The sequence below is a fragment of the Micavibrio aeruginosavorus EPB genome (genome assembly GCF_000348745.1).
GTDB lineage: Bacteria > Pseudomonadota > Alphaproteobacteria > Micavibrionales > Micavibrionaceae > Micavibrio > Micavibrio aeruginosavorus_A.
The window spans coordinates 2297492-2355162 of sequence record NC_020812.1; the positions used below are offsets into that span (position 1 = coordinate 2297492).

General features: G+C 55.8%; 51 protein-coding genes, 1 tRNA gene and 1 pseudogene (2 of these 53 running past the window's edge). 28 read left to right on the plus strand and 25 right to left on the minus strand.

The genetic code is table 11. The features are described 5' to 3' along the window. From A11S_RS10885 to A11S_RS10900, 4 genes are all read left to right on the plus strand, one after another. Positions 1 to 471, plus strand: partial view of a PAS domain-containing protein gene (locus tag A11S_RS10885; RefSeq protein WP_015468563.1) — the 3' portion only. Its footprint begins 66 nt before the window's first position; only the last 471 of its 537 coding nucleotides appear in the window; the start codon falls outside the window, past its left edge; it ends in the stop codon at positions 469 to 471. Further along, the gene (locus tag A11S_RS10890; RefSeq protein ID WP_041802759.1) at positions 446 to 1756 is read left to right on the plus strand and encodes a methyl-accepting chemotaxis protein; all 1311 of its coding nucleotides are present in this window, start codon (positions 446 to 448) and stop codon (positions 1754 to 1756) included. The genes A11S_RS10885 and A11S_RS10890 overlap by 26 nt, the downstream gene beginning before the upstream one ends. A 150-nt stretch (positions 1757 to 1906) precedes the next feature. Next, the gene (gene fabG, locus A11S_RS10895) at positions 1907 to 2644 is read left to right on the plus strand and encodes a 3-oxoacyl-[acyl-carrier-protein] reductase (protein WP_041803245.1); all 738 of its coding nucleotides are present in this window, start codon (positions 1907 to 1909) and stop codon (positions 2642 to 2644) included. Then, complete coding sequence (locus A11S_RS10900; protein ID WP_015468566.1) at positions 2644 to 3321, plus strand: HAD family hydrolase; 678 nt, start codon at positions 2644 to 2646, stop codon at positions 3319 to 3321. Before fabG ends, A11S_RS10900 begins: the two co-directional genes overlap by 1 nt. Positions 3322 to 3377: 56 nt before the next feature. Here the strand turns inward: A11S_RS10900 and A11S_RS10905 are convergent, their stop codons facing one another. Then, positions 3378 to 4118, minus strand: a complete 741-nt coding sequence (locus tag A11S_RS10905; RefSeq protein WP_015468567.1) for a hypothetical protein — start codon at positions 4116 to 4118, stop codon at positions 3378 to 3380. Between the two features lie 231 nt (positions 4119 to 4349). Here A11S_RS10905 and A11S_RS10910 point away from each other — a divergent pair, with 231 nt between their 5' ends. From A11S_RS10910 to A11S_RS10935, 6 genes are all read left to right on the plus strand, one after another. Then, positions 4350 to 4589, plus strand: a complete 240-nt coding sequence (locus A11S_RS10910) for an acyl carrier protein (protein WP_014103842.1) — start codon at positions 4350 to 4352, stop codon at positions 4587 to 4589. 113 nt (positions 4590 to 4702) lie between these two features. After that, on the plus strand, positions 4703 to 5974 hold the full coding sequence (gene fabF / locus A11S_RS10915; RefSeq protein ID WP_041802761.1) for a beta-ketoacyl-ACP synthase II: 1272 nt from the start codon (positions 4703 to 4705) through the stop codon (positions 5972 to 5974). An 11-nt stretch (positions 5975 to 5985) separates the two neighbouring features. Continuing rightward, a complete protein-coding gene (gene mltG, locus A11S_RS10920) occupies positions 5986 to 7023 on the plus strand; it encodes an endolytic transglycosylase MltG (RefSeq protein ID WP_015468569.1) in 1038 nt (345 codons plus the stop codon). A gap of 170 nt (positions 7024 to 7193) precedes the next feature. Further along, the gene (locus A11S_RS10925) at positions 7194 to 7601 is read left to right on the plus strand and encodes an NADH:ubiquinone oxidoreductase subunit NDUFA12 (RefSeq protein ID WP_148285146.1); all 408 of its coding nucleotides are present in this window, start codon (positions 7194 to 7196) and stop codon (positions 7599 to 7601) included. 34 nt (positions 7602 to 7635) lie between these two features. Next, entirely contained in the window at positions 7636 to 8130 is a 495-nt protein-coding gene (gene mlaD, locus A11S_RS10930) for an outer membrane lipid asymmetry maintenance protein MlaD (protein WP_015468571.1), read from the plus strand. Continuing rightward, positions 8117 to 8677, plus strand: coding sequence for a DUF2155 domain-containing protein (locus A11S_RS10935; RefSeq protein WP_041802763.1), 561 nt, complete (start codon positions 8117 to 8119; stop codon positions 8675 to 8677). The genes mlaD and A11S_RS10935 overlap by 14 nt, the downstream gene beginning before the upstream one ends. Before the next feature lie 77 nt (positions 8678 to 8754). Here A11S_RS10935 and A11S_RS10940 read toward each other — a convergent pair whose 3' ends face one another. The 7 genes and pseudogenes from A11S_RS10940 to A11S_RS10970 all read right to left on the minus strand — a co-directional run bounded on the left by A11S_RS10940 (position 8755) and on the right by A11S_RS10970 (position 14083). After that, positions 8755 to 9258, minus strand: coding sequence for a hypothetical protein (locus A11S_RS10940; RefSeq protein WP_015468573.1), 504 nt, complete (start codon positions 9256 to 9258; stop codon positions 8755 to 8757). A 109-nt stretch (positions 9259 to 9367) separates the two neighbouring features. Next, entirely contained in the window at positions 9368 to 10045 is a 678-nt protein-coding gene (gene aat, locus A11S_RS10945) for a leucyl/phenylalanyl-tRNA--protein transferase (RefSeq protein WP_041802766.1), read from the minus strand. Between the two features lie 252 nt (positions 10046 to 10297). Then, a pseudogene (locus tag A11S_RS10950) lies at positions 10298 to 11431 on the minus strand (2-isopropylmalate synthase); the annotation flags it as partial. Between the two features lie 31 nt (positions 11432 to 11462). Continuing rightward, entirely contained in the window at positions 11463 to 11648 is a 186-nt protein-coding gene (locus A11S_RS10955; protein WP_015468576.1) for a Trm112 family protein, read from the minus strand. Positions 11649 to 11680: 32 nt separating this feature from the next. Then, complete coding sequence (locus tag A11S_RS10960) at positions 11681 to 12364, minus strand: LON peptidase substrate-binding domain-containing protein (RefSeq protein WP_015468577.1); 684 nt, start codon at positions 12362 to 12364, stop codon at positions 11681 to 11683. 215 nt (positions 12365 to 12579) lie between these two features. Further along, positions 12580 to 13530 (minus strand): tetratricopeptide repeat protein, encoded by a 951-nt coding sequence (locus A11S_RS10965; RefSeq protein ID WP_015468578.1) that lies wholly within the window; start codon positions 13528 to 13530, stop codon positions 12580 to 12582. 4 nt (positions 13531 to 13534) lie between these two features. Continuing rightward, positions 13535 to 14083 (minus strand): prolyl-tRNA synthetase associated domain-containing protein, encoded by a 549-nt coding sequence (locus tag A11S_RS10970; RefSeq protein ID WP_015468579.1) that lies wholly within the window; start codon positions 14081 to 14083, stop codon positions 13535 to 13537. A 133-nt stretch (positions 14084 to 14216) separates the two neighbouring features. Here A11S_RS10970 and A11S_RS10975 point away from each other — a divergent pair, with 133 nt between their 5' ends. The 3 genes from A11S_RS10975 to A11S_RS10985 all read left to right on the plus strand — a co-directional run bounded on the left by A11S_RS10975 (position 14217) and on the right by A11S_RS10985 (position 14925). Beyond that, complete coding sequence (locus A11S_RS10975; protein WP_015468580.1) at positions 14217 to 14474, plus strand: hypothetical protein; 258 nt, start codon at positions 14217 to 14219, stop codon at positions 14472 to 14474. A gap of 3 nt (positions 14475 to 14477) precedes the next feature. Beyond that, complete coding sequence (locus A11S_RS10980; protein ID WP_015468581.1) at positions 14478 to 14753, plus strand: hypothetical protein; 276 nt, start codon at positions 14478 to 14480, stop codon at positions 14751 to 14753. 97 nt (positions 14754 to 14850) lie between these two features. Beyond that, a tRNA-Gly gene (locus A11S_RS10985) sits at positions 14851 to 14925 on the plus strand. Positions 14926 to 14996: 71 nt separating this feature from the next. Here A11S_RS10985 and A11S_RS10990 read toward each other — a convergent pair. Beyond that, complete coding sequence (locus A11S_RS10990) at positions 14997 to 15899, minus strand: deaminase (protein ID WP_015468582.1); 903 nt, start codon at positions 15897 to 15899, stop codon at positions 14997 to 14999. Between the two features lie 148 nt (positions 15900 to 16047). Between A11S_RS10990 and A11S_RS10995 the strand changes: the two genes are divergently transcribed. Further along, positions 16048 to 16959, plus strand: a complete 912-nt coding sequence (locus A11S_RS10995; protein ID WP_015468583.1) for a ClpP family protease — start codon at positions 16048 to 16050, stop codon at positions 16957 to 16959. A 77-nt stretch (positions 16960 to 17036) separates the two neighbouring features. Here A11S_RS10995 and A11S_RS11000 read toward each other — a convergent pair whose 3' ends face one another. The 3 genes from A11S_RS11000 to A11S_RS11010 all read right to left on the minus strand — a co-directional run bounded on the left by A11S_RS11000 (position 17037) and on the right by A11S_RS11010 (position 19412). Further along, positions 17037 to 17480, minus strand: a complete 444-nt coding sequence (locus tag A11S_RS11000; RefSeq protein ID WP_015468584.1) for a hypothetical protein — start codon at positions 17478 to 17480, stop codon at positions 17037 to 17039. A gap of 157 nt (positions 17481 to 17637) precedes the next feature. After that, positions 17638 to 18219: a GDYXXLXY domain-containing protein gene (locus A11S_RS11005; RefSeq protein WP_015468585.1), complete on the minus strand. Its 582-nt coding sequence runs from the start codon at positions 18217 to 18219 to the stop codon at positions 17638 to 17640. After that, positions 18216 to 19412 carry a DUF2157 domain-containing protein gene (locus A11S_RS11010; protein ID WP_015468586.1) on the minus strand — a complete coding sequence of 399 codons (1197 nt, stop codon included), beginning with the start codon at positions 19410 to 19412 and terminating at the stop codon, positions 18216 to 18218. Before A11S_RS11010 ends, A11S_RS11005 begins: the two co-directional genes overlap by 4 nt. Positions 19413 to 19557: 145 nt before the next feature. On the opposite strand from A11S_RS11010, the gene A11S_RS11015 reads away from it, so the two are divergent. Further along, entirely contained in the window at positions 19558 to 20292 is a 735-nt protein-coding gene (locus tag A11S_RS11015; protein ID WP_015468587.1) for a hypothetical protein, read from the plus strand. Positions 20293 to 20348: 56 nt separating this feature from the next. Here A11S_RS11015 and A11S_RS11020 read toward each other — a convergent pair whose 3' ends face one another. The 4 genes from A11S_RS11020 to A11S_RS11035 form a co-directional block, all read right to left on the minus strand. Further along, positions 20349 to 22712: an AAA family ATPase gene (locus tag A11S_RS11020; protein ID WP_015468588.1), complete on the minus strand. Its 2364-nt coding sequence runs from the start codon at positions 22710 to 22712 to the stop codon at positions 20349 to 20351. A gap of 204 nt (positions 22713 to 22916) precedes the next feature. Further along, positions 22917 to 25214: an ATP-dependent Clp protease ATP-binding subunit ClpA gene (gene clpA / locus A11S_RS11025; protein WP_015468589.1), complete on the minus strand. Its 2298-nt coding sequence runs from the start codon at positions 25212 to 25214 to the stop codon at positions 22917 to 22919. Positions 25215 to 25370: 156 nt separating this feature from the next. Continuing rightward, positions 25371 to 25721: an ATP-dependent Clp protease adapter ClpS gene (clpS, locus tag A11S_RS11920; protein WP_235068384.1), complete on the minus strand. Its 351-nt coding sequence runs from the start codon at positions 25719 to 25721 to the stop codon at positions 25371 to 25373. Between the two features lie 421 nt (positions 25722 to 26142). Beyond that, a complete protein-coding gene (locus A11S_RS11035; protein ID WP_015468591.1) occupies positions 26143 to 26658 on the minus strand; it encodes a phasin family protein in 516 nt (171 codons plus the stop codon). Between the two features lie 358 nt (positions 26659 to 27016). Between A11S_RS11035 and A11S_RS11045 the strand changes: the two genes are divergently transcribed. Genes A11S_RS11045 through A11S_RS11055 form a run of 3 tightly spaced genes read left to right on the plus strand, consistent with a single transcriptional unit; the run spans position 27017 to position 29999 of the window. Continuing rightward, positions 27017 to 28468, plus strand: a complete 1452-nt coding sequence (locus tag A11S_RS11045) for a D-alanyl-D-alanine carboxypeptidase family protein (RefSeq protein WP_235067776.1) — start codon at positions 27017 to 27019, stop codon at positions 28466 to 28468. Between the two features lie 16 nt (positions 28469 to 28484). Further along, positions 28485 to 29318, plus strand: coding sequence for an SDR family oxidoreductase (locus tag A11S_RS11050; RefSeq protein WP_015468593.1), 834 nt, complete (start codon positions 28485 to 28487; stop codon positions 29316 to 29318). A 3-nt stretch (positions 29319 to 29321) separates the two neighbouring features. After that, a complete protein-coding gene (locus A11S_RS11055) occupies positions 29322 to 29999 on the plus strand; it encodes a hypothetical protein (RefSeq protein ID WP_015468594.1) in 678 nt (225 codons plus the stop codon). A gap of 4 nt (positions 30000 to 30003) precedes the next feature. Here the strand turns inward: A11S_RS11055 and A11S_RS11060 are convergent, their stop codons facing one another. The 3 genes from A11S_RS11060 to rfaE1 form a co-directional block, all read right to left on the minus strand. Further along, complete coding sequence (locus A11S_RS11060; RefSeq protein ID WP_015468595.1) at positions 30004 to 30780, minus strand: hypothetical protein; 777 nt, start codon at positions 30778 to 30780, stop codon at positions 30004 to 30006. Positions 30781 to 30796: 16 nt separating this feature from the next. Beyond that, on the minus strand, positions 30797 to 31459 hold the full coding sequence (locus A11S_RS11065) for a hypothetical protein (RefSeq protein WP_015468596.1): 663 nt from the start codon (positions 31457 to 31459) through the stop codon (positions 30797 to 30799). 129 nt (positions 31460 to 31588) lie between these two features. Further along, positions 31589 to 33049, minus strand: a complete 1461-nt coding sequence (gene rfaE1 / locus A11S_RS11070; RefSeq protein WP_015468597.1) for a D-glycero-beta-D-manno-heptose-7-phosphate kinase — start codon at positions 33047 to 33049, stop codon at positions 31589 to 31591. Positions 33050 to 33225: 176 nt separating this feature from the next. Between rfaE1 and A11S_RS11075 the strand changes: the two genes are divergently transcribed. After that, positions 33226 to 34203, plus strand: a complete 978-nt coding sequence (locus tag A11S_RS11075) for a transglutaminase-like cysteine peptidase (protein ID WP_015468599.1) — start codon at positions 33226 to 33228, stop codon at positions 34201 to 34203. Between the two features lie 99 nt (positions 34204 to 34302). Here the strand turns inward: A11S_RS11075 and A11S_RS11080 are convergent, their stop codons facing one another. From A11S_RS11080 to A11S_RS11095, 4 genes are all read right to left on the minus strand, one after another. After that, positions 34303 to 34779 carry a hypothetical protein gene (locus A11S_RS11080; protein WP_015468600.1) on the minus strand — a complete coding sequence of 159 codons (477 nt, stop codon included), beginning with the start codon at positions 34777 to 34779 and terminating at the stop codon, positions 34303 to 34305. Positions 34780 to 34795: 16 nt separating this feature from the next. Further along, positions 34796 to 35230 (minus strand): hypothetical protein, encoded by a 435-nt coding sequence (locus A11S_RS11085; RefSeq protein WP_015468601.1) that lies wholly within the window; start codon positions 35228 to 35230, stop codon positions 34796 to 34798. Positions 35231 to 35279: 49 nt separating this feature from the next. Beyond that, positions 35280 to 36014 carry a hypothetical protein gene (locus tag A11S_RS11090; RefSeq protein ID WP_015468602.1) on the minus strand — a complete coding sequence of 245 codons (735 nt, stop codon included), beginning with the start codon at positions 36012 to 36014 and terminating at the stop codon, positions 35280 to 35282. Between the two features lie 159 nt (positions 36015 to 36173). Continuing rightward, on the minus strand, positions 36174 to 38006 hold the full coding sequence (locus tag A11S_RS11095; protein WP_015468603.1) for a ribonucleoside-diphosphate reductase subunit alpha: 1833 nt from the start codon (positions 38004 to 38006) through the stop codon (positions 36174 to 36176). A gap of 630 nt (positions 38007 to 38636) precedes the next feature. Here A11S_RS11095 and A11S_RS11100 point away from each other — a divergent pair. The 4 genes from A11S_RS11100 to A11S_RS11115 all read left to right on the plus strand — a co-directional run bounded on the left by A11S_RS11100 (position 38637) and on the right by A11S_RS11115 (position 49272). Then, a complete protein-coding gene (locus tag A11S_RS11100; RefSeq protein WP_015468604.1) occupies positions 38637 to 39197 on the plus strand; it encodes an AAA family ATPase in 561 nt (186 codons plus the stop codon). A gap of 81 nt (positions 39198 to 39278) precedes the next feature. Next, on the plus strand, positions 39279 to 40718 hold the full coding sequence (pyk, locus tag A11S_RS11105; protein WP_015468605.1) for a pyruvate kinase: 1440 nt from the start codon (positions 39279 to 39281) through the stop codon (positions 40716 to 40718). Between the two features lie 462 nt (positions 40719 to 41180). Next, complete coding sequence (locus tag A11S_RS11110) at positions 41181 to 44912, plus strand: tail fiber domain-containing protein (protein ID WP_158497198.1); 3732 nt, start codon at positions 41181 to 41183, stop codon at positions 44910 to 44912. 37 nt (positions 44913 to 44949) lie between these two features. Further along, a complete protein-coding gene (locus A11S_RS11115; protein ID WP_015468607.1) occupies positions 44950 to 49272 on the plus strand; it encodes an LVIVD repeat-containing protein in 4323 nt (1440 codons plus the stop codon). A gap of 5 nt (positions 49273 to 49277) precedes the next feature. Here A11S_RS11115 and A11S_RS11120 read toward each other — a convergent pair whose 3' ends face one another. Continuing rightward, the gene (locus A11S_RS11120; protein WP_051054902.1) at positions 49278 to 50084 is read right to left on the minus strand and encodes a histidine phosphatase family protein; all 807 of its coding nucleotides are present in this window, start codon (positions 50082 to 50084) and stop codon (positions 49278 to 49280) included. Between the two features lie 237 nt (positions 50085 to 50321). Here A11S_RS11120 and A11S_RS11125 point away from each other — a divergent pair, with 237 nt between their 5' ends. The 4 genes from A11S_RS11125 to A11S_RS11140 all read left to right on the plus strand — a co-directional run bounded on the left by A11S_RS11125 (position 50322) and on the right by A11S_RS11140 (position 56288). Then, positions 50322 to 51404: a ribonucleotide-diphosphate reductase subunit beta gene (locus A11S_RS11125; RefSeq protein ID WP_015468609.1), complete on the plus strand. Its 1083-nt coding sequence runs from the start codon at positions 50322 to 50324 to the stop codon at positions 51402 to 51404. Positions 51405 to 51589: 185 nt separating this feature from the next. Further along, entirely contained in the window at positions 51590 to 53215 is a 1626-nt protein-coding gene (locus tag A11S_RS11130) for a tail fiber domain-containing protein (RefSeq protein ID WP_235067784.1), read from the plus strand. A gap of 147 nt (positions 53216 to 53362) precedes the next feature. Next, positions 53363 to 55777 (plus strand): tail fiber domain-containing protein, encoded by a 2415-nt coding sequence (locus A11S_RS11135; protein WP_235067794.1) that lies wholly within the window; start codon positions 53363 to 53365, stop codon positions 55775 to 55777. 82 nt (positions 55778 to 55859) lie between these two features. Continuing rightward, the gene (locus A11S_RS11140; RefSeq protein ID WP_015468613.1) at positions 55860 to 56288 is read left to right on the plus strand and encodes a hypothetical protein; all 429 of its coding nucleotides are present in this window, start codon (positions 55860 to 55862) and stop codon (positions 56286 to 56288) included. A gap of 65 nt (positions 56289 to 56353) precedes the next feature. On the opposite strand, the gene A11S_RS11145 is transcribed toward A11S_RS11140, so the two are convergent. Further along, a complete protein-coding gene (locus A11S_RS11145) occupies positions 56354 to 56989 on the minus strand; it encodes a hypothetical protein (RefSeq protein WP_015468614.1) in 636 nt (211 codons plus the stop codon). A 391-nt stretch (positions 56990 to 57380) separates the two neighbouring features. Here A11S_RS11145 and A11S_RS11150 point away from each other — a divergent pair, with 391 nt between their 5' ends. Beyond that, on the plus strand, positions 57381 to 57671 hold the beginning of the coding sequence (locus A11S_RS11150) for a PhoH family protein (RefSeq protein ID WP_015468615.1). It continues 468 nt past the right edge of the window; only the first 291 of its 759 coding nucleotides appear in the window; it begins with the start codon at positions 57381 to 57383; the stop codon falls past the right edge of the window.

Consider the following 57671-nt stretch of genomic DNA (forward strand, 5'->3'; position numbering starts at 1 on the left):
GAAATCATCGTCAGCAAAACCGACATCAAGGGGCGCATCATCTACGCCAATGATGTCTTTCAGCGTGTGTCGCTCATGACACCGGATGAATTGATCGGCAAACCCCACAATATCATCCGCCACCCGCATATGCCGCGGTGCATTTTCAAATTGTTCTGGGACACGTTACAGGCGAACAAGGAAATCTTCGCCTATGTGTTGAACATGGCCAGCAACGGTGACCATTACTGGGTCTTTGCCCACGTCACCCCCAGTTACGATGATCGTTTGAACGTGGTTGGATACCATTCCAACCGCCGCAAACCCGATCCCGAAAAAATCGCCAAAATCGAGCCGATTTATAAGGCCTTGCTGGCGGAAGAAGCCAAATATTCCGGCCCGCGCGAAGCGCTGGACGCCGGGACAAAATTGCTGAACGAAACACTGGCCAAGGCGGGAATGTCCTATGATGAATTCATCTTCTCTCTCTAAGGCTTCAATACTGGCCATCCTATCCGGTGTGTCGGGTTTTGCCGCACTGAGCCTGTTGATCGCGGATCAGGATATTCCGGTCTACGTCCCCTATGCGTTGGCCGGGGCCAGCATCCTCAGCATCATCGGCACCGTTTTGTTTCAACGCAAAACCGCCGCCACGCTGGACCAATACAGCGCGGTTTTAAAAGATATTGCAAAAGGCAATTTTGAAACCCGCATCGTATCCGTCAAGGAACACGGCGTATTGGGACAGGTGGGCCACGACATCAACCATGTCGCCGACATCACCGATGCGTACATCCGCGAAGTCACAAATTCGATGCAGGCCGTCGGCGAAGGTCGGTATTACCGCCCGGTTCTGGAGCGCGGATTGCCCGGCATTTATCGCCGCAGCGCCAAGGCCGTGAATAATGTCGTTGCCGAAACAGAACGCCAGATCACAGCGTTCCGTGGTTACGCCGACACGTTTGAAGGCAGCGTCAACATCATCGTACAAAGCGTTTCCAGCGCCGCCAAAGATGTCGAGAGTGCGTCCGAACGCATGCTGGGCATTACCGAGGCGACCACGACACGCGCCATCGACACATCCAACGCCGCTACCGTCGCCGCCGAAAGCACGCATATTGTCGCCGCCGCGGCCGAAGAACTCTCGGCCTCGATCAGCACGATCAATGCGAATGTATCTGAATCGTCATCCATCGCGGTACAGGCCGCCAGCGAAGCGGACAAAACCGATCGCCTGATCAACGCGCTGACCGACGCGGCGAAGAATGTTGGCACCATCATCGAATTGATCAACAACATCGCCAGCCAGACCAATCTGCTGGCCCTGAACGCCACGATCGAGGCCGCACGCGCGGGTGAAGCGGGCAAAGGGTTCGCCGTCGTTGCGCATGAGGTGAAAACGCTGGCCGAACAAACCGCCCGGGCGACCGATGACATCACCAAACAAATCGGCACGATGCAGGAATTAACCGACGAGGCCGCCGCCGCCATCCGCGGGATTGGCCAGACCATTCACCGCATCAACGATATTTCATCGACCATTGCCCTGGGCATGGATGAACAGAACATCGCCACGCAGGAAATTGCCCGGTCGATCCAACAGGCCTCGCAAAGCACCGAAAACGTCACCCGAAACGTCAGTGACGTGCAGGGCATGGCCGCCGAAGGCAAGGAATCGTCCGCCCGCGTGCTGGACATTGCCAAAACGCTGTCCCGCGAATCCGACCGGTTACAGGCCGATATCGCCGCCTTCCTGAAAACCGCCCGAGAAATTTAACAGCGGAAATTTAATAACAGAAATTTAATGGCGGAAATTGAGCCCGCCCACCCCCTGTCCGCAGACGGGCGGGGCCGCCCATCTTATATTGACCCCCCACGCCCAAGCCCCTATTCTGCCCCTTCAATTTTCGAAGGGAAGGATACGATCATGTTTAATCTTTCAGGCAAATGCGCTCTGGTCACCGGGGCCACAGGTGGAATTGGCGGCGCGATTGCCCGCGCCATGCACGCCCAAGGGGCCACAGTCGGCATTTCCGGCCGGAACGAAGGCAAGCTGGCCGAACTGGCCGCCGAATTGAAAGACCGCGTGCATGTCCTGCCCGCCGATCTGGGGGCCGAGGGTGGCGTGGACGCGCTGGTGAAAGCCGCCGAAGCCGCCATGGGCCAGATTGATATTCTGGTCAACAATGCGGGCCTGACCCGCGACAATTTGTCCCTGCGCATGAAACCGGAAGAATGGGACGAAGTCATCGCCGTCAACATGACCGCGACCTTCCGTCTGGCGCAAGCCGTTCAGCGCGGTATGATGAAACGCCGTTCGGGGCGCATTATCAACGTCGCATCCGTTGTTGGCGTAATGGGCAACCCCGGTCAGTGCAATTACGTTGCATCCAAGGCCGGCATGATCGGCTGGTCCAAGGCGATGGCCCAGGAAATCGCCAGCCGCAACATCACCATCAACTGCATCGCCCCGGGCTTTATCGCCACGGCCATGACCGATGCGTTGAACGATGATCAAAAAGCCACGATCAACGCAAAAATCCCGATGGGCCGCATGGGCAGCTCCGAAGACATCGCATCCGCCGCCGTCTTCCTGGCCAGCGATGAAGCCGCGTATGTCACCGGCCAGACCATTCACGTGAATGGCGGCATGGTGATGATTTAATGGCCGCTTACGATCTGGTCATTTTTGATTGTGATGGCACGCTGGTTGACAGCGAATTGGCCAACAACATTGCCTTCTGCGACGAACTGGCCGCAGAAGGTTTGACCCAATACACGCCGGATTACGCGATGACCCATTTTGTCGGGTCATCCGTGCCGACATTGATGAAGCACATCGCCGCCGAAACGGGTCACGTTTTCCCGGATGATTTCCGCGACCGTTATATCCGCAATGTCAGCCGCCGCATCCCCAACGATGTACGTTCCATTCCACACGCCTATGAAACGGTTGAGGCCATCAGCAAGATCGTGCCCGTCTGTGTCGCATCGAACGGCGAGCGGATGAACGTGGTTGATTGTGTGAAGGCCATCAAAACGATGGATGTGTTTTTTACCGAACAAACCGTTTTCACCAAGGATCAGGTCGAAAACCCGAAACCGGCCCCGGACTTGTTCCTGTATGCCGCAGCCCAAATGGGCAATGTACCGCCCGAACGCTGTCTGGTGATTGAAGATTCGAAATTCGGCGCCCGTGCGGGCGTCGCCGCGGGCATGGATGTGCTGGGTTTCACCGGGTCCGCGCATGATAAACTGGGACGCGCCGCGGAACTATCCGCCGAACGCGTCATCGCCGTGATTGATGATTTGCGGGATATTTTGAATTATCTTCAGGATTGAGCCGTGCAAAATAAAAAGGGCCCCAAGCGGGGCCCTTTTAAAATTCCTATTCGAGATTACATCGCCAGAGCGAAAGTCGGGCGGTTGACCATGACCGGAGAACCCGGCTTCGGCGCATCCAGTTTCAAATCGCCATTTGCTGCCGGGCCGAAATCCAGTTGGTTTTTCGACAGCTTCGGCGCGGTATCTTCGATCACCTTGGCTCCGCGTTTCAGCAGTTCTTCTGTGCCTTTATCAGACGCCACGAAGCCACCGATTGCCCCAGCCAGACCCGGGGAAGCGGCATACCCATCGGTATCGCCATGGAACAGGTCCAGACGACGCAGGTTTTCCTGCAGATCTTCAATCTCGTATTTCTTCAGCGATTCAACGGTGATGCCATTGGCGGACATATACGCCAGTGTGTTGCGAACATTCGCGGCCACTTCCTGACGGGATGCTTCGCCGGGGTTCAGCTCCAGATCCTTGAAACGACGGGCCAGACCTTCGGACTGCATTTTCGTCTGCGCCCAGGCTTGGGCCGAGAAGGTCATCAGATGCGGGTTATTGAACATGCTTTTCAGCAGGTTCTCACCATCCATCGCGCGATACTGACCTTCGACGGTTTGAAATTCGGATCCGGTTTGCGCCTTGTCCAGCGCTTCGCCCTTATCGGCCAGCGCGCGAGTCGCAACAGATGCATTGTTCAGGAGAGAGCGTTTTTGCGCGGCGGTCAGAACACCATTTTCACCACCGGCACGTACTGTGCTGCCCATGGAGAAATTGCCGCCTGCCGTTGCTTGATCACGTTTGCTCATAGCCATACACCCTTTATATAGAACGTTTCGTTCCTTGATTATGCGACATATTAACCAAATTTCCCCCTTTCTGTCTACAAATATCAATTAACACATTGATTTTCATTGGTTTTTATATTTTCCAGAATGTTAATTCAGGCCCACGCATATAAATTGTTGATTTCGGCGAAGAGGATCACTACAGTCCCCCCCGAACTGACTTTAACTGAAACAACAATAAGGTAATAAGCGATGAGTGACATTGCTGAGCGCGTGAAGAAAATTGTAATCGATCATTTGGGCGTCGACGAAGCCAAAGTGGTTGAAGCAGCGAGCTTCATTGACGATCTGGGCGCAGACTCCCTCGACACTGTTGAGCTGGTCATGGCCTTCGAAGAAGAATTCAGCGTCGAAATCCCGGACGATGCCGCTGAGAAAATTCAGACGGTTGGTGACGCGATCAGCTTCATCAAGGAAAACTCCGCTGCCTAATTCAATGGCATGGTGTTTTTAACGCTATAAAGTTAAAGTCGCAGTCCCTTTTCATTAAAGGACTGCGCTTTTCTTTTCTGCTGATATGATAGTCTGCTTGTAAGAGGTTCGAAATGAGACGAGTTGTCGTAACAGGTATGGGCATGGTTTCCCCGCTGGGCGTGGGAGTCAAACGCAATTGGGACCGCATCACGAACAGTGAAAGCGGAATTCGCCGTATCGAGAAGATGGATGCGTCCGATCTGGCCTCGCAAATCGCGGGCGAAGTTCCGGTGACCACCGATGAAAACCCGACCGACGGTTCATTCAACGCCAATCTGTTCGTTCCGGTGAAGGAACAGAAGAAGATGGATACATTTATTATGTACGCCATCGCCGCCGCAGAAGAAGCCTTGGACGATGCCGACTGGCACCCCACCGCGGACGAAGACCAATACCGCACCGGCGTGATGATCGGGTCCGGCATTGGCGGTCTGCAATCCATTTATGAAACATCCACGACGCTGGCCGAAAAGGGCCCGCGCCGTCTGTCCCCGTTCTCGGTTCCTGCGATGTTGATCAACCTGGCCTCAGGCCATGTATCGATCATGCACGGGCTGAAGGGGCCGAACCATTCCGTGGTCACCGCCTGTGCATCCGGCACGCACGCCATTGGCGATGCCGCCCGCCTGATTATGTGGGGCGATGCCGATGTGATGGTCGCCGGGGGCGCCGAAGCGGGCGTCAACCGTTTGGGCGTGGCCAGCTTTGCCGCCGCGCGCGCTTTGTCCACGGGGTATAACGACAACCCGACCGCCGCATCCCGTCCGTTCGACGAGGGCCGCGACGGTTTCGTGATCGCCGAAGGCGCAGGCATCGTTATTCTGGAAGAATACGAGCACGCGAAAAAACGCGGCGCGAAAATCTATGGTGAAATCATCGGCTATGGCATGTCGGGCGATGCGTACCACATCACATCCCCGGCGGAAAACGGCGATGGCGGTTTCCGCGCGATGCAGGCCGCATTGAAACGTGCCGAACTGAACCCTGGCGATATTGATTACATCAACGCGCACGGCACATCGACACCGCTGGGTGATGGGCTGGAATGCACGGCGGTGAAACGCCTGTTCGGCAATCATCTGGACACCGTATCCATGTCCTCCACCAAATCGGCTATTGGCCATTTGCTGGGCGCAGCGGGCGCGGTTGAGGCGATTTACACGATCAAGGCCATAGAAACCGGTATCGTTCCGCCGACGCTGAACCTTGAAAACGTGTCCGAACCTTGCCAAGGGCTGGATCTGGTTCCGAAAGTGGCGAAGGAGAAGAAGGTCCGCACGGCCCTGTCCAACTCCTTCGGCTTTGGTGGTACCAATGCCAGCCTGATCATCCGGTCCGTGTAACAGGCGGCAGGATGGCGGAACCCAGCAAGTTTCAACACGGCTTCGTTCAATTCTTTCTCGGCGCGCTGGTTCTGGGGACCACACTCTGTGTGGTCGGCGGGGCTGGCGCGTTCGTTTATGGATGGAACGGCTGGAACAAAGCTGGGCCGCTGCAAACCGAAACATCCGTCATCATCCCGCGCGGATCGGGCGTCAGCACGATTGCCACCACGCTGGAGGATCAGGGCGTTATTGAGGATGCCCTGCTGTTCCGGATCATGGCCCGCATCACCGGGCACCACACCAATCTAAAAGCCGGTGAATACGCGTTCACGCCGCAAATATCCATGCGCAGCGTCGTCGATAAAATCGAACGCGGCGATGTCGTGCAACGCCGCGTGACCGTGCCCGAAGGATTGACCAGCCACCAAATCGTCAAGATCGTGAATGGAACCGAGGGATTATCCGGCACCATCACGGCGATCCCGGCGGAGGGCTCGCTCCTGCCGGAAACATACAGCTTCCTGAAAGATCAGGACCGCGCCGAAATCATCAGCCAGATGCAAACCGCGATGAAAGAAACCATCACGCAGATGTGGCCCAGCCGCGATCCGGGCCTTCCCTTTGACACGATCGAACAGGCCGTAACACTGGCCAGCATCGTGGAAAAGGAAACCGGCGTGGGCGAAGAACGCAAGCGCGTGGCGGGCGTGTTCATCAACCGCCTGCGCATGAATATGCCCCTGCAGTCCGACCCGACCGTGATTTACGCGATCACCAAGGGTGATATGAAGGATGACGGCATGGGCCCGCTGGGCCGCCGCCTGTTGCGCAAGGATCTGACCGACACGGATTCGCCGTACAATACGTATAAATACCCCGGCCTGCCCCCCGGCCCCATCGCCAACCCCGGCAAAGCGTCCATCGACGCCGTCCTGCACCCGGAACAACACGATTACATCTATTTCGTCGCCGACGGCGAAGGCGGCCACGTCTTTGCCCGTACACTGACCGAGCATCAAAATAACGTGAATGAATGGCGGAAGATTCGGAAAAGCCAGGGGCAATAATCCGAACAAAGCATCATTATAGTTTACAGAACACAGGGGCGCCGCCACGGTCCGCAAGGCCGCACCGCGACAAAAGGCTTGATTTTCATGGGCTTTTGCGGCATCCATGGGGGGCTTTGAGGCGGGGCGGCAACGCTCCTTTTTTCCTTCAAAAGACGGGATGGATGTCCATGGGATTGTTTCGTGCAATCGGTCAGATGCTGGGGTGCCTGTCGCCTGCGCATATTGGTTTCGTTACATTGCTGAGCGGCGCGCGCAGCGTGGGCCGTGATGTCTATGGCAACCGGTATTACAGCGCCAAGGCCCGCCCGGGATACAAGCTGGATCGTCGTTGGGTGATCTACAAAGGTGTGCCCGAAGCATCGAATGTACCGCCGGAATGGCATGGCTGGTTGCACCACCAAACGGATGTCGTTCCGACATCCAGCGCGGAATCGTTCCGCCGCCCGTGGCAGAAACCGCATATGCCGAACATGACCGGCACGAATTTGGCCTATCGGCCGCCGGGGCACGTGTTGTCCGGTGGCCAGCGTGATGCGGCAACGGGCGATTACGAATCGTGGACGCCGCCACAATAATAAATTTAAACGCGTTTTTGGGTGATAGAAGAGAATGAAACACAGTCTGATTGAAACAGTTCTGGGCGCGGTTGTTTTGCTGGTCGCGGCCGTATTTTTGATTTTCAGCTACAGCGCGGCGAATGTCGGCGATGTCAGCGGTTACACAATCAGCGCGAACTTCTCTTCCGTTGGCGGCCTGCGCGCCGGTGACGATGTGCAGATCAGCGGTGTGAAGGTCGGCACCGTATCGGCGGTTGAACTGGACCCGGAAACTTATTTGGCCAAGGTCAGCATGGCCGTTGATCCGTCCGTGAAAGTGCCGGATGACAGCGCCGCCTTGATCAGCAGCGAAAGCCTGATGGGTGGTCGTTATCTGTCGTTGGAACCGGGTTCATCCGAGGACATGATGAAGAACGGTGATCGCATCTCTTATACGCAGGCACCACAAAACCTGGAACAATTGCTGGGTAAATTTATCTTCAGCATGCAGGGTGCGCCGAAAGACCAAAACGGCAACGGTGCGGAATCGGCGAATGCGCATCCGTAAGCGCATATACACCCCCATCGTTTCAACACTCCTTGCGCTGTGCGCTCTTGGATTTTCAAATCCCGCGCGCGCAGCGATGGAGGATTATCCCGTCGTTAAATTGCAGTCGCTGGATAAAGTCACAGCGCGCACCATGACATTCGAAGCGAATGTCGGATCGACCGTCAAATTCGGTACGCTCTACATTAAAATTCAGGCCTGCCGCAAGGCTCCGCCGATTGAAACGCCGGAATCCGCCGCGTTTTTACAGGTGTGGGAATTGACGCCGAAGGCCGAAGAATCCCAATGGATTTTCAGCGGCTGGATGTTCGCATCATCCCCCGCTTTGTCGCCGATGGATCACCCGATTTATGACGTGTGGGTGCTGGATTGCCTGACCCACAAAACCGGGGAAGAGCCGCCGCAAGACGACGTTGCCCCAACGGCGGAAGGCACCCCAGCCGAAGGTACCGACGCACCGGATGCGTCCACCGCACCCGCAACGTCGGATACGCCGGCGGCAGAGACCGACATCCCGGTCGAAGAGCCACCACCCTCAGCCGAATAATTTTTAAACACAACGACCCCATAACACGGACACGCCTTGTTGTACGCGTTGCGGGGCTGTGGTGTTGAATGGAAGGATTAAAACGCGCGCGTTTTGACGCTGGCTTGTGGCGCAACACTGGACGGGGCATCCGTGTTCTGCACCATGCGCCAGGCCTTGATCCCGGCATGTTTGCCCTGCGTATAATCGTGGGCGCAGTGTTCAAATGCAGATTCGTTTTGCGCCTTGGCGGCACGTGTGGCATCGCCGACACGATCGTAAATCTGGTCCTGTGTGATGTGCTTGCGGGTCAGCAACCGGTCAATGTGGGGCTGGTCCAGAACATGCACATCGGCCACCGCATGGGTGCGAATCGTGCCATCGGTATGTTCGCCCTGCCATTGGCGGGCGGCCATCACGACATAACGGGGGGCGTTTTGCGGATCGGCGGCGGTGGCAAAGACGGGCAGAAAGCGGGTTTGCGCCTTGAACGCATCGCGTGACAGGGTCGTTCCCCGCGCACCATCGACGGTCGCGTGCCGGGTCCAAGCCCTTTTCAGGCTTTGGGTGGATGTCTCACTGTGTGATACGTCACCATTCATCGGCACGGTCCCCAAGCTACAAAAGCGGACAATAAAGATGTCTTTGAGTTGACCCCAGCCTAGCAAATCCTTAACGAAGTGTCAATTTTTATGGGAAATATGTGACAAGTCACTGATTTGTCGCGCGCATTTCAAACCATGCGCGGATCAGTTGATCCTCGCTCAACCCCGGAAAACCGCGCAAATTAAAGTCCGCCGGGCGGGGAATGGCCTGATGCAGGCGGGTCAGATACTGGTCCCGCGGGATTTCATAGGCCCCGAATTGTTCCAGATGCGGGTTCAGATACTGGGTGTCCAGCAGGGTAAAGCCTCCGCGCCACAGCCGGGCGCACAGATGGATCAGGGCGGTTTTGCTGGCCCCGGAGGCGCGCGAAAACATGCTTTCGCCAAAGAACGCCGCGCCGATCGCCAAACCGTACAAGCCCCCGACCAGCGCGCCATCCGCATTGCGGACCTCGATTGAATGGGCAAAGCCGGCGGCGTGCAAGTCGGTGAACAGTGTGCGGATGCCGTCATTGATCCATGTTTGAGGGCGGTCATCGGTGCGGGCCGCGCACCCGGCCATCACCCCCGGAAAATCCTGATCCACCGTGATGGTGAACGGGGATTTCAAAACAAATTTTTTCAACGAGCGCGGCACGTGCAGGCGGACAATATCCATCTGCCCGCGCAAGGGCGGGTCATACCAGTAAAAGCCCTGCTCATCCGCTCGCTCGGCCATGGGGAACAGGCCCATGGCATAGGCGGTCAGGACATCCTGTATGGTGATGGGCGGGTTCGCACTCATTCTATCAACCGATAAATTCCATAACGCGCGCACTTTCTGTGGATAAAAAGCGCGCAATTTTTTGACAATCCATCTGTCTTAATTGTAACTTTATTAGGCCTTAACCGGCGAGACAAATTGAACAGGGAAAAAAACTTCCGTAAACGGGAGATCTAAAAAGAAACGCCGCCCCCGTCCGGGGCGGCTGTTTTTTCTTTAGCGTTTTTGAATATAGCCTTACGGGCCGACTTCGACCCGGGGCGCATCCGGCCCCACCAGGGCGATCAGATCATCATCATTCACGCTCTTCTTCTGGTCGGCCAGATCCTTGAAGCGCACGAACGCATCCTGCAACGCGTTGTCACCCAGATCAAAACCCAATTGTTCCAGCCGGGCGCGGAAGGCGTGGCGGCCAGAATGTTTGCCCAGCACCAGTTCCGATTTATTCAGGCCCACCGATTCCGGCGTCATGATTTCATAGGTCTGCGCGTTTTTCAGCATGCCGTCCTGGTGGATGCCGCTTTCATGCGCGAACGCATTGGCGCCGACGATGGCTTTGTTCGGCTGCACCGAAAATCCGGTGATGTCGGACAACGCATGCGACAGTTTTGTAATCATCGTCGTATCAATGTTGTTTTTATACGGCAATGAATCGGCGCGTGTGCGCATGGCCATCACGATTTCTTCCAATGCGGCGTTGCCGGCACGTTCGCCAATGCCGTTGATCGTGCATTCAATCTGGCGCGCGCCCGCCATCACACCGGCCAGCGAGTTGGCCACGGCCAACCCCAGATCGTTGTGGCAGTGAACGGACAAAATCGCCTTGTCGATATTCGGCACCTTGTTCAGCAACAGCGTAAATTTCGCCGCATAATCCGCGGGCAGCGCATAGCCCACCGTGTCGGGAATATTGATGGTGGTGGCCCCCGCCGCGATGGCGGTTTCCACGGCGCGGCACAGGAAATCATTTTCGGTGCGGCTGCCATCTTCGGCGGACCATTCGACATCGTCGGTGAATTGGCGGGCCAGCGTGACGCTTTCACGAATGGCATCCAGAACCGCTTCCGGTTCCATCTGCAATTTATGTTTCATGTGCAGCGGTGATGTGGACAGGAACGTATGGATGCGGCGGCTTTTCGCCGGGGCCAAGGCTTCGGCGGCGGATTCGATATCGCCGCGCTTGGCGCGGCACAGGCCGGCCACGGTCGCGTTCTTCACCGTTCCGGCAATGGCCTTCACCGCTTCCCAGTCACCCTTGCTGGCAATCGGGAACCCGGCTTCGATCACGTCCACGCCCATCTGGTCCAGTAAGGCGGCCATGCGCAGTTTTTCGTCATGGTTCATGGAACAACCCGGTGATTGTTCGCCGTCGCGCAATGTGGTGTCGAAAATTATAACGCGGTCCATTGTCGTCGTCCTTTGCTGTTACGCATCAATCTTAATCTTCAATTTTTCGGGCGTCTTCGACCAACATGATCGGAATGCCATCGCGAATGGGATAGGCCAGCTTGGCCTGATCGGAAATTAGTTCCTGCGCCTGCGCATCATAACGCAACGGCACCTTGGTCAGCGGACAGACCAGGATTTCCAGCAATTTCCGATCAATTTGATGTGCATGTGTCATGCAGGGTTTATACCCCGGTGACACAGGGGTGATCAATGACAGAGTGAGGAATCAGAGCCGCCACAGCAGCTTGTGTGCAACGCACCGGATTGACGCACCGCCATATCAAGAATGGTCATAAACAAATCCGCCCGCGTTTTGCAGCAGGACGCTTCCAGCAACGCCTGTTTCTCGCCCGCATCCAACGGGCAAATCATGGACAGGCAGGTGATCAGCTTGTTATCCGTCGCGCTTTCAACCGCGTTCCAATCGCAGGACAGGCCGTGCAGTTCAAAATAGCTTTCCAGCAGGCCACGCAAGCGCGGGCGGTCGAGGTTGAGGCAGCTCACCGTTTCCAGATCATTGGAAAAATCGGCCCAATCGGCCAGAACGCGGCGATATCCGTTGCGGCCCTGATCCAGTTCGTTTTTGACGCGGAATCGGGCGACACCCTTCAGCGTGACCAGATAACGGCCATCATTGGTTTCGCTGAAATTCACGATGCGCCCCGCGCATCCGGTTTCGAACAAAGCCGGGTGGGCATTGTCGGCGCCGCGCGGTTGGATCATGCCGATGATGCGGTGGGATTTCAGCGCATCTTCAACCATGCTGAGATAACGCGGTTCAAAGATGTTCAATGGCAACTGGCCATGCGGAAGCAACAAAACGCCGCTCAGCGGAAATACGGGAATTTCCGCGGGCAAATCGTCCAATGTTGGTGGCAAGTCACAACCCATAGCCCCACAGCCGTTATTCGAGAGTACGCACGTATTCCACCCGGTCAATCATGCACAGTGTTAATCATATAGGCATTTTTGTTGCAAGAAAAAGCCCGCGCGGCGACATTTTATTATAATTTTATGGTGCATCGCGGCGGGAAAAGGCCGGAAATCCGGGCTTTTTATAGGCTTTTGTACGGGGCGCAGGGTCGGGGGCAGGGCCTGCGCGCCACTCACGAAAACAGGATCGATGACAATTGGCGGCGGGCGGTGCCTACGGCTTTGTCCGCTGGGCCGATCGCATCGAAAAATTGCAGCAATTGCTTGCGTGCTTTTTCATCTTCCCATGCGCGATCGCGACGGATGCTTTCCAACAATTGGTTCATGGCTTCTTCACGCTCTCCTGCGGCAAACAACGCCATGGCGTAATCAAACCGGGCGGCGTGGTTGTCGGGTTCGCGTTCAATGGCTTTGGCCAGATCGCCAGTGCCATTATCCGGCCCAGCCTGCGCGGCCTGCTGCGCCAATTCGACGGCGGTGATGGCGGCGGAAAATTGTGAATTTTTGGCGATGGTTTCGGGCGCGTTTTCAATCATGCCGGCGGCGGTATCAACATCGCCATCGGCGATAAAGGCGCGGACCAACCCAATGAACGCCGCCACATTGTTTTCGTCTTCTTCCAATACGGTGGAATATAAAACCTGGGCCTGCGTCGGATTATTGTCGGCCAATGCCTGATTGGCGGCGTCCAGCGTTTCGGGGATATTGACCGCATCCGGTTTGCTTTCGCGGGCCAGTTGCACCAATTGGTCCATCAATTTTTTCAAATCGCTGGCCGGGCGGTTGCCGGTAAATCCGGTGATCGGCTGGCCGCCGAAAAACGCAAAGACGGTCGGAATGGATTGCACGCGCATCGCCTGCGCCAGTTCCGGGTGTTCGTCGATATTCACCTTGGCCATGCGCACAACGCCCTTGGTGGCGGTGACGGCTTGTTCCAATGCGGGGCCCAGTTGTTTGCACGGGCCGCACCACGGGGCCCAGAAATCGACGATGATCGGCGTGTCCATTGACGCGCGCATGACGTTGGCTTCGAAATCCTCTGTGCCGACATCAAAGATGGCGTCCGGCGCGGCCGCTGTTGCCGCATCGTTTTTTTGTGCGTCTTTTGAACTGCCGAACAACATCGTCTTATTCTCCTTCAGGGGCACAGGGGCCGAGATCCAGGATCAGCGGCGTATGCCCGGTTGATTCGATGAAGCGTACAAGGTCTTGGGGCGCAACGCCAATGGTCATGGTGTTGACCATGGGATGAAAATTCACCGTGGTGGCGTGCATGATTGTATCATCCAGCACCATGGTCACGGCCCCCGCCGTATCATTGATAATCGCATACGGGCACACCGACCCCGGGCGTACGCCCAAATTGGCCCACAACCGTTCCGGCGATCCGAATGACAGGCGTCCGCACGCCAGCAACGCGGACAGTTTTTTCAAATCAATTCTGGTTTCATTGGCGGCACTGACCAAAAACATGGTTTCGCGTTTATCGCGCACGAACAAATTCCGGCAATGCAGGCCGGGAATGTCTTTTTCAAACTCCAGCCCTTCCTCCACCGTAAAGAAGGCCGGGTGGTGCCATGTCGTGTACAGGATGTCCAAATCGTCCAACCGCTTGAACAAAGCGTCGGGCGTGGTGGGCAGATCGGCGTGGTGTTGCAGATGATGTGCTGTGTCCATGGGGTTTCATATCAGTCAAAAATGCTGTTTTTCAAGCGCTTTGCCCGAAATAGATAAAATTTTAAGGAAAATAAAGCGGGTGGTAAGGCTTTTTGCGTATAAAGAGGGGGTGTGAGTATGGAGAGATACCAATATGAGCGAACCTTTATCCCGTTATGAGGGCCCCGAATTGATGGCGCGTCTGGCCGGCATTCAGTCGTTGCAGACGCTGGCCGGTACGCAGGGTGCTGGCGTCATCGCCAATTTTGCCCGCGAAAACGGCCTGGATCAGGCCGCGCCGAAAGCGCCTGAAACCAATGGCCCGGCGGCCAATGCCCCGGCTGCGGAACAAGGCTGGACCCAGATTTTGGGCAATAGCGGCCCCTCAAATAATACACCGGGGGCGATGTAATCCATGAATGTTGAACTGGGTAAATTGCCGGATGGGGGATTGGTCGTCATGTGCGATTCACATTTCCCGCATGAAATCCGCCGGATTGAATATTACCGGGACCAACGGCTGATGATGCTGGTCTACGACGCCGACCACGAAGGCGACCTGATGCACTATGAATTGTCGGATGTGTGCGCCAATACGGTCGAAAACAGCCCCAACGTCATGATCGTCGACCATTCCCCGGGCCGGAAGCTGTATGGCTATGACGTGCCGCTGGTTCAGATCGGGATTTGATTTTCATAATAATAAAGCAAAACACAAAATCTGTGTTTTTTATTCTTGCAATCGCCGGATTCATGGGTATATTCCGCGTCTGTTGAAGCCATGAAATGCGGGCGTAGCTCAGGGGTAGAGCATAACCTTGCCAAGGTTAGGGTCGCGCGTTCGAATCGCGTCGCCCGCTCCATGGACCTTACAACAGATTAAACAAAAAAGCGGCTCCTTCGTGGGCCGCTCTTTTGTTGTTTTAATTACCCATTAATCTGCAACCTTCCCCGATAACCCCTGCCACATCCGGACCATGTCTTGGGCCTGATCGTGTTGGAGTTGTTCATAGGTGACGGAGCGTTGAGCCATGGGTTTGGCAACTTCGCCCTTGATCCGGTCTTCGTCATCCCCGCCCATCATGGCGGCGATTTCGGCGTGGGTCAGGGCGTAGCAGACTTTTTCAATTCCCGCCCGGATGACCAGCGCCTGGCCCAGCATTGTGGGTTCGGAACTGCAATACAGAGTGCAGCCCTTTAATTCCGTCCGGCCCAGTTTTTCCGTGGCGCGGCGAATGGCCAGCACCTCGGCATGTGCCGTGGGGTCGCAACGCGATGTCACACTGTTCACGCCCTCGCCAATGATATGACCATCGGCATCCGCCACAACGGCCCCGAACGGCCCACCCAGGCGAGAGCGCGCGTTCTGGTGCGCCAGCGCGATGGCGCGGGCCATCAATTGATCCGGTGAATAGCCGCGTTCCACACGGTGCGCCCCGATGGCATCGGGATTTTTTCCGTGCGAACGCAAAACGCGGCGCACCACTTCAACCAGACGATTGGGCTCCACCGGTTTGCGCAGCACCTGTTTGATTTCATAACGGCTGATTTCCAGCAACAGATCCGTGCTGGGCTCATCGGTGATCATGATGATGCCGAATGTATGCCCCTTCACCTGACAATGACGGGCGAAATCAAAACCGGTTTTCGGCTGCATCGTTTGGTCGACAATAGCGATGTCGATATTGCGCGTATCGGCGATACGGGCCGCGGCCCCGCCATCGGCGGCGGTGATGACCTCGTACCCGTTCATGTACAGAAGGCCCGCAAGGTGATCGCGGTCATCTTCGTTTTGTTCGGCGATCAGCACTTGGAGGTTATTGGAAACGCGGCTCATTCAAACACCTGAAAAAATTGGACGGGAAAAAGTGTAGTCTTTTTTCTTTATTTGAAAAGCCTTGTTGAAACAGAAAGTCTCGGGTACCCTTTTTATAACAATAACGCACCCATCTTATAAAAACCGGGGCGTAAACAGGGAGAAGTACATGTTAGAAGACCGCAAGGGCGCGCAAAGCGCCTTCGATTCTGTTGCCGGAAACGATAACAACGCCGGCGCACCGGTGACAGCCGCGCCCACGTCAACCCCCACGTCAACCCCACAAACCGCGAACACCCCCGCGACATCAAACTATTTCAACCAGATGGTATCCGCCGCGCCGCATGAACGCGTGCTGATTCTGGAAGGCCCGATTACACAGGAACTGGCCATCAATGTGCGCATTCATCTGATGAAGATGGAAGCCGCCAGCCCGGATGAGCCGATTACCATTCTGATCAATTCCCCCGGTGGGTTGGTCAGCGCGGGCCTGGCCATTTATGACACGATTCAATCACTGGAATGCCCGGTGCGGACCTATGTCACCGGCACCGCCGCATCCATGGGGTCCCTGCTGTTGGCCGCAGGTGCACCCGGTGAACGCCGCGCCGCGCCCAATGCCCGCATTATGATTCACCAGCCATCCGGCGGATCGCAGGGCAACGCCACAGAAATGGGCATCAGCCAGAATGAAATCGAACACACCTATCGCCGTATGGCATGGATATATGCCGCCCATGCGTTTGATGCGGCCAAAAGCCCGGCCTTTGATAAAAAGGTCGCGGACAAGATGAATGATCTGCAAAAAACCGCCCCGGCATCAGGGGGCGCGTGGACGCCGGATACGTTGAAAATGACCGCCCTGGCCCACCTGTATCACGCCGTGATGAAACAGGATTATTACCTGTACGCCGAAGAAGCCAAGGATATGGGCCTGATCGACAAGATCGAGTACCCGGACATGAACATCAAATCGACGATGGACCCGAAACGCGCCAAGACCCTGAACCGCATTGCCGAAGCCGAACGTCTGGCCAACAAACATCACCGCGATAACCGCCCGGAACCGAGCGCGTTTTAAATCGCAAGACAAATACCCCAACGAAAAAACGCCGCCCCATAAACCGGGCGGCGTTTTTTCATGATCGGATTTTAAAATCAGGCGCGGCTGAAAATACTGTGCAACATGCCATACCAAATCGCCGCACCCCAGAAGAGCAGGAACAAACCGGCCTGCACGAAAATGGAGCTGGCCATCGGGATCAGGAACGGCACCACCACCATGCCCAGACACAGCCCGCGCGCGCAATGTTTAAAATCCGCCGCAAAAAACCGGATTTGCGCCAGAAACACGCCCCAGAGCTGAAACGCCAGCACCGTGCAGAAACCATATAGAATCAGGCCCGGATCCGATACGGAAGATAGAAAACCGCGCATGATCACCGGTGCAATACACACCAAAACGATACAGACAAAAGCCAGAACCAGCGTGACCAGATGCGATGTAATATCGACCGTTCCCCCGGCCGGATACCGCCCGGACGCGGCCTTGGACAGCGGAACGACATTTTCTGTTGATGATGAATGCGAAATGGCAACCATTGACGAATCCCCCAAGACAACCACGAAGGAGCACGCAGACCGCGTGCCATTATGATTTTTTTGAAATGATGTGACAAAAAGGCAGGATAAAAAGAAAACGCGCAACGCAAGGTGATTCTACCTCGAATTGCGCGTTCTGAATATAGCGTTTAAAAAATTATTCCTGTAACCCGTCGGGGCCGCGATTGTGTCGCAGATAATCGCGCAAGGGCATCCCATCCAGCGACAGCCCGCGTATCACCGGTGCCCCAAACGCACCGGGCACCGCGATTTCCATCATAAAACGATCCGGTTCCGACACCACCAGACGATCCAGATCGGCGGCAAATTCTTCGGGAATGAAGTATTTTTGCGCCCCCGTTGCGGATGGTGTTGGAATACGGCTTTGGCACACACGATCCGCGCCCGGCGCGTCGCATTGCAGACGCGTGACGTTCATATAGGTTTGATCACCATTCAGGCACAAACAGCAATTGGGATCATTGTTGGAACAGGCCGGAGTACCCTCCGCATCCGCCTCCATCCAGTCATAGCGAAACTGAATATAGCGCCCGTGTAACAGATCCCGCGGATCATAGCCCGCGATTTTCACGGTCCAGATCGGGCCCGCCGTTTGATCCGTGGCCGCCTTGACCCACAATAAACCGGGCACCAGCAACGGCAAGAGCAACACTACGATCAAAATGATCTTTCGCATCGGTTCAGACATTTTTTCGCAGCCAGAGCAAAAACCGATCATGATTGTTCCCCATTATGATGTGACAACGACCGCACGTAACGATTGGCCCGGCGCAGGCCCCAGATCATGCCCAACATGGCCACCCCGGCGATAATCAAACCAAAACCCGTGGTCATCAACCCGGCAAAAGCCTCAAGGAAAATGACGTAAATACGAAGACCGATCAATGTCACCGCCAATGACACCAGACGCATCGCCCCGGTTAAATGCCCATAGAACCCCGCCCCGATCCAGAACGCGATGAAGGTCAGGCCAGCCATAAAACTGGAATCCGGCGACGGGATCAGGAACGGCAACAACACCGAAACCACGCACAACGCGCAATAGCCGACCGTGGCACGATAGAACGCTTTATCATCCACGCGGGTATTATACAGGGCGTAATGCACCGCCAGCCCCACGAGCGCAATCAACGGGACCCCAACCGCAACCATATAGGCCGCGCCATAATCCATACCGGAATCGCGGGCGATTGTGCCCAGCTCCCTGGCCCGGTCGACATACCACAACATTGTCGCCATCGTGCCCGTGAAGGTCAGCAGGATAAACCCGGCCCGCATCACAACAAACGCCCAGACGGGACGGAATGTGCGGAACAGGCGCGTAAATCCATCGGCGCACATGGCCAGCGGCAACCACAGCGCCACCGCCACACTGTAAAACAACATCCAGATATCGGGCAGATCGCCCAGATATTGATCCATAATCACCGGGATAGCGCCCAAAAACGCCAGCACCCAGGGAATGGCGGTCAACATTGTACGGCCATAAATGACCATAAAGGGTGAAATCACAATCAGCCACAAGGCCAGCAACCCGCCCGCGCCGCCATTGAGGTGGTAAATCTGCCCCACCAGCGCCATGAAGGTCAGGGTCAGGCCCGCTAGGACCAGCACCGCACCTTCGCGCCAGACATCCATCCCGCGAGCATGGAAACGCCACACCGCAACCACCGCGCCGATATTCAAAATCGCATGCACAAGAAGTTTTGCCGCATCGGGAATGTCGTTCCAGTTGGCCCCGATCACCATCAACACCCCAACCAGAATGGCGAACAGCGACAACCCCATCAACCCGCCCGCGAACCGACCCTTTTGTCGGTTGCGTTCAAAATCGGTGATGGATGCGGCCTGATCGGCGGAGATCAACCCCGCCTGTTCCCAGGCTTTAATCTTGCGATGGACGCCAAACATATGATTTTCCCCTTATAATACGGGTGGTCATTGTGGGATTTGAGAAACAGAGGCGGGAGCAACGCGAACGCGAAAACCGGCCATTATCGTACATTTTTTTCAACGCCATGGACATGGTGTTTTTGATGCTGGTAGAATCATGCCTATGAAACCGTTTATCCCACCCCGCCGCGAATCAGAGCGCGGCAGTGTTTTAATTTATATCTTTATCGCCATTGCCGTTCTGGCCGCGCTGAGCTTTGCCGTGTCGCGGTCGGGCCGCGAAAGCGCGCAGACCATCAACAAGGAACGCGCCGATTTATGGGCCACGGAATTGTTCGATTATTCGAACATGCTGCGCCGCGCGGTCACCACATTGACCATCACCGGATTGACGGAAAACGATGTGTGTTTCCATGATTCCGGATGGGGTGACAACAGTTATCAATTTTCAACCGCCTGCCCCACGGCCAATCTGGTGTTCAGCCAATTGGGCGGCGGCGCGACATTCCAGAACCCGAATTACAATTTGCTCGATTCCAGTTACACGGCCCAGCCGGCCTATAAGAAATGGCACATTACCGGGGCCAACAGCGTGGCCGGTGTTGGTACAGATTGTTCCCCGACGGGGCCATGCAATGAATTGCTGGCCGTCCTGCCCTTTGTGCGGCGCGAGGCCTGCATCGCGGTGAACGCCAAGCTGGGCATCACCGATGACAAAACGGAACCGCCACAGGATGACGCCGGATTTGATTTGAGCGTTCCGTTCAAAGGATCGTATCCGGATGGTGAATCCATCAACACCGCGACGCTGGACGGAAAACGTGTCGGATGTTTCAAGGGCAATGGCGGTGTGATCGACGACGCCTATGTGTTTTACAGCGTTTTAATCGCCCGATAAGCCTATAAAAAACCCCACCGAACGGCGGGGTTTTTTATTGTCATGCGACGACGGGTTTATTTCGGCACAGGGGCCGTATGGCGGCGACGCGCCTTTTCCGGTTTGGCCGCACCCGGGTTGTTGTCATTGGCCACAGCCGCATCGTTGAACAGGAAGCGCAGTTTCTTATCTTGCCCTTCGCCTTGCGTGTCGACCAGAACGGCACCACCCTTGGCCAGTTCACCGAACAAAACCTGACGCGCCAACGGCGTGCTGATTTCGGTCTGGATCAAACGGCCCATCGGACGGGCCCCCATGTTGCGATCATAACCCTTTGTCGCCAGGTAATCGCGGGCATCGGCGCTCAGGTCGATTTTGACATTCCGTTCCGCCAGTTGGCCGCCCAGAATTTTGACGAACTTATCAACGATCGAACCCATCGTTTCCGGCTTCAGGTAATCGAAGCGGATTTGCGCATCCATACGGTTGCGGAATTCCGGCGGCAGGAATTTTGCCACTTCATCTTCGCGGGTAACCTCGTCACGGGATTCGGTATGGAAACCGATACTCGCAACTTTTTTAACCTCAGCATCGCGCAAGTTGCTGGTCATGATCAAAATCACGTTGCGGAAATCCGTGGTTTTGCCGTGGGAATCCGTCAAACGCCCATCATCCATCACCTGCAACAGGGCTTTCAGAACGTCCGGGTGGGCTTTTTCAATTTCATCCAGCAACAGCACGCAATTATTGTGCTTGGTCACGGCATTGGTCAGCTCACCGCCCTCATCATGGCCGACATAGCCCGGAGGCGATCCGACCAGACGTGCAACAGTATGTTTTTCCTGAAACTCGGACATATCGAAACGGACCAGTTGCGTCCCCAGCGTTGCCGCCAGTTGTTTCGCCATTTCGGTTTTCCCCACACCCGTCGGGCCGGTGAACAGATAACTGCCCTTCGGTTTGTTGAGGTCGCGCAGGCCGGCCTGGGCCAGCAATACGGCATCGGTCAGAGCATCAATCGCGGCATCCTGCTGGAACACGGCCTGACGCAGATCGGAATCCAGCGTGCGCAGTTTTTCCAGCCCATCGCCCGACAATTCCTTTTTCGGCAGGCGTTTAATGCGGGCGACGGTGTCTTCCATCTCGTCCTTGTCGATCACGGTTGTTGCGCGCGGTTCGACAATGCGGTGGGCCGCGGCACCATCCAGAAGGTCAATCGCCTTGTCCGGCAATTGGCGGTCGGCCATATACCGCACCGACAATTTCACAGCCGCTTCAATCGCTTCGTCGGTGTAGGTCACACCGTGGAAGGTTTCGTAGTGTTTTTTCAGGCCTTTCAGAATTTCGATGGCCTGCGCCGGGGTCGGTTCGGCCACGTCAATTTTCTGGAAGCGACGGCTCATCGCCGCGTCTTTTTCGAAATATTTAGCGTATTCGGAATAGGTGGTTGCACCAACGCACCGCACGCGTCCGCTGGACAGATACGGTTTCATGATATTGGCCGCGTCCATCTGGCTGTCGCTGCCGGTGCCGGCACCGATCAACATGTGGATTTCGTCGACGAACAGGATCACTCCCGGCGTGACTTCCAACTGGGTCAATACGGCTTTCAGGCGTTTTTCAAAATCACCGCGATATTTCGATCCCGCCGTCAGCGCCGTCAGGTCGAGCGAAAACACGGTCGCGCCCAGCAATTTGTCCGGCACATTGCCATTGACGATGTCCAGCGCCAACCCTTCGGCCACAGCCGTTTTGCCGACGCCCGGCTCACCCACCAGAATGGGGTTATTTTTCTTACGACGGGACAGAACCTCAATCGTCTGGTTGATTTCAGCCTGACGCGCCAGAACCGGGTCAATCTTGCCCGAGGCCGCCAGTGTATTCAGGTTGACCGCAAATTGTTCCAGCGGCGGGCGTTCATCTTCTTCGCCCTCGCCTTGCTGAGCGGAAGGCCGCTTGCTCAGGCCATAATTATCCGTGGCCGCGGCATCTTTCGGGTTCACCGTCGTTCCGTGGGTCAGGAAATTATCCAGCGTTTCGGCGCTGCCAATACCATGTTTTTCCAGCAAATGGGCGGCATGTGAACCGCGTTCGCGCATCAAGGCCAGCAACAGCGATTTGCTGTTGGCGATTGTTCCCGGGCTTTTGGTCGTGCTTTCGTAATAAACGCGATTCAAAATCGTACCCAGCGCGCCGCTTTTCTCCAGGTCGATATCCTGCAGATTGCGCGGGCTGACATCGAAATGTTCGATGATGAAATGTTCGGCTTCTTCCTTGATCTTGGCGACGTCAACTTTCAACGCGCTGAAAACCGCCTTGCATTCAGGATCGTCCAGCAGCGCCAGCAGCAAATGTTCCGGCATCATGATTTGATTGCCGCGTGCGATGGCGATGTCCTGGGTGCGCAATAAGGTAAGGCGCAGATTTTCAGATTGTTCCATGGCGATCCCTTGTCCCTACTCAAAAGAAGTTTCTTGTTTTTAAACCTGTTTGAAATTTATAGACATTTTACATAGGGGTGCCAAGAAGATTCTCTTGATTTATGGAAATAATTTTTCTTGCACTGGCAGATTTCAGCCATTTTTAACCCCCGTCCGGGGGCCCGGCGGGGGTTAAAGCCATTCCAGTTTTAAGGCATCAAATGGTTAATCCTGGTCGATTTTTTCGCGGGCGCCGGATTTGCGGGCCTCTTCATAATCGAAGACCAGCTCCCCGCCCTTGAAATCAACATGGGCGACGCCGCCCTTGGTCAATTTGCCGAACAGCAATTCTTCGGCCAGCGGGCGTTTGATTTTTTCCTGAATGACGCGGGCCAGCGGACGCGCACCCATGGCCGGGTCATAGCCGATTTCGGCCAGATGGGCACGGGCTTCGTCCGACAACACGATGGTGACATCGCGATCGGCCAATTGGGCTTCCAGTTGAATGACGAATTTATCGACAACGCGCGCAACCGTTTCCGGTTTCAAATTCTGGAACGGCACGATGGCATCCAGACGGTTTCTAAATTCCGGCGTGAACAGGCGGCGGATTTCATCATTGTCCGAATCTACCTCCATCGTGCGGCCAAAGCCGATGGGCGATTTCGCCATCTGGGCCGCGCCCGCATTGGTCGTCATGATCAAAATGACATTGCGAAAATCGACCGTTTTACCGTTGTTATCGGTTAGTTTGCCGTAGTCCATGACCTGCAGCAAAATGTTGTAAAGATCCGGGTGCGCCTTTTCGATTTCATCCAGCAACAAGACGCAATGCGGATGCTGGTCAATCGCATCGGTCAGCAAACCGCCCTGTTCAAACCCGACATAGCCGGGCGGTGTACCGATCAGGCGGGACACCGAATGCTTCTCCATATATTCCGACATGTCGAAGCGTTTTAATTCAACGCCGAGTGATTTCGCCAGTTGCCGCGCCACTTCGGTTTTACCAACCCCGGTGGGGCCGCTAAACAAATACGACCCGATCGGTTTTTCCGCATCGCGCAGACCCGCGCGCGCCATTTTGATGGAATCGGACAGCACCGCAATCGCCTGATCCTGGTCATAGACCATGGTTTTCAGATCGCGGTCGAGGTTCTTCAATAATGTGCGATCATCCTTGTTCACCGCCTTGGCCGGGATGCGCGCGATGACCGCGATTACATCCTCGATATCCTTTACGGTGATGGTTTTCTTGCGTTTCGATGCCGGCACCAGCATTTGGGCCGCACCCACTTCGTCAATAATATCAATCGCCTTGTCCGGCAATTTGCGGTCGCCGATATAGCGAGCGGAGAGTTCCACCGCCGCCTTGATCGCGTCGTTGGTGTATTTCACATTGTGGTGTTCTTCGTAATAGGGTTTCAGCCCTTTGAGAATTTTAATCGCATCATCGATGCTTGGTTCCTTCACATCGATCTTCTGGAACCGGCGGACCAGCGCACGGTCCTTTTCAAAATGGTTGCGGTATTCCTTGTATGTCGTGGACCCGATGCAGCGCAAAGACCCGTTCGACAAAGCCGGTTTCAACAGGTTCGACGCATCCATCGCCCCGCCCGACGTGGCCCCAGCGCCAATCACGGTGTGGATTTCATCAATGAACAGAACGGCATTATCGACCTTTTCAATTTCGCCCAGAACGGCCTTTAACCGCTCCTCAAAATCACCGCGATAGCGCGTGCCCGCCAGCAACGCGCCCATATCCAGCGCATAGATCACGGCGGTTTTCAAAACGTCCGGCACTTCGCCATCGACGATGCGTTTGGCCAGCCCTTCGGCAATGGCCGTTTTGCCGACACCAGGATCACCCACATAAAGCGGGTTGTTTTTGGATCGACGGCACAGGATCTGCACCGTGCGGTCCACTTCCTCGTGACGGCCAATCAGCGGGTCGATCTTGCCGCGCCGCGCCTTGTTGTTCAAATTGGTGCAATAGGTTTCCAGCGCATCGCGCCCCGGTTTGGCATTTTTATCTTCGCCACCGGCTTCACCCGGTTCGGTGCCTTCGGGCGGGCGGATTTCGCTTTGCTCCGGCACCTTGGCGATACCGTGGGAAATGTAATTCACCGCATCAAAGCGCGTCATGTCCATTTCCTGCAGGAAATGGACCGCATTGGATTCACGTTCCGAGAACATGGCGACCAGAACATTGGCCCCGGTCACTTCCTCGCGCCCCGAGGATTGCACATGGATGGCCGCGCGCTGCAACACGCGCTGGAACGCGGTGGTTGGTTTGGATTCTTCGCCGTTCCGGTTGATCAGATAGGTCAGTTCATTGTCCAGATAGTGCGCCAGTTGATCCTTCAGATCCGGCAGGGAAATGCCGCAGGACCGCAGCACCGCCATCGCGTCCTGATCATCGGTCAGGGCCAGCAGCAAATGTTCCAGCGTCGCATATTCATGGCCGTGGTCATTGGCCAGGGCCAGAGCGCGGTGGAGCGTTTTTTCAAGATTGCGTGAAAGCATGGCAGGACATCCGGACGCGGAAAAGGTTGGACACTGTATTGATATAGTATTTTCCGGCAAAAGTTAACGACCGGAGGTTCATTTGAGTATGGAATGATTCGAATTGATAAAAGGTGAAGAATGGTGAATGAAATCAGGGCGTTTTCATATTCGCCCTCACTCCTTCTCCATCGTACATTGGAGGGGTTGTTCGCTGGCGCGGGCGAAATCCATCACCTGGGCCACTTTGGTTTCGGCGACTTCATAGGTGAAGATGCCGCAGATGCCGACGCCGCGGCGGTGAACGTGCAACATGATGTCGGTGGCTTCCTGACGATTCTTGGCAAAAAACCGTTCCAGAACATGGACGACAAATTCCATCGGCGTGTAATCGTCGTTCAACAACAAGACCTTGTACATTGACGGCTTTTTCGTCTTGGGCCGGGGTTTCAGCAACAGGCCGGCTTGGCGGCGCTCTTCGCCCTCGCCATCATGATGGTCGCCATGATCATCGCCATCATCGCCCATACCCTGACCAATCCCCTGAATAGACGCATCAAAATGCGGCCCGAAATGGGGGCGGGGATCGTTTGCATCATCATTGGCCATCAGCCAGAAATCCATATCGTCTTCAATCCAAAAACTGGTCATTGCTCACACGCTCGCTCAAAAGTCTTTTTTCTGTGGGGCGCGGAAACTGCCACCAATATTATAACGAATTATGAACAGAATCAGGAAAAATTAAAAATCATCAAAACAATCCCGAATCCGTTTGTTTTTCGCCTTTTCAGACGCGCATCCTGAAACAAAATTGCGCACGAACACCGAAAGATCAACCGTGTGGCAAAGAAAAATGCCCCTCAAATAAAAATGCTCGTTCCCGCAAGGGAACGAGCAGTTGGGAAGGTCACCATTTGGAATGGGACTCGGGCAGGACGGGGCGCGGGATTTACGCGGCCAGAGCGTCCGTAGCTTTTTTAATCGCCTTGCTGGCCTGCGCGTTCAGCGGTTCCAGCGTTTCGGTCGTAACCTTCAGGCCTAGTTCGGACAATTTGGTCGACGCGGCGACGAAATCTTCGAATTGCTGCTGCGCCAGTTTGGTTTGCGCGGCAGAAAAATCGTTGATCGTTTTGCAGCCCATCAGGGTTTTCAGCGCGGCGGCATTTTTCTCGGCCGCGTCCTGAGAGATGGACACATAGGTTTTCAGGATGTCTTCAAACCCTTTGGCGAACACGGACCCGGCTTGGGTCAACGCTTCAACCTGTTCCTGACCCAGCGCAGAGGCGTCTTTGGTCAGTTTTTCAAAATTTGCTGTGGTGGCCTTGGTCGTTGTCATGATTTTCTCCGTAACTTCAGTCGCTTGTGTTTCAACTTGTGTTTCACCAGGGGCCTTCAGGGCCTGCACGTTACCCGTGGCGGCTTTGGTGGCCTTTTTTTGGGGTGCTTTTGCTTTTTTCGCGGTCATGATGGCTCTCCCTATCCTTTTGCTTATAATTTATCAAAGAATATGATGCATTGCACAATACCAAGGTAACACCCACACCCCGGGTCGTCAAGGGAAAAAATGGTGCATTGCACAAAGCTTCTCAAAATGAAAAAAGAACCCCTGATTCACCGCTCCTGCATCGGACGGACTATCCCTGAGGCTGTATGCATTTTTTCGTGCGGATTCATAGACTTTAAGGGTCTGCCCGCCTATCATGGTGGTATGAGTCGGACCCGCCGTGGTTGCGATCCGGCTCTGCCATGGGGCCAGACCACCGGACCATGGCGCGTACAAGAAACGAAAAGCATACAGGATCTCTTCCACAATGGGATACGACGTGGCCACTCTCCGTCAGCACGCTCGCACATTTTTCTCCGCCGCCCTCGGGCTGGGCCTGATGGCCGGGCTGATGATGGGCGCGACCCCGGCCCACGCCGCCAAGAAGAAATCACAAGACAACCCGCGTTATGCCTCGATCGTCATGGATGCCGACACGGGCGCGATTTTGCATGAACGCTATGCCGACAAAAGCCTGTACCCCGCGTCACTGGTCAAAATGATGACCCTGCTGATGGTGTTTGAGGCGATGGACCGCGGTGAAATGAATTTGAACACCCGCATCCGCATTTCCAAACACGCCGCCAGCATGCAGCCCAGCAAAATCGGTTTGAAAGCCGGATCGACCATCCGCGTGGAAGACGCCATTCTGGCGCTGGTGACCAAATCCGCCAACGACATGGCCGCCGCATTGGGCGAGGCCGTGGGCGGAACGGAATCCAATTTCGCCAGCATGATGACGCGGCGGGCCCGCGAAATCGGTATGCGCAACACAACATTCCGCAACGCCTCTGGCCTGCACCACCCGGCGCAGGTATCGACCGTGCGGGATATGGCGATTTTTTTGTCCCGCCATATCATCTATAACCAGCCGCGGAATTTCCGGTTCTTCAGCACCAAGAACTTCCGTTATAACGGCGTGAATTATCACAACCATAACCGGTTGATGAGCACCTATGCCGGTATGGACGGCATGAAAACCGGTTACACCGTTCCGGCCGGTTTCAATCTGGCCGCCACGGCCGTGCGCAATGACCGCCGCCTGATCGCCGTTGTCTTTGGCGGCCGCACCACGGCCAGCCGCAACGCCCACGTTGCCGATTTGCTGGACCGCGGATTTAAACAAATTGGATCGGGTCAGGTGATGATGGCCCAAACCAACGTTCGCGCCACCACCCCGGCCCCGGTTCCCAACCGCAAGCCGGGCTCGGACACGGGCACCACCGTCGTGGCCGCAACCCATTTTGAAGAAATGATGGGCGCGGGCGATTCCGACCCCACCGCATCCACCCGGATTGAAAGCGGCATGGTCGCCGTCAATGCGTTGCGCAATGCCGGCGCGGTATCGCGCGCAGAGCCGCACGCATCAGGACAACAACCGACACAACAACCAGTACAGCCCCAGGTCATTCGCACCCCGGCGGCCCAGGCCGCCCTGCAACCGCAACCCATGACCACCACCGCACCGATTGTCACATCGGGTGCCGAGCAAACATGGTCGGTGCAGATCGGCGCGTTCACCAACCGCATGAAAACCGACCAGCTTCTGAGCAATTCACAGGGCAAGTTGCCCCCACAACTGGCCCAAGTGGCCCAGCCGGTGATCGTTCCCTTAAGCGCAGGCAGCAGCACGGTCTTCCGCGCCCGGATCAAGGGCTTTTCCCGCAATCAGGCCATCGAAGCCTGCCGCTATTTCACCGATTGCATGACCATTTCACCCCGCGCATTCTGAGTAAAGGATCCTGCCGATGACGTCGCTGAAAGATAAAACGATCGTCATCACCGGGGCCAGCCGCGGCATTGGCGCCGCCATAGCCGAACGCGCCGCGCGCGACGGGGCCAACATCGCCATTCTGGCCAAATCCGACACGCCCCACCCGACATTAAAGGGCACCATCCATTCCACAGCCGAGGCCGTGGAAAAGGCCGGGGGTCAAGCTTTGCCGTTGGCCGTGGATATTCGGGATGAAAACGCGGTGGCGGGTGCCATCCAAACGGTCGCCGCCACATTCGGCCGGATCGACATGGTGGTGAATAACGCCAGTGCCATCCACGCCGCCCCCACGCCCAACACGCCGATGAGCAAATACGATTTAATGATGGATGTGAACGCGCGTGGCACATTCGCCGTGGTGCAGGCGGCCCTGCCCTATCTGCAAAAATCCGGCACAGCCCAATCCCCGGCGCAGATTTTGACCCTGTCCCCGCCGCTCAATCTGGGCAGCCAGTGGATTGGGCGCTGCCCGGCCTACAGCCTGTCGAAATATGGGATGAGCCTGTTGACCATGGGGTTTGCGGCGGAATTTAAAGACTGGCATATCAACGCCAACACGCTGTGGCCCCAGACATTGATCGCCACCGATGCAGTGCGCGTGTTTTTCGCCGATGCCTACACCGCGTCGCGCACGCCCGAGATTGTCGCCGAGGCGGCCTACGCTATTTTAACGGGGTGCAATGGCCGATTTGAAACCGGCCAGCATTACACCGATGAAAGCGCCCTGCGCCTGGTCGGGATAACCGATTTTGAAAAATATAATACGACCCCTGGGCTGGACCCGGTGGATGATATTTTCCTGGATTAGGATATGCAGCAAAAACGCAACGCTTCGCCGGAATCCGGCAATGTTATTTTCTTTATCCTGCTGGGCATTGCACTGATCGGGCTGGTCACGGCCGCATTGCGGTCGGGCGGATCGGAAAGCGCGAATATCGACGCCGAACAAATGGTCATCAAAGTGTCCCAGGTGCAGCAAAATGCCAGCGCGCTGGCCCGCGCCACGGAAGTCGCATACCAGAATGTCCGCGAAGAATCCGCCATCAGCTTCGCCCACCCCGACGCCCACAGCGATTACGGCACATACGGCACCACCCCATCCGCCGAAGTCTTTCACGTGCAGGGGGGCGGCGCGGATTATCTGGACCCGCCCGCCGGCATCAATGACGGCACCGCGTGGCAGTTTTACGGCACGACCGCCGCCCCGGATATGGGCACAGATGCCGCCGATTTGATCGCAGTTTTACCCAACGTCACGCCGGAATTTTGCACAGCGATGAATAAATCGCTGGGCCAGTTGGCCGCGACCAATGACACAGGCACCTGTGTTTATGATTCATCGGGCGTCCGCTTTAGCGGCGTCTTTGCCGTTGCGCCGAACACAATGGATGGGTCCAGCTTCACCTTCACCCCGGCACCCCAGGCCTGTGTGACCTGCACCGGGGCGGGGAATACGCAACATTTCTACAAAGTTATTCTGGCGCGGTAGAAAATTACTTCACCAGCGGCGTGGGTTGTGACGCTGTCACAGGGGCGGGCGGCGCATAAGGCGGCGTGGTCGCGGCCGAAGGATAAATGGGTTTGGCCTGATGCGCGGGCTGGTTCCCGGACGCTGTTTCCGGCGGCGGCGTGGTGGCGCTATAGGCCATACCGGTCGCCAGTTGATCGCGCTCCGCTTTGGTCATGCTCATTTCACGCAGTTGGCGTGTGGCGGGCAGCGTGTAATCATAGGCTGAGAGCACACGGCCCGTTTCCGCCTGGATCATCTGCAGGGACACCATCAAATAATCTTTGCCACGGGCATAGGACCCGTACATTTGCACCAGTCCCGGCTTGCCCATACCGCTGGACGTTGACGGGGTCACACCCTTCATCACCGGTTTCGGTGCACCAACGCCCACTTGCGGGGCCATGATGGTGGACGGCACGCTGTCCGGCGGCAAACCGCCCGTGTAAACGTTATAGCCCAACTGCACAAACCGTGCGCCCAGCTGGCTGGACACGGTTTGACCGAAGGGGGTCAGTTCGCCGGGAACGGCAACATCATAAAGCGGGAAAATCTGGACCGGTGTGGCCGCATTCACATGCGCGCGCGATTGTTGCGCCAGCATATCCGCCGCCGCATACGACGAATCCGTCAGATTGATTTTTGATGTATCAAACAATTCATCCTGTACCGCCAGCGCAACGGCACATGCACTGAGCACACCGCCAACGCCCAGCAAGGCACAGGCCCCAAGAACCAGCGATGGCAATCGAACAGACATCATCGCATGCTCCCGCGTTTTAGAAACCGCTATCAACAACAACCGGATCGCTGGATACGTCCGCGACCGGCACCGGAGGATTGTTCATGTAAACAGGGGCGGCGGATACATCAACCGACCCATGTTGACGGGTGATTTCCTGTCCCTGGACGATCAGGAAAATTTCCGCGTCCAGCGTATAGGAACCAGCGCCATTCTGGGCGCGATCGGCAATGGCATAGCCCAGAGAGAACGGCCCCTCGCCCACAGAGTTTGATACCGGAATGCCCTGATTCTGCATCGCGCGGCGCAGCGCCATTTCCATGGCCGCATCACGGTTGGTGTGGGCCGGATTCGTAATCACCATCGTCGGCTCCATCGGGCGGCCGAAATTACGCACCAGTTTGGTCAGCAAATCTTCGGCAACGATGGTCAGGGAATCAATATCCGCATTGGTAAAGCCGGGTGGCAGACTTTCGGTTTGTTGCACCGGAGCCTGGTCCACAACAACAGCCGGGGCCGTGCCCTGACCAACCACATGTGCGGGTTTGGACGCTTCCTTGCCCGGCGGGGCCTTGTACACTTCGTTATGGTAGGTGTAGCCCGTTGGCATGGTTGTATCCGCGCAAGCCGCAAGCCCGCCCGCAAAAACAACAGCAGAAGCCAATGTGAAAACACGCACCAGACGGGACAAAGCAGGCATGGTCAAATTCCTATCAAGACAAGTGGATGGCCGCGAGAGAATCAAGAAAGGCGGCATGGCAGAACGCCAGACCGGTTCATGCTATCAGGGATTGCCGGGAAAATATAGCCTGTGCGGGCGGGAAATTGCTTAGCCCTGCCCCTGCAATTTCTTCACAATGGCGGTCGTGCTTTTGCCCGCGACCACTGGAGCCAGCCAGACCACGCCGCCGCGGGATTGAACATAATCCGCACCATCGACATGCTTGCCTTCGTAATCCGCACCCTTGACCAACACATCCGGATTGATGCGGCGGATAATCAGCTCGGCCTTGTCATCCTCTTCGGCTGTGCGGCCAAAGATGACGACCAGATCGACCGCGCCCAGCGCCGCCAGAACCTGCGCCCGGGATTGTTCATCATTGATCGGGCGGTCTTTGCTTTTATACCGGCGGATGGATTCGTCGCAGTTCAGGGCCACAACCAGACGGTCACAGCGCGAGCGCGCCTGTGCCAGATAGGTCACATGACCGGGGTGCAGAATATCAAAAGCACCGTTGGTGAAGCCGATTTTCAAACCCTGCGCCCGCCAGCCTTCGACGATGTTTGCGGCGGCATCCCAATCATCACACACCGGGGCGATCATGTCGCCAATGGCGTCATCGGCATCCAGCTCTTCGATCAAAATCGGGGCCGTGCCCACTTTCCCCACGACAATCCCCGCGGCCCGGTTGGCCAGATGGGCGGCATCATCCAGATTCAGGCCCGCGGCCAGCCCGGCGGCGATGGTGGCAATCACCGTGTCGCCGGCACCAGACACATCAAACACGGCGCGCGCCTGCGCCCGCAGATGCATCGGCGTGCCATCGGCGCGCACCACGCTCATCCCGTCCTGGGACCGGGTGGCGATGACGCAATCAATGCCGGAGGTTTGAATTAAATGCCGCGCAGCCACGACAATGTCGCCATCGGTGGCATTGGGCAAATTATTGGTGGCTTCGGCCAGTTCCTTGCGGTTCGGCGTCACAATGCTGGCCCCGCGATAGATGGAATAATCCCGCCCTTTCGGGTCGACCAGAACCGGAACGTTGCGGGCCTGGGCCGCGTCAATGACACCCGCAATCACCGCAGGCGTCAGCGTGCCCTTGCCATAGTCAGACAGGATCAGGGCGCGCGCGCCGTCATTCAGCGCTTTCTCGACCTGCGCAATCAGGCGCGCAGCGACATCGTCGCCCACAGGCCGCGCTTCTTCGGCATCCAGCCGCAACAGGTGATGATTCCCCGCCATAAACCGGGTTTTCACAATCGTCGGACGATCCGTCGCCACCAGCAAACCAGTATCATCGGCACCGATATCGGCCATCATGGCGCGCAGCGCGGCCGCATCGGCGTCGTCACCCACAACCCCAGCCAGATGCACGCGCACACCCAGCCCACGCAGATTGGCCAGCACGTTGCCCGCCCCGCCCAGAACCGCCCGGGTCGTGGTGTTGGACAAGACCGGCACCGGGGCCTCGGGCGACAGACGCGCCGCATCACCGGTGACATACCGGTCGAGCATGAGATCGCCAATGACGGCCACAGTTGCGTTTTGCAAAGAAATGCGAGTCATAATATCCAAAGGATCTATGGGGCAAGCCCCTGTTTTTTCAGCATTTTATGGGCGGCTCGCGCCTGTCCTTGTCTTTTTGCCTGTTTGTTTAGGTTTCGTCAACGTTTCTCCGCTTTAATGGTAGGAACAAAAGACGGGTTTGGGATTAATTTTCGGGGAATTTTCGGGGTTTTTGAGTGGGTTTTGAATCGGGCGGATCATCATTAAAATCACACAGCCAGGGCGGCGTGCTGAACCGGATCAAAGCATCCGTCGACCGCAACCGTCTGGGCGAAGTGCTGGTTTATACCGGGGCCTTAACGCCGCAGGAACTGCGCTACGCGCTGGCCCGGCAGAAGACCTCTGGTTCGTCCGAACCGCTGGGCCGCGTTCTGCTCCGCGAACGCATGATCCGCCGTCAGGATTTATACCGCGCTTTGGCCCAGCAAATGACGCTGCGCCTGATGGCCGCGTCTCTCGCCATTGCTCTGGGCTTCACCATGTTCGGCATCAAACGGGCCAACGCGGCATCCGTGCGCGATCTGCCGGCACAGGTCACATTGGCCAGTGTTGCCAACAATGCCTTCACACCGGTGAATTATTATCCGAACCTGCTCGGTGCGGATGAAAAACAATCCACGAATTTGAAACCATTCACCAAGTGGACGGACATGTTCGTGCGATTCGAAACCGCCATGAACGGCGCATCGGCCAAGGCCAGCATCAAGACCATCAAGGCCGAGATTGAGCCGTTGCAGGGTTTGCCGCTGGACGCCATGGCCGCGCGCGTGAATAGCATTGCAAACGCTGTTCGCTATATCGAAGACAAGGATAATTACGGCAACAGCGATTACTGGGCCACCCCGGTTGAATTTTTCGCCCGCGGCGGTGATTGCGAAGATTACGCGATTGCCAAATACACCATGCTGCGCGCGTTGGGCGTGCCGGAAAGCCGCCTGCGCATCGCCATTGTGCATGATCTGCAAAAAAATATTCCGCACGCCGTTTTGGTTGTGTATACGGATGACGGCGCATTGATCCTGGACAACCAGAACAAGAGCGTGCGCACCGCGAATTCGCTGACCAGCCGCTATCGCCCGATCTTTTCGATCAACCGCGATGCATGGTGGTTGCACAACAAACCGCAAGGCACGGTTCTGGCATCAGCCCAGTAGGATTTTGAAGTTTTAAGTTCCCTGTTCAACTAAAAAAGCCCGGACCAAAAATCCGGGCTTCTTTCTTTTTCTGATGACACCATCAGGGGCTTTTTCTGATTACACCATCAGGGGACCGCGCCCCAAATTTTTCCAGTCCGGCTTATTCCGATCGGATTGACGGATCCACGCCCCCATGGCCGCATCCCCCGTTTGTCCATCCGCATAGACAATATCGGCACGCAAGATAACACTATGATATCTTGGCGTATAACGACCAATGAAACACTTGCCATCATTAAACACTTCGACCAGTTCAAACCCGACATAACGGGCCGAATCGTGGATGACCACTTCTGGCCCCTTCATGTCCTTCGTGGACCCAGAACCGGGGTTTTCTTTGCGGCGAAAGGTCATCAGCACAGGATTATCCTGCGCCGGATATTCAGGGTTCTGGCCATTGGCACGGACACGGAAAACAAAGCATCCGTTATCCTGTCGGTCCAACGACACATCAAACCCTTCGATTTTCTGCCGCACGACAGGGCCGCCAAACAGATGCGCCACAGCCGCACGAAACAGTTTTTTCAGAGTCATGGTCGCATTCCCTGGTTTAGATTGTTGCATCCGGATGGTTTTGCTTTTGCGCCAGCGTGATCGTGGATTGACGCGGGATCAGGCGGACATTTTCTTCGGTTCTGTACCCACCGAAAGTCGTGATTTTTGCCCGCAAAACAACACCGTGATAGGCACGCGCGGAATCAAACGCCTCGACCAGTTCAAACGCCTTGTATTTCGTATTTTTTTCCACGAACAAACGACCATCAACGAAACCACGGCGGCATTCCGTGTCATGGTCGACCCGCAGGATTGTGTCCTGATCCGCCGCCGGATAATCCGGGTTCTGGCCATTGGCACGAATGCGCAATTCGAATGTGTTGTTGTCCATCCGCTTGATCGCCGTATCGAACCCATCGACATAACAATAAAATTGAGGACCCGCTCCAAACAAACGCGCGGCTTTTTTAAAGATATTTTGCAGTTTCATAACACACCTTCTTTTTTCAGTTTTTTGTCGTCTTCTTTATTACAACGGATCACCGCGGCCACGGGCCCTTTTTCATTTCACATGAACAGGAATCGCACGGGTTTACTTTGCCACCGAACGAAACATGATCGAGGCGCAACGTCGTTTCTTTCGTCCCTTCAATCGCGCAAGCCGGGCGCAAATCCTGCGCCAGCGGGCGACCAACGGAATCAAAGGTCAGTTGCAGAGATTCAAACACCATGGCCACGTTCGCATGGATGGATTGGTCAATCGTCTTTGGCAGGACAAACGTCGACACGTGGACGGAACGGCCTTCTTTCATCCGGTCGCGCACCTTGTCATTATCACCCACGCCCGGGGGCAGATAAAAAACCGTGCCTTCAAAATCCTGACGCATGGCATATTCGCCGCTGGCGGCCACATGGCTGGTCGCATAGCGATTAAAAGCCACCACCAGATTGCGCACAGTAAACGGACCGGGATTGGCGAAACGGTTCATGCCGTCGTCATATGCATTCATCGCCATCACAGTCGTCTGGATCACCTGATACACATCATTCGAAAAGCCACGATAATGTTCCAGCACGCCACCCGGCACGAACATTTTCTGTGCGCGGGCCATCAATTCATCCCGGCCAACCGCAACATTCAAGCCATGGGACCAGATCGCTTCGCGCATTTTTTGTTCCAGCGCCGCATCGCCGCGCGCAAGATTGACGATATTTTGCGTCAGGGCATCCTGTAGCAATTCCGTCGTATCCTGCGGAAGGATTGCATCCATCATGGCACCCGGCTCCTTGGGTTTGTCTGATCTGGGGGAAGGCTATCTTTATCGAAAGCCGTTTTTTATGTCAATAAATGTCTTTTCTGTTTCATTTTCAAACGGATAGGCAAAAACAAAGGGCCCCGATTTGGGGCCCTTTTATTTCATTCCGCGTCCAGCTTACTGGCAGGCGAGACATTCGTCGTATTTCTTGTCTTCGCCCAGTTCCGGTTCGCGGTTGCCTTCGGGCTTTTGGCCTTCTTTGCTGCGGGCCCAGCTGGCGGCGGATTCGGCGCGCTGGATCGATTTGGAACGGCAGTAATACAGCGACTTCACGCCCTTTGCCCATGCTTCCCAGTGAATGCGGTGCAGGTCGCGCTTGTGCACGTTGCCCGGCAGGAAGACGTTCAAGGATTGCGCCTGGCAGATAAACGGCGTGCGGTCCGCCGCATGTTCGATCAACCAGCGCTGGTCGATTTCGAAGGCGGTTTTGAACACGTCTTTTTCATCCTGGCTCAGGAAGTCCAGATGCTGGACCGATCCTTCGTTGGTGAAGATGGACGACCAGATATCGTCGTTATTCAGGCCTTTTTCTTCCAGCAATTTTTCCAGATACGGGTTTTTCACCGCGAATGATCCGGACAATGTTTTGTGGTTGTACGCATTGGCCGCGTTCGGTTCGATCCCCGGGGATGCACCGCCGGTGATGATGGAAATGGACGCCGTCGGCGCAATCGCCATCTTGTTCGAGAAACGCTCCATAATGCCGTAATCGGCGGCATCCGGACATGCACCACGTTCGTGGGCCAGCTTCACCGACGCGTCATCGGCTTGGCGTTTAATGTGTTGGAACATGCGACGGTTCCAGACCTTGGCCATCACCGATTCCATCGGGATCATTTTCGATTGCAGGAAGGAGTGATAGCCCATCACACCCAGACCAACCGAGCGTTCGCGCATGGCGGAATATTTCGCCCGCTTCATCGAATCCGGGGCCTTGTTGATGAAGTCGGTCAGAACGTTGTCGAGGAAACGCATGACGTCTTCGATAAAGGTCGGGTGATCCTGCCACTGTTCGAACAGTTCCAGGTTCAGCGACGACAGGCAGCACACGGCCGAGCGTTCATTGCCCAGCGGATCTTTACCCGTCGGCAACGTGATTTCCGAACACAGGTTCGACATCTTCACATTCAGGCCCGCCATTTTATGGTGTGCCGGGATGCGGTCATTCACATGGTCGATAAACAGGATATAGGGTTCACCCGTTTCAATCCGGGCGGTCAGGATACGGATCCACAGATCGCGCGCCTTCACCCGGCCAACAACGTGGCCATCTTTCGGGGATTTCAGGGCCCATTCCTCGTCCTTCTCCACCGCGTGCATGAAGCTGTTCGGGATGACGACGGCGTTGTGCATGTTCAACGCCTTGCGGTTCGGGTCACCCCCGGTCGGGCGGCGGATTTCAATGAATTCTTCGATTTCCGGGTGCCAGACGGGCAGATAGATCGCGGCGGAGCCACGACGCAAGGAGCCCTGGGAAATGGCCTGGGTCAGAGAATCCTGCACCTTAATGAACGGCACAATCCCGGACGTTTTGCCATTGCGGCCAACCTTTTCACCGATTGAACGCACGTTGCCCCAGTACGAGCCAATGCCGCCACCACGGGCCGCCAGCCAGACGTTTTCGTTCCACAGCGCCACAATGTCTTCCAGGCTGTCGCCGGATTCGTTGAGGAAGCAGGAGATCGGCAGGCCGCGGCTGGTCCCGCCATTGGACAGGATCGGCGTCGCCGGCATAAACCACAGCTTTGAAATATAATCATAAATCCGCTGGGCATGGGCGGAATCATCGCCGTAATACATGGCGACGCGGGCAAACAGGTCCTGGAAGGATTCTTCGGGCAGGAGGTAGCGGTCTACCAGCGTGGCCTTGCCGAAATCGGTCAGGTTGGCGTCCCGGGAACGGTCAATCTGGATACGGTTGCCTTGGGGCACTTGGGCGACGTCAAACATGGCATGCTACTCCTGTAAAATTTCAAAAACTCTCCCTCGGCCACCTGCGGGGGTGGACACGGCGGGGCGGGCTGTCGGGGCTTGTGGATAGTGTGGATAAAACCACTATCCATTGCGGTCATCACAAATACAGCCTACTACATGTCGTGGTTGCCACCAAGATGACAAAATTCCTAGTCCCCCGGACGACCCCCTGCAAACACACGCTAAAAACGCCCGTGGCCGTGTGAGTTCAAGCCCTAAAATGAGTCTTATGCAGAGTTTTTTTATCCCCAAAAACGAAATCATCTTTCACGAATATCGCAAGGCTGCATTCCATATCGACACCATATCTTGTGTCCACCGGACCCTCCGGCCACCTTCCGGAAAAAGACGCCGCCCGCGATGACGCAGGCCCGAGGACACCGGGAACAATCCATTAAGTCCCTGATCCATCACAAGGAAACCATGATTGATATAGGGCCGGAACCCCTCTCTATCCACCCCTGATTCGCCCCCGATTCGCATGTAAAAATACAAATGTTTTCAATGGGATAGAGAAGCGGCGATTCGTATTTCTTGCCCACCCCGTCCCCACAAGCGTATGGTGCCGACACCCATAGAATAGATATGGATGAGGAGCGCGCACCCATGACACAGCACGGATTCATGATCGCCATTGGCGGATTGTCCGGATCGGGAAAATCGACACTGGCCGGACGTTTGGCGGCGGACACCGGCGCGGTCTGGCTGCGGTCCGATTCCATTCGCAAGGAATTGTGGGGCGTGGACCCGCTGACCAAATTGCCGCCCGAAGCCTATAGCCGGGATTTCAGCACCAAGACCTACGACACGCTGGCCAGCCGGATGGAGGACGCCTTGCGCGCCGGGCGGGTCGTGATTGTCGATATGAGCTTTGCCAAACCCGTTGAGCGCGCCAGCTTCGCCGACCGGGCGGCCGCCTGTGGCGCGGGATTCCATGGCATCTGGCTGGATGCCGCCTCGGACACCCTGAAAACCCGCGTCGATGCCCGCGTGGGCGATGTATCGGATGCCGATTCCAAAATCGTGACCATGCAACTGGGCTTTGATCTGGGCGACATTGAGTGGAGCCGGATCAACACCGACCGACCGGCCGACAGCGTTTACCGTCTGGCCTGCGCCTTGCTGGGTGTACAGGGCCCCCTCCGCGCGCCCCAGCCCAAACCGTAAGATTTTTCAGCCAATTCGGTCAAAACTTGGTATAAAGCGGGCGTGATCCCATTCCCTCACGAACCCCGTAAGGCCGCCATTATGACCAGCGCTGAAATCTGCCCCCTGATCCGCAAACGCCAGACCAAGATCGTCGCCACATTGGGGCCCGCGTCGGCCACGATTGAGATGCTGGAGAAACTGGTTCTGGCCGGGGTCGATGTGGTGCGGTTGAATTTCAGCCACGGCGAACATGCCGACCATGCCGCGCGCGTGAAAATTATTCGCGGGCTGGAAACCAAACTGGCCCGCCCGATTGCCATCATCGCCGATTTGCAGGGGCCAAAATTGCGCGTGGGCCGGTTCAAGGACGGGTCCATCACCCTGACCGCCGGGCAAAGACTGCGCCTCGATCTGGATAAGACCGAGGGCAATGACACCCGCGTCAATTTGCCGCACCCGGAAATCATCAACACGCTGAGCCCCGGCGCCTTCATCCTGTGTGATGACGGCAAGGTGCGGATGAAGATTGTTGAGAAGGGTGCGGATTTCCTGATCGCGGAAGTGGTCGCAGGCACGAAATTGTCCAACAACAAGGGCGTGAACGTGCCGGGCGTGATCCTGCCGATTCCGGCCTTGACGGAAAAAGACCGCAAGGATCTGGTCGCCGCCCTCGACATGGGTGTGGACTGGGTCGCGCAAAGTTTCGTGCAGCGCCCGGAAGATGTGGCCGAGGCCAAGAAACTGATCGGCGGGCGCGCCGCGTTGATGGCCAAAATTGAAAAGCCATCCGCCATTGAATTGTTCGCCGGTATCCTCGATCTGGTCGATGGTATCATGTTGGCGCGCGGCGATCTGGGCGTTGAAATTCCGCCGGAGGAAGTCCCCGCCCTGCAGAAAAAAATCGTGCGGCAGGTGCGCCAGTCCGGCAAGCCGATCATTGTCGCAACCCAGATGCTGGAATCCATGATTGAAAGCCCGGCCCCGACCCGCGCCGAGGCATCCGACGTCGCCACCGCCGTGTATGACGGCACCGACGCCGTGATGTTGTCCGCCGAAACCGCCGCCGGGAAATACCCGATTGAATCCGTATCCATCATGGACCGCATTTGCCAGCACGTCGAAGCCGACGATCTGTATCGCCGCATCATGGATGCCGATCATCCGGATGCCGACACCGATGCATCCGACGCCATCACCATTGCCGCATGTCAGGTGGCGCAGACGATCAACGCCGCCTGCATCACCAATTACACATCATCCGGATCGACCACATTGCGCACCGCGCGCCAGCGCCCGGCCATGCCGATTTTGTGCCTGTCGCATTCCGCACAGACCACACGCCGCTTGATGCTGTCTTATGGCGTGCATGCCGTTTACACGCCGGACATCACATCATTCGCCGACGCGGTCAAGATCGCGACGGAACAGGCCACGATTCAAGGGCTGGCGAAAAAAGGCCAGCGCCTGGTCTTGACCGCCGGAGTGCCGTTTGGCACGCCGGGATCCACCAACGCGCTGCGCGTGGCGTGGATTGAATGAGGGGGACTGAATGAGGGCGTTAACAGCCCATTAACCAAACCCGAAAAATCCGCAGAATAAGACGACTTTTTCCAAAGTTTGATGTGCGCCGTTTTGCGCACCACACAAAAAAAGCGCAGAAATCCCTGTAAATTTTGACAAGAACCGGGCAGACCCGTACCATAGTATATGGTTTGCATGATGAGAATCATGCGATCCGGGGGGCACGAAAATCCCCGTTTGAATCAGCGGCTGGCATCGGTCGTAACTGGTCCCGTTTCGTGAGGAACGCACGCCAGAGATGCCCTCTCTTTTTTCGGGAGTGTTCGCGCGTATTTTTTAAAAGGCTGGCCGCTTTTTCTGTTGTTGTCTTTCACGGCCCATTTAAGTCTGATTTCAAACGGATCATCAAACACGACTTCGGTGCCCCCGCATACGTGATGGCTTTTCGCCATGACGCATCATTCCGGGGGGATTTTATTGATGCAACGTCGTTTCGTGCTGCTTGCTCTGGCCAGTGCCGCGCTTTTCATTCTGCCGCAATCCGCATACGCGCAAGAAGCCCAGCCGGGTGATGCCTGCACCACCAACGGCGCCGTGCGATCCACCGGCGGCCCGGAACAAATGCCCCGCCGCATGCTGATCTGTAACGGCACCACATGGCAAAGCGCATTGGAACAAAGCACCGCCGGTGCGTCCCTCCTGCAAATCGGCAACGACGCCGGATCCTGCACCACGGCCAAGCTGGGCCGGATGCGGTATGACGGCACATCGACATGGGAATATTGCAACGGATCAACGTGGGCCGCACTGGGCGGCGGCAGCGCATCCGCCGCGGGGGCGAACCGGGAGATTCAGTTTAATTCCGGTGGCAGTTTCGCCACAGACCCCGATTTTACCTTCACAGCCGGCGACGTTCTGGTCGTTGGGCCAAACGAAATCGATCTGGCCAACGGCACCATCGCCCTGGGGGCGGACCCCACCGCAACAGCTTGGGGCAGTATCGGCCTGGGCGAAGGCGTCATCGCCAGCGGCGACAACGCGCTGGCAACAGGCATTTACACCTTCGCTGGGGGTGATGGTGCAACAGCCATGGGCGGATACACCAGAGCGGCCGGATATGCCAGCTTCTCTGTCGGTGAGCAAACTTTGGCCACCGGGGATTACAGCATGGCCTTTGGCCGCACCACCATGGCGGGTGACGGCGCGGACAGCGGCGCCCCGCTGTACAGCGCCACAAACCCCGGCACCGGTGAAAATGCCGTGTCATTTGGCTTGGGCTTCGTCAACACGCAAAACGCATGGCCGCGCACAACCGGCGACAGCTCCTTCGGCATTTTCATGGGCGCGCAGAGCAACGTCAATTTATCAACACCCAACACCATGGGTCTGTTCGGCGGTAAAATGGTGATTGATTCCACCATTCCCGCCACCAATCTGGTCGCGGATACGGAACTGGAAATTGATGGCACATTAAAAATTGGCAGTGGCGGCGAAGCGTGCGATGCCAATCGTGAGGGATCGATCCAATACCTCGCCGCATCCGACACATTCCAAGTCTGCGCCACGGCTGGAAGCTGGAGCGCGATGGGCGGTGGCGGATCGTTGTCCAGCCTGACCGCGGCGACGGCAACCAATACAATCAACAACGCCAACTTCACCCAGAACTGGCAATGGAACACAGTCACGACGGGCAGTGGCCTAGCCCTGAGTTCAACATCTGTGACCACTGGTAATGTTCTGTCGATCACGGCATCAAATACCGCCATGTCCGGTAATGCATTCTTGAGCACAATAAACAGCACCACAGCCAATGCTGCGGCCATCCAAGGTAGAGCGACAGGAACCAGTGGAGGTACCTACGCCGGATATTTTACAAACGGCAGTTCCAGCGGTGTTGGGGTTTATGGCAGCGCTTATGCCTCAAGCGGTGCAACTTATGGGGTCTGGGGCGCAAGTTCCAGCACAAGCAGCGGCACTGCAGGTGTTCTTGGACAGGCCACGGCAAGTTCTGGCGCGGGAACCGGTGTTTACGGTGCCGCCTGGGGAACGTCTGGTGCAAATCGCGGTATTTACGGCGCGAGCGCCAGCTCCGCTGGATATGGTGGATATTTCGCCAACACGAACGCCAGCGGCGGGTGGGGTGTTTACTCCGAAGACGATATTGGCCTGGCCGCCAACATGTACCTCAATTGGGGCGCAACACGTGGCAGTACCGGTTACGGGATTCGCGACAATGCCGGAACCATCGAATGTAAAAATTCTGGTGGCGCATGGGCCGCGTGCGCAGGCGGAGGCGGCGGATCTGCAGCAGGGGCAGACCGGGAGATACAGTTTAATTCTGGTGGCGCATTCGGAGCATCGAGCACGTTCAAATTTATGACGGACGGGGATATTCTGCTAACCGGAACACAAACGGGCACCGCCAGCGTTCCCGCAAGCGGTGCCGGAACACGCATGTTCCTGGACACACAAACCATGGCTCTACGCATTGGCACAGCCTACGGTACAGAGTGGGATAACGGCAATATTGGAAATTACAGCTTCGCCTTTGGCGAAGGAGCAACGGCAAGCGGATGGGGCAGTATCGCCTTAGGTGGGGGTGCATCCGCACTGGGTACTTTGAGCCTTGCTTATGGTGATACGTCTTCTGCCGAGGGAGACGGGAGTGTCGCCCTTGGAAGCTTTGTCCACGCCATGGGTGCCGGTAGCATTGCAATGGGCAACAGCACACATGCAGGAGAAAACTATGCGTTCGCCGTAGGGGATGCCAGCGTCGCATCCGGATACGCCGCTGCCGCTATTGGTGGGAGCAACATCGCAGCAGGGGTTGGGACCGCCGCTCTGGGTATGGAATCAGTCGCCACAGGATCGCATTCCATCGCTCTTGGTCACTATGTGATCGCCGGGGATGGGCAGTTTGATTCCGGAGACCCCACCCTTGGCAGCGCAAATGATACAGTCGGCGAAGCGAGCATGGCCATTGGCCTGATCACATCTGCCAATAGTCCAGGCACTTACCCCATGGTTACGGGCGATCAATCGCTCGGCATTTTCATGGGCAACCAAAATGCAGTGAATCTTGCCACCGCCAACCAGATGAGCTTGCTGGGCGGTAAAATGGTGATTGATTCAACCATTCCCGCCACCAATCTTGTCGCAGACACAGAGCTGGAAATCGACGGTACATTGAAAATCGGCAGTGGCGGCGAAGCGTGCGACGCGAGCCGCGAAGGATCGATCCGCTACATCGCCGCATCCGACACATTTGAGGCCTGCGCCACGGCTGGAAGCTGGAGCGCATTAGGCGGCGGTGGATCCCTGTCCGGCCTGACCGCGGCCACGGCGGCCAACACGATCAATAACGCCGCTTACGCCCAGGCCTGGCAATGGAACAGTTTGACAACAGGCACCGGACTGGCTCTTTCATCGTCTTCTGTCACATCGGGAAGAATTCTCTCTGTAATATCGTCCGGAACCAGTGCTACGGGCCCCGCCCTTTATGTAGAAGGCAACGGTAACAGCAGCAGCGGACACGGGATCAGAGCAATGGTCAACAACAGCTCAGGCAGCAGTTACGCCATGTATGGAGCAACTTTTGGATCAGGGGCTGGTGTCTTTGGCGAGGCTACAAACACGGCCGCCACAGGCAGCCGGGGCGTTTATGGCCTGAGCACAGGCATTAACGGCATCGGCATGCTGGGCCAAGCAACCAGCACCACGGGAACAGGCGTTTACGGCAACGCCATGGGCAACAGTGGAACCACCTATGGCGTTTATGGTACGGCCGCCAGCGCCGCCGGATATGGTGGGTATTTCACCAATACATCTACGGGCGTGGCCCTGCATGCGGCTGGCGATATTGAGTATACCGGCGTTCTACGGGATATGTCGGACATTCGCCTGAAGGACAATGTGAAGCCGCTCGACTCTGCACTGGAAAAAATCACCCAGCTTCAGGGCATATCCTTCACCATGAAAGACAGTAATACCCATGATATTGAGTATGGTTTTTCGGCACAGGATGTCCAAAAAATCTATCCCGATCTGGTGCATCAGGCAGATGATGCGGATGGCACATTGTCGATGAATTACACCGGCCTGATCGCGCCGCTGGTCGAAGCGATCAAGGAACAGCAGAAAGAAATCGAAACCCTGAAAAACGAAATTGAAGCCCTGAAATCCGCAACAAAAGAATTAGAAAAAGCAGAGTAGAAAAATTTTTCTACCATGGCGAACAGGATGTAATTGCATGAAACAAAGACGCAAGGCCCTTGCACTGGCCGCAATGGCCATCACAAGTATATTTGCAATTGCAACACCACGCCCGGCATACGCCGATTGCACAAGCCCCGCAGGCATCGCCGGGGACATTGATTATTCATCCGCATCAAAAACCTTCCTGTCATGCGACGGCACATCATGGATTGACATGAAGCGCGGCGGAACGCCGACATTGGCCGCAACGCTGGAGGAAACCGATCTGAAGCTGACCAATCCGGCAGGGGTTGCTGTTTCGGGGAATTACGCCTTTGTTGGTAACGAGGGCGGCAGTGCCATTACGGTTTTGAACGTCACTAACCTGGAATCACCATCGATTGTGACCCATCTGGTGGATGAAACGTTGTTGGCTGGCGTCCGGCATGTCTATGTTTCAGGAAATTACCTGTACGCATTGGCCGATAACAGGATGGTCATTATCAATGTGACAACACCCGCCACACCGACGATCGTTGGATCGATTGAAGATTCGACAAGCATTGGCGGTGCAAACGCAAGCAGGGTTTTTGTTACGGGCGGCTACGCCTATGTAACAAATCTTTCAGCCGATCGATTCAGCATCTTTAACGTCAGCAATCCCGCATCCCCAACCCTGTCGGCCAGCTTGCAAAGCTCAACGAGCTTGGATGGTGCCAGCGGCGTTTTTGTTGATGGGAACTATGCCTATGTCGCCAACTACTTTGACGACCAAGTGACCATTATTAACGTTACCAACAAATCCAGCCCGACGGTTCAAGGTAGCGTATCATCCGGAATACAGCTTGATAGCGTATATTCCGTTTATGTGTCCGGAAACTACGCCTACGCCATACCAGCGAACCGCGAAGCATTGACCGTTATCGACATTACCAATAAATCCAGCCCTTCAATTCTGACATACTACGAATCTATATTCGGTACAGCATCACAGTATATTGAGGATCCGCGTGAAATCTGCGGGATGAGCGGAAACATATTATTTGTAAAAACAAACGGGACGAACGCGATACCGGGCGTGTCATCCTTTGACGTATCAGATCCGGCAAACCCTCAATTCATGAGCAGGGCGCTGATTGGAGACAATGGGGATGGGGATTATTGTCACATGAGCGGGAACAAGCTGGTGACAACATCTTATTATACCAACAACGTCTACACATTCGACACATCTTCAAAGGCGGATGTAGACTGGGACGCAACAGGGACCGTCCTAAACCCCGCAAGTGAAACACTGTATAACGCCGCTGTATCCAGTGACGGAAACTATCTATACACGGTGGATTATCCTGTGAACGGCCTGGAAGGACGATTATACGTCTATGACATCTCGTCACCAGCCACCCCGACAGTGGTAACCAATATGTGGCTAGGGAATGGCCAGTGCCGGGGGATTGATCTAAACGCAACAAATTCGCATGCATTTATATCTTGCAACGCACAAATGATGGTTGTTAACATCTCCACACCATCATCCCCTTCAATCGTGACCACATTGTCCGATTCAACCAACCTGACCGCTGGATATGAAATTGATGTTGAAGGCAATTATGCCTACGTCGCCACAGAGGGGGACCGATTAACAATTATTGATATCACAACACCGGCCACCCCCAGCGTTACCGGAAGCTTGTTAGATGCGACCAATCTTTCCGACGCCAGCAGTGTTCATGTCGTTGGCAATTATGCCTATGTCACCGCATATAATACGGATCGCTTAACAATCGTCGACATCACCAACAAGGCCAGCCCGACTGTTGTAGGAAGTCTGCAGGACAGCACAAATCTGGACACCCCCCGCGATGTGAAAGTGGTTGGAAATTACGCGTACGTAACCGCCGAAACACCGGACCGCCTCAACGTTATCAACGTGACAACAAAAACAGCGCCTGTTCTAGCGGGTAGCGTGGCCGGGCTGAATGGCGCATATGAAGTTGAAATATCGGGTTCTTACGCTTATGTCACGCTGCGTTACAACCCCGGCGGTGTTGCCGCCGTCAATATTTCGAACCCCGCCGCCCCAACAGTCTCAAACAGCCAGCTCAACGACACTTATATTCCCGTTGGTCTGGCTATATATGGCACGTCAATTTTTGCCACCAACAGTCGCGGCGAAGTGGTATCTTACAATATTGCAACCCCAACCAACATCACCTTCAACGCCGCCGCCGGGCATCTGGGCACAACATCGGGAATTGAAGATCTGGATACATCCGCAGACGGCAATTATCTCTACACCGTTAGCGACACAGGCACACCGTATGACGTCGAAAACGACCGCATCGACATCTATAATATCAGCAACAAGTCAAACCCAACCCATGTCGGCACATTGCGCGATAACGCAAACATGACCACCCCCAACAGCGCCGATTATGATTCCGGTTATTTTTATGTCGCCGATGACGGTTCGGCCGCACTCTTGATATATAACGTGTCCACACCCGCGTCACCGACCTATAGCGGCAAGCTGACCGGCCTGACTGGTGCCAGCGGCGTTTTTGTTTCGGGCAATTACGCTTATGTGACATCCTGTTCCGGGGATCGGCTGTCCATCGTTAACATCACAAACAAAGCGGCGCCATCCTTAAGCGGATCAGTGACCAACGCAACCAGCCTGAATTGCGCCACGGATGTCGTGGTTGCGGGTAATTATGCCTATATTGCGGCATCTTCCGCAGACGCGCTGACCGTCGTTGATGTGACAAACAAATCCAGCCCCAGCGTCGTTGGAACATTGAGCGATGCCGTCAACATGCCATCGCCCATCAAGATCAATATCTCGGGCAACTATGCTTTTCTGGATACGTATGATGGCAACGGCTATATTTCGATTGCCAATATCAGCAACCCGACCGCCCCGACATTTGAAGGAAAAGTTACCTATTCAAACCAGTTTTTCAACGACCCTATTCCATTGAACGGTGGGGAACAGATTGTATCTCCATCAGGATGGGGGAGCCTTCAGTTTTTTGATGCAGCAGACAAGACAGACCCTGTACACATTAAGTATATTGGCGTCTTTCCCATCAACACATCCGGAACTTCTAGCGCCAGCCTCACTGGAAATTATCTGGTGACGGGGTTCAACCGCAACTCACCCAGAGACGGTATTGCCATTCACGAAGTTTTAACAGGACCGGTAACGTACAGAGACGAAGCCGTATTAAACGATTCGTCCCGCCTGAAAACCATAAATGATATCGCGATGTCCGGCTCATATGCGTTTGTTCTATCGTATGACACAGATCGCCTCACCAGTATTGATATTTCAGATCCGCTCAACCCAACGATTGTCGGCACGCTGTATGGTGATGATGATTTTTCAAATGCGTATTCAGTATCCATTGCGGGCAATTACGCCTATGTCGTTGATACAGATACGGACGATCTGGTGATCATCGACATCTCGACGCCGAGCGCGCCATCGGTCGTATCGTCGATATCACCCGGTACCGATCCACAGGTTGTCTATTCTGATGGCAGTTACGCCTACATCCTGCGCCCATCATCTGACAGTATGCGTATTGTAGAGGTTACAAATCCGCTCGTACCGGTAAGCCGCGGATCATACACAAACAGCTCTATGAACTTCCCCGAAAGCGTGGCCGTTTCAGGAAATTATGCCTACATCGCCGACCGATCCACCAGCCTGTGGATCGTGAATGCGACAACAAAAACATCCCTGAGTCTGGGGGCGCAATATACGGATGCCACGTACCTGAACAACGTTTATAAAATTATCATATCCGGCACATTGGCCTACGTCATGACATCGGACAGAATTACGATCCTCGACATCACCACCCCGACAGCCCCCACCGTTGTGGGATCAGTTCAAGATGCGTCTAAAATAAACCCCAGCGGGATTAATGTTTACAACAACGGATTATTCCTGGATGCAAATGACATTCTGCACGTTACAAGCGATGCGGGTTTAACTCTGGTGGACGTTAGCATTCCCGCCAATCCGCGTATTTTAGGCAACTATGAACAGGGCGCGTTTATAGGGGGCTGGGGTACCGTGGCTGCGGGGAATTACAGCTTCGTTCCCTATGAAGACACGTTCTATGTTTTCAACGTCACATTGCCGATTACCGATGGAGCCTGCACAACCGAGGGCCAATTGGAGTACAAGGCCGCCAGCCACGTATGGCGCTTTTGTGATGGCACGACATGGTACACCATGGGCCCAATGCCCGGGACAGGCGGGGCCGGATGCAGCAGCCCGTCAGCAGCCCCCAGCGCTCTCAACTTCACGAGCGCGTCTGGATTATATCAATATTGCGATGGGACAAACTGGGTTGATGTCGACTAAATCCGCTACCGCTTCAACCGATCCGGAAACTGGGGCAATCGCGACTCTGCGAACAATTGAACCCGCGCCAGCGGATTATCGTTTACCGCCACGCCCACCTCACCATCATAAATGCGGGTGATCGACCACCCCGCGCCCGGCGTGCCCGCAATTTTTTCGGGATCGCGTTTTTCAATGACGAACACATCGCAATTGCCCGGGGTTTTCAGGTCGCTCCACCCCGATAACGGCAAATGGAACCAGCGCATCATAAATGCCTTGATTACGCCGCCATGCGCCACGATCATTACATCATTGGTGCCGCGTTTATCGTGGTCGCGATACAGCGTGCCGATGAAATCGGACACGCGGTTTTGCACCATCATCGGGGATTCGCCGAACAACGGGAAGGATAGATAGGGGCTGTGTTTATACACCTGTTGCGACACATTCACGATCGCGCGGGCGAAGGCGCGTTTTAAAAACCCTTGCTGCGCATCCGCATAGGCCAGAAACCCGAAACTTTGTTCGGCCAACCGCGCCTCTTCGCGAATATTGCATGTGCCGGCCAGAGGATCATCCCCCAGCCCGTGCAAGACACCGGACAGGGTTTCGCGCGTGCGCAGAAACGGGCTGACATAGATTTGTGGCCAACGCCCGGCCCGATTGCCACGGGCAGGATCATTGAACCAATCCCGCAGGAATGCACCCGCATCACGCGCCTGCGCCCACCCTGTATCGGTGAGCGGCACCTGTGGGTCACCGATGGCGGAATATGTCTTCCAATCCACGTTGCCCTGGGATTCGCCGTGTCTGATCAAAATGATACGCATGGGAGAGAGCATAAAGGGTGGCGGACACTATGAAAAGCCAGATCATCTTATCCCCGATTCTATCCCCGCCTTTGTCAAAAATATCTATATATGGTGTTTATCAATCAAAAAATTCACTATATATTGATTTTCGTGATGTTGTGGACGAGCGGGTGAAAAGACTCGGATTCCACAGCCAATCACGTCACAACTATCTTCGTTCTTCTATAAAAACCGCCAGATCCAAGGAGTACCCTCATGGCCCAGACCGCTGCCACTCGCGCACCCATTGACGATGTGACCAATGCCGCATCCCCGTTGTTGCAGGAACGCCATGTGTACAAACCGTTTTTGTACCCCTGGTGCTATGAAGCGTGGCTGACACAGCAGCGCATTCACTGGATCCCGGAGGAAGTGCCGCTGGCCGAAGACGTGCGCGACTGGAAAAACAAACTGACGGCGGCGGAAAAAACCCTGCTGACCCAGATTTTCCGTTTCTTCACGCAATCCGACGTGGAAGTGAACAACTGCTACATGAAACATTACAGCCAGGTGTTCGGCCCGGTTGAAGTGCAGATGATGCTGTCCGCGTTTTCGAACATCGAAACGGTTCACATTGCCGCCTATTCCCACTTGCTCGATACCATCGGCATGCCGGAAATCGAATATTCCGCCTTCATGAAATACAAGGAAATGAAGGATAAGTTCGATTACATGCAGGGCGCGTCCATGGCATCGCGCCGCGATATCGCCAAAACGATGGCCATGTTCGGTGCGTTCACCGAAGGGCTGCAATTGTTCGCATCTTTCGCCATCCTGATGAACTTCCCGCGCTTCAACAAAATGAAGGGCATGGGCCAGATCGTTACATGGTCGGTGCGCGATGAAACCCTGCACTGCCTGTCCATGATTAAATTGTTCAACGCGTTCATCGCGGAAAACAAAGACATCTGGGACGATGAACTGAAAACCGAAATCACCGAATCCTGCAAAACCATCGTCGGGTTTGAAGATGCCTTTATCGACCTGGCGTTCGAGGGCGGCGAGATTGAGGGCCTGACCCCGCAGGAAGTGAAAAACTACATCCGCTATATCGGCGACCGCCGTTTGCAGCAACTGAACCTCGACCCGGTCTTCGGGATCGAGAAAAACCCGCTGCCGTGGATGGACATCATGCTGAACGGGGCGGAACACGCCAACTTCTTCGAAAACCGCGCCACGGAATATTCCCGCGCGTCGACCGAAGGGGCTTGGGAAGATGTGTTTGACGATTCCGTGTTCTCCGGCAATTACGGCAAGAAAATTGGTGGCGGCAGCGACGGCGAAAGCTCTGCCGCGTAAAACTTGAAAAATTAAAAAGCCCCCCGCCCCATCTGGGCCGGGGGGCTTTTTTACGCCCGAAATATCCTTAAGGGCAGGCTTGCCGCCCTTGAAAAACCGCATAAAGCAACCCATTTCACTGAAACTGTCTAAAGTATAGTTCCCCCTACGACCCGCTTCGAAAAAGGGCCGCATGGAGTCTGAGTGTGTTTCGTTTATTTATTCTGAGTAGCCTGTCTGTTCTGGCGGTGTGTTTCAGCACCGCACCCGCCCATGCCGCGGAAACCCAGCCCGGCGATGCCTGCACCACCAATGGCGCAGTCCAAAACACGGGCGGGCCGGAACAAATGCCCCGCCGCACACTGATTTGCAATGGCACCACATGGCAAAACGCCCTGGAACAAACCACGGCGGGTGCGTCCCTGTTTCAGGTTGGCAACGATACCGGATCATGCACAGCGGCCAAATTGGGCCGCATTCGTTATAACGGGTCCGCCACGTGGGAATTTTGTAACGGGTCCAGTTGGATCAACATGGCGGGGGGAACGGCCCTGTCCGGTATCACATCCGCAACGGCGACCAACACCATCAACAACACCACCTATACCCAAAGCTGGGGCTGGAACGGGATTACCACGCAAAACGGCCTGGAAATCGGATCCAACAGCCTGACCAGCGGCAGCCTGCTCGGCGTGGCCGTCACCAACAGTGCGGCAACAGGCAACGCGATTGGTGTCACGACAAACGCCACAGCCGATGGCGCCACCGCCATTCGCGCCATCAGCACAGGCACAAGCGGCATCACCGCCGCCATATACGGCGAAAGCGCCAGCACCGGCGGCGCGGGCATTTCCGGTCAGGCCACAGCCACATCGGGGATCAATTACGGCGGATATTTCCTAAATGCCAGCAGCGGTGGGTACGGGGTCTATGCCGCAAACACGGCAACATCGGGGAGCACCTACGGTATTCGTGGGGCCGTGACCAGCACGACAGGAATTGGTGTGTCCGGCGCTGCTCTGGCCACAACAGGTTTAAACTACGGCGTCCATGGCACCACCGCCAGCACGGGTGGACGCGGTGTTTTTGGCAATGCCACCGCCACATCGGGTGTCACTTACGCCGTGTATGGCGTGAACAGTAGCAGCGATGGACGCGGTGTCGTGGGCCACGTCACCGCAACATCGGGGGCAACATTCGGTCTCTCCGGCGTCAGCGACAGCACCGCAGGCCGGGGCGTCAGCGGTACCGCCACCGCCAGCACCGGATCCACCTATGGTGGGTTTTTCAGCAGTGACAGCAACGACGGCACCGGCGTCTATGCCTATTCCACGGCCAGCAGCGGATCGACATTCGGCCTATATGGTCGCGCCCAAAGCGGTGCCGGATATGGCATTTATTGCTTCAGCGCCACCAACGCCAACGGGTGCGGGGGAAACCGCGCATGGTACAACGCATCGGATGAACGGTTGAAAAAAGACGTTATGCCTTTGCAGGATGCCGAGGGGTTAGAGGCCATCATGCAACTGAACCCCGTGCACTACAAATGGCGTGATGTTCAAGCCAGCGATCAGAGTGAAATGGGATTCATCGCCCAGGAAGTGGAACAGGTCCTGCCCGAACTGGTTGGCACGGGCCCGGATACGGATATCACCACCGCAGACGGTTCCAGCGAAACCATCGAAAACCCAAAATCCATGAGCTATGCCGGCGTCGTTGTTCCGCTGGTGAAGGCCGTGCAGCAATTGAAAACCGAAAACGATGAATTGCGCAGCCAGAACGCGGATTTGCTGCGCCGGGTCGAGGCGCTGGAAGCGGCCGGAAAAAATTAGAAAATACAGACTTTTGATATTCAGACCCTAACCCAAAGATCAGAGGCCAACGCCTTGATTTTCCCCAAAAGGGATATCATCTCTTTCAAACATCTTTTTGGGTAATCCCTACGGACCGCATCGGGAACGGACCGCATGGAGTTGAGTTTGTTTCGTTTATTTGTTCTGAGTGCTGTTTCTGTTCTGGTGTTGTCATTTTACGCCACACCTGTCCATGCCGCCGAGGCCCAGCCCGGCGATGCCTGCACCACCAATGGCGCAGTCCAAAACACGGGCGGACCGGAACAAATGCCCCGCCGCACCCTGATTTGCAATGGAACCACATGGCAAAACGCCCTGGAACAAACCACGGCGGGTGCGTCCCTGTTTCAAATTGGCAACGATACCGGGTCCTGCACCACCGCAAAACTGGGCCGCATTCGTTATAATGGAACGTCAACATGGGAGTATTGCAACGGTACGACATGGGCGGGATTAAGCGCCGGAGCCACACCCGCGTTGTCCAGCCTGACCGCCGCTACAGCGACGAACGCAATTAACAACGGAGCCAACACACAAACCTGGTCGTGGAATAGCATCACGACCGACGACGGATTGAGTCTGGTATCATCATCCGCAACATCCGGTGAGTTGTTCCGGGTTGACGTGAGCAATGCTGCCGCCACCAGCGGTGCCATCTACGCCTCTACCGCGGGTACGGATGGCAAGGCTCTTGTCGGCATGGCCAATGCCACAACGGGCACGAATTATGGCGTCTATGCCGCGAGCGCGAGCCCCACAGGCTATGGCGTCTATGGATTGGCTACATCCACCACCGGTGCCAATTTTGGCGTTTATGGTCATAGCGACAGCACCGGTGGCGTGGGCATCCGTGGCTACGCCAGCGCCACATCCGGTTCAACCGCGGGCGTTCTGGGATCAACCCCCAGCACCAGCGGATTGGGCGTTTATGGCTATGCCGGAGCAACCACTGGCTCGGCCTACGGCGTTCAGGGCGAAACCGAGAGCAGCACAGGCCGCGGCGTCTATGGACTGGCCAAAAATGCAACAGGAGCAAATTACGGCGTTTATGGCACAACAGCCAGTTCAGGCGGTACTGGCGTTCGGGGATCAGCCACCGCGGCCACAGGTTCAAATATCGGCGGATATTTCTCGAGCGCGAGCACAACCGGATACGGTGTTTTCGCGGAGACCAGCGCCAGCACCGGCGCAAATTACGCCGGATATTTTGCGAACGCTAGCACGACAGGGTACGGCCTTTACGGCCTGGCCTACGGCACCACGGGCGCAAATTACGGCGTCTATGGCCGATCCGCGAGTTCCACCGGGTATGGCGGTTATTTCGCCAACACACACGCCAGTGGTGGATGGGGCGTGTATTCCGAAGATGATATTGGCCTGGCCGCCAACATGTACCTCAACTGGGGAACTACGCGTGGCAGTGGCGGTTACGGCATTCGCGACAATGCCGGAACCATCGAATGTAAAAATTCTGGTGGCGCATGGGCCGCGTGCGCAGGCGGCGGAGCCCTCTCCGGCCTGACTGCCGCGACCGCGACCAACACCATCAACAACGCCGCCAACACCCAGACATGGCAATGGAACAGCCTGACCACGGGTAACGGGATGGTCATGACATCATCATCGGTGACCAGCGGCCAAGTGCTCAATGTATCGGCGACCAACACAGCCGGCACAGGGGAAGCCATCTACGCATCAAATTCCAGTACCGCAAACAACTCTTCCGCCATATACGGCTATGCCACGGGCGCAACGGGTTCACACAATGCTGTGGCCGGCGTGAACAACAGCTCCACAGGACGTGGCGTTGTGGGGAATGCCACGGCCACATCAGGCGCCACCACCGGCGTCTATGGCGTTGTATCCAGCACAACGGGTAAAGCCATTCACGGCAACGCCGCCGCCACCACCGGTGCCAGCTATGCCGGATATTTTGAAAATGACAGCACGGGCGGTACGGGCATTTTCGCATACGCCACCGCCACCACTGGCGTGACCGCCGGTGGATCATTCGCCACCGCCAGCCCCTTGTCCCGCGCTGTGACCGCCAACGCGGCCGCAACAACGGGTGAAAATTACGGTGTTTATGGCCGATCAGGCAGCAGTTCCGGATTCGGCATTTATTGTGAAGCCGCCGCCAACGCCAACGGATGCGGCGGTAACCGCGCATGGTACAACGCATCAGATGAGCGATTGAAAAAGGATATCGTACCATTAAGCGACGATGAAGGGTTGGACGCCATCATGCAGTTGAACCCCGTGCATTACAAATGGCGTGACCGAGCGGCCGAAGACCAAACCGAAATGGGATTTATTGCGCAAGAGGTTGAACAGGTCTTACCCGAGTTGGTCGGAATCGGCCCGGATACCGAAATCACATCCGAGGACGGCGCCAAAGAAACCATCGAGGATGCCAAATCGATGAGCTACGCCACCGTGGTCGTCCCCCTGGTCAAGGCCGTACAGCAATTGAAGGCCGAAAATGACGCGCTGCGCGCCCGGCTGGAAAAACTGGAAGCACAGCAGCCCGCAACACCCTGATTTTCGGCCATTTTTTAGCCTGATCGATCCTCACACAAAAGTAAGAAATTCCCCCTATGATGGCGGGGGGAAAGGATCTGGCATGCACAAACACACCGATTTTAACCAGGTGGTGACACCCACATTACAAGCCCAGATGGGGCAGTGGCGCATTTATCACCTGATGGATCACGGGCTGGAAGCCCATGTTTTCATTCCGCGCGACAGCGACCATAAGGGCCTGCGCCCCGAACGTATCGCGTTTGCATCACCTGATGCCGGATTGGCAGGGGGCAGCGAAGCCCACGATTTCAGCCACGACACGATGGACAAGGACGATCGCGTCTATCTGGCGCACAAAATGATGACGGCCATGCCGCAATCGCGCGACCCGCTGGCCATTGTGTTTGTAAATGATCCGTCGCGATTTTATTTCGACAAGAGCGAAGCCGCACGTCTGATCAACATTGAGCGCAGCATCGCCAAAAAGATTGCCGCGGGCATGTACAAATTTTTTGCGCCACTGACATAAAAGCGCAATCGACCCAACAAAAAACCCCGGCATCTGCGCCGGGGTTTTTTGTTTCATGCCACCTTTTACGGCGCACGATTATAAAGCTGGGACACGATGGTGTTTTGAACATGCTGGTTCAACACATCGTCGCTCAACGTCCGACCATCGGCGCAGTTTTTGAATTTCGATTGCAACAGCGACAGCGTATCAGACGCCGCAGGCACAGCACCCGCCGATTTCGCGATGCCCGTTGTTTCGCCGAACGTTTCGGCAATGCTGGTCAAATGGCACAGATCCGCATCATTCAAACGGGCCACGCCATCGCGCCCCATCGATGCCCCCATGGAGATCAATGCACCGTTGCGGTAAAAATCAATTTTGCTGTTGCTGCAATCATTGAACGTATCGGCATGGCGGCCTTCATCATTCAGGGCATCGCCATTCATCAACGCGTTGGCCTTCGCCACATGGCACACATCTTCGGGTGTCAGTTTTTGTAACGCGTCGACGGAAAATTTTGTACCCAGGGCCAACAGGCCCAAAGCTTCGCGGCCTTGCGGTGTTTCTTTTTTCTGTTCGTTGAAAAAATGATCCGGCAACAAAAAGCGATCCAGTTTCGGTCCCGCAACATCATGGATCACATCCGTGAAGGAATAGACCGACGCGCCGAGCAAAATTGAACCCAGAACCGAACCCGCTTTTTTCAAGACACCCGCCATAACGCACACCTTAATTATAAAGACCGTAAAAAGCCCTCTGTCCCGAGGATAAAAGACCGTACCACACACTTTATAATTATGTCAAATAAATAATCTGTTTTGGGGGCGCTAAATCACTGATACCATAGATATTAAGGACCGAATCACCCCCCAGATAAGGAGGCCTATGCCCCGACTTCTGAATGGTTTCATTCCCGACCTGCCCCCGGCAAGCATCCGCTTCGCCATAGACGGTTTCGGCCCTTTTTTCACGCTGTCCTTTCTCTCATTCACCGCCCCTCTTCCCCCAATGCCCGATCACCCTCCGCGCTGTTATACGCACCGGGGTTGATTTTGCATGTCTTCTGCGTTTTCTCGTTCCCCCCACCTGAACCCCTGAAAGGAGTTCACCATGTCCAAGAAAGCCCGCAAAAACAGCAAACCCCACCTGCAGGCCATTAGCAACGAAGGATACGGACACAAAAAACAGACCGCCGATATGGACTGGCACCCGCTGGATGAAGAAATCGACCGCGCGCGGGACAAAAAATTCGTCAAAAACGTGAAACCCCGATCCGCTGGCCAGGATGTTTTGATGAAGGCCATTCAGGAAAAAAATCTGACCCTGGCCATCGGACCCGCCGGAACGGGTAAAACCTATCTGGCCATTTGTGCCGCGGTTGATGCGCTGGAGGCCGGAACG

Bases quoted from the DNA above. Each gene is read 5' to 3' on its own strand.
- A11S_RS10890 (WP_041802759.1), top strand. From the start codon at position 446: ATGATGAATTCATCTTCTCTCTCTAAGGCTTCAATACTGGCCATCCTA.
- fabG (WP_041803245.1), top strand. From the start codon at position 1,907: ATGTTTAATCTTTCAGGCAAATGCGCTCTGGTCACCGGGGCCACAGGT.
- A11S_RS10900 (WP_015468566.1), top strand. From the start codon at position 2,644: ATGGCCGCTTACGATCTGGTCATTTTTGATTGTGATGGCACGCTGGTT.
- A11S_RS10905 (WP_015468567.1), bottom strand. From the start codon at position 4,118: ATGAGCAAACGTGATCAAGCAACGGCAGGCGGCAATTTCTCCATGGGC.
- A11S_RS10910 (WP_014103842.1), top strand. From the start codon at position 4,350: ATGAGTGACATTGCTGAGCGCGTGAAGAAAATTGTAATCGATCATTTG.
- fabF (WP_041802761.1), top strand. From the start codon at position 4,703: ATGAGACGAGTTGTCGTAACAGGTATGGGCATGGTTTCCCCGCTGGGC.
- mltG (WP_015468569.1), top strand. From the start codon at position 5,986: ATGGCGGAACCCAGCAAGTTTCAACACGGCTTCGTTCAATTCTTTCTC.
- A11S_RS10925 (WP_148285146.1), top strand. From the start codon at position 7,194: ATGGGATTGTTTCGTGCAATCGGTCAGATGCTGGGGTGCCTGTCGCCT.
- mlaD (WP_015468571.1), top strand. From the start codon at position 7,636: ATGAAACACAGTCTGATTGAAACAGTTCTGGGCGCGGTTGTTTTGCTG.
- A11S_RS10935 (WP_041802763.1), top strand. From the start codon at position 8,117: ATGCGCATCCGTAAGCGCATATACACCCCCATCGTTTCAACACTCCTT.
- A11S_RS10940 (WP_015468573.1), bottom strand. From the start codon at position 9,258: ATGAATGGTGACGTATCACACAGTGAGACATCCACCCAAAGCCTGAAA.
- aat (WP_041802766.1), bottom strand. From the start codon at position 10,045: ATGAGTGCGAACCCGCCCATCACCATACAGGATGTCCTGACCGCCTAT.
- A11S_RS10955 (WP_015468576.1), bottom strand. From the start codon at position 11,648: ATGACACATGCACATCAAATTGATCGGAAATTGCTGGAAATCCTGGTC.
- A11S_RS10960 (WP_015468577.1), bottom strand. From the start codon at position 12,364: ATGGGTTGTGACTTGCCACCAACATTGGACGATTTGCCCGCGGAAATT.
- A11S_RS10965 (WP_015468578.1), bottom strand. From the start codon at position 13,530: ATGTTGTTCGGCAGTTCAAAAGACGCACAAAAAAACGATGCGGCAACA.
- A11S_RS10970 (WP_015468579.1), bottom strand. From the start codon at position 14,083: ATGGACACAGCACATCATCTGCAACACCACGCCGATCTGCCCACCACG.
- A11S_RS10975 (WP_015468580.1), top strand. From the start codon at position 14,217: ATGAGCGAACCTTTATCCCGTTATGAGGGCCCCGAATTGATGGCGCGT.
- A11S_RS10980 (WP_015468581.1), top strand. From the start codon at position 14,478: ATGAATGTTGAACTGGGTAAATTGCCGGATGGGGGATTGGTCGTCATG.
- A11S_RS10990 (WP_015468582.1), bottom strand. From the start codon at position 15,899: ATGAGCCGCGTTTCCAATAACCTCCAAGTGCTGATCGCCGAACAAAAC.
- A11S_RS10995 (WP_015468583.1), top strand. From the start codon at position 16,048: ATGTTAGAAGACCGCAAGGGCGCGCAAAGCGCCTTCGATTCTGTTGCC.
- A11S_RS11000 (WP_015468584.1), bottom strand. From the start codon at position 17,480: ATGGTTGCCATTTCGCATTCATCATCAACAGAAAATGTCGTTCCGCTG.
- A11S_RS11005 (WP_015468585.1), bottom strand. From the start codon at position 18,219: ATGATCGGTTTTTGCTCTGGCTGCGAAAAAATGTCTGAACCGATGCGA.
- A11S_RS11010 (WP_015468586.1), bottom strand. From the start codon at position 19,412: ATGTTTGGCGTCCATCGCAAGATTAAAGCCTGGGAACAGGCGGGGTTG.
- A11S_RS11015 (WP_015468587.1), top strand. From the start codon at position 19,558: ATGAAACCGTTTATCCCACCCCGCCGCGAATCAGAGCGCGGCAGTGTT.
- A11S_RS11020 (WP_015468588.1), bottom strand. From the start codon at position 22,712: ATGGAACAATCTGAAAATCTGCGCCTTACCTTATTGCGCACCCAGGAC.
- clpA (WP_015468589.1), bottom strand. From the start codon at position 25,214: ATGCTTTCACGCAATCTTGAAAAAACGCTCCACCGCGCTCTGGCCCTG.
- clpS (WP_235068384.1), bottom strand. From the start codon at position 25,721: ATGGGCGATGATGGCGATGATCATGGCGACCATCATGATGGCGAGGGC.
- A11S_RS11035 (WP_015468591.1), bottom strand. From the start codon at position 26,658: ATGACCGCGAAAAAAGCAAAAGCACCCCAAAAAAAGGCCACCAAAGCC.
- A11S_RS11050 (WP_015468593.1), top strand. From the start codon at position 28,485: ATGACGTCGCTGAAAGATAAAACGATCGTCATCACCGGGGCCAGCCGC.
- A11S_RS11055 (WP_015468594.1), top strand. From the start codon at position 29,322: ATGCAGCAAAAACGCAACGCTTCGCCGGAATCCGGCAATGTTATTTTC.
- A11S_RS11060 (WP_015468595.1), bottom strand. From the start codon at position 30,780: ATGATGTCTGTTCGATTGCCATCGCTGGTTCTTGGGGCCTGTGCCTTG.
- A11S_RS11065 (WP_015468596.1), bottom strand. From the start codon at position 31,459: ATGCCTGCTTTGTCCCGTCTGGTGCGTGTTTTCACATTGGCTTCTGCT.
- rfaE1 (WP_015468597.1), bottom strand. From the start codon at position 33,049: ATGACTCGCATTTCTTTGCAAAACGCAACTGTGGCCGTCATTGGCGAT.
- A11S_RS11080 (WP_015468600.1), bottom strand. From the start codon at position 34,779: ATGACTCTGAAAAAACTGTTTCGTGCGGCTGTGGCGCATCTGTTTGGC.
- A11S_RS11085 (WP_015468601.1), bottom strand. From the start codon at position 35,230: ATGAAACTGCAAAATATCTTTAAAAAAGCCGCGCGTTTGTTTGGAGCG.
- A11S_RS11090 (WP_015468602.1), bottom strand. From the start codon at position 36,014: ATGATGGATGCAATCCTTCCGCAGGATACGACGGAATTGCTACAGGAT.
- A11S_RS11095 (WP_015468603.1), bottom strand. From the start codon at position 38,006: ATGTTTGACGTCGCCCAAGTGCCCCAAGGCAACCGTATCCAGATTGAC.
- A11S_RS11100 (WP_015468604.1), top strand. From the start codon at position 38,637: ATGACACAGCACGGATTCATGATCGCCATTGGCGGATTGTCCGGATCG.
- pyk (WP_015468605.1), top strand. From the start codon at position 39,279: ATGACCAGCGCTGAAATCTGCCCCCTGATCCGCAAACGCCAGACCAAG.
- A11S_RS11110 (WP_158497198.1), top strand. From the start codon at position 41,181: ATGCAACGTCGTTTCGTGCTGCTTGCTCTGGCCAGTGCCGCGCTTTTC.
- A11S_RS11115 (WP_015468607.1), top strand. From the start codon at position 44,950: ATGAAACAAAGACGCAAGGCCCTTGCACTGGCCGCAATGGCCATCACA.
- A11S_RS11120 (WP_051054902.1), bottom strand. From the start codon at position 50,084: ATGCGTATCATTTTGATCAGACACGGCGAATCCCAGGGCAACGTGGAT.
- A11S_RS11125 (WP_015468609.1), top strand. From the start codon at position 50,322: ATGGCCCAGACCGCTGCCACTCGCGCACCCATTGACGATGTGACCAAT.
- A11S_RS11140 (WP_015468613.1), top strand. From the start codon at position 55,860: ATGCACAAACACACCGATTTTAACCAGGTGGTGACACCCACATTACAA.
- A11S_RS11145 (WP_015468614.1), bottom strand. From the start codon at position 56,989: ATGGCGGGTGTCTTGAAAAAAGCGGGTTCGGTTCTGGGTTCAATTTTG.